Genomic DNA, 50,433 nt, shown 5'->3' on the forward strand with positions numbered 1-50,433 from the left:
GCTGCGGCTGCGCCGACCTCGGCTCCGGCTGCGTCCACGCCGTCGCCGCTGCGCGGCAAGACCGAGCCGCTGAGCCGACTGCGCAAGGTGATCGCCAAGCGCATGGTGGAGTCGCTGCAGATCTCGGCGCAGTTGACCCAGGTGGTCGAGGTCGACGTCACCAATGTGGCCCGCAAGCGCGACGAGGTGAAGGCGGACTTCCTCGCTCGCGAAGGCGTGAAGCTGTCGTTCTTCCCGTTCTTCGCCAAGGCGACCATCGACGCACTCAAGGCGCACCCCGCCCTGAACGCGTCACTGGACTCCGAGAAGGCCGAGGTCACCTACTACGACGCCGAGCACCTGGCCTTCGCGGTGGACACCGAGCGGGGTCTGCTCAGCCCGGTGATCCACAACGCCGGCGACCTCAGCCTTGCCGGGTTGGCGCGCAAGATCGCGGACGTGGCCGACCGCACGCGCAACAACAAGATCAAGCCCGACGAGCTGTCGGGTGGCACGTTCACGCTGACCAACACCGGCAGCGTGGGCGCCCTGTTCGACACACCGATCATCAACCAGCCGCAGGTCGCGATCCTCGGCACCGGCACCGTGGTGAAGCGTCCGGTGGTCATCGATGACCCGAACCTCGGCGAGACCATCGCCGTGCGCCACATGTGCTACCTGTCGCTGACCTACGACCACCGCATCGTGGACGGCGCCGACGCCGCCCGCTTCCTGCAGGACGTGAAGCAGCGCGTGGAGTCGGGCGCCTTCGAGGTCTGATCCGCCGCCGCACGACCGGGCCGGCACGAGTTGGATTCAACTCGTGCCGGCCCAGCGCATTTCGCCACGGACTCCTCCTGTCTCAACGTGGATCCGCGTGACAGGCTGGGGCCATGGACGTCGTCATCGCCGGAGCCTCAGGATTCCTGGGCAGCCATCTCACCCAGCGACTCCGGGACCGCGGGCACAGCGTGACCCGCCTGGTCCGGCACCCGGCACGGACCGGCGACGAGTCACAGTGGGACCCGTACGCCGGCCGGCTCGACCAGTCCGTCCTCGACGCGGCAGATGTCGTGATCAACCTGGCCGGGTCTCCTCTGCTCGGCAACCCGCACTCCAAGAAGTGGGCCGATGACCTGGTGCGCAGCCGGGTGACCACGACCCGGGTGCTGGCCGACGCGGTGGCCCGCAGCCAGGGCGAGGGTCGGCCGACCGCCTTCCTCGCGGGCAACGGCATCTCGTTCTACGGCGACCACGGCGACTGCGTGGTCACCGAGGACACCGAGCCCGTGGGCGAGGCGTTCCTGACCGGCGTGACCCAGCTCTGGGAGGAGGCCACCTCTCCCGCGGTCGCGGCCGGCGCACGGGTCTGCATCCTGCGCACCGCTCCGGTCATGGACGCCCGCAGTGCCCCGCTCAAGCAGATGCGACTGCCGTTCAAGCTGGGCCTCGGCGCCCGGCTCGGCCCGGGCAACCAGTTCTTCCCGATGATCTCGCTGCGTGACTGGCTCGGCGCCGTGGTGCACCTCACCGAGAGCCCCGACGCATCAGGCCCGCACAACCTGTGCTGCCCGGTGAGCCCGACGAACGCGGACTTCACGCAGGCCCTGGCCAAGGCGCTGGGAAGTCGCGCCTTCGTCGCCGTCCCGGCCTTCGTTCTCGACAAGGCCGCCGGCCGGATGTCCCCGGAGCTGCTCGGCTCGGTGCACGCCGAACCCGCGGCCCTGCTCGCGGAGGGGTTCGAGTTCGCCGACAACGACGTCCGCGACGTGCTCGCCTCGGGGCTGCACCACTGAGGCCGGCCCTTCCCCGTGGTCGCGGCAGAGTGATCTCGACCGGCGGGCTCGTCGGCGCTGCATCACCGAAGGCTGCTCACCGGACCTCGTCGACCAGCCACGAACCTCTGTGGCGGACGAAGGTCACCCGTCGACGATCGGCACGGTCGGCGGGCAGCACCATCCGTCGCCCGCGCCCGACGGCCACCGCTCCGACCAGCCGGTCGGTGACACTCAGCACCAGTCGGTCGGGCCCGGTGCTCCGCACCGCGAAGGCCAGCACCTGCATGCGCATGCCCTCGACGTGCAGCCCGCGGTCGTCGTACGCACGGAGCAGGCGGACGTCGGCAGCGCCGGTGCCCGAGCCCGGGGCGTAGAGCGCACCCAGCGCCCGGGCGTCACCGGAGGAGTACGCCGACGCTCGGGCGGCGTCCCAGGCGGCCAGGACGCGTCGTGCCGAGACGCGAACCTGAGCCTCGCGACGAGCCGCCCGTGCTCCGGTCTTCGCCGCCTCGCTCATCCGTGCGGAGGCCGAGGGCGAGACCTCCGACGGTGCACCCCGGATCACCCCCGACAGCGCGAGCACGCCACCGGCAGCCGCGGCGAGGAACACCGCCACGACCAGACCGAGCACCAACCCACGCATGTTCACCCGACCAGCCTTGCCCGGATCCGGGGTCGGCGCATCCGCTCATCCACAGGCGACCGCTCGCCGGGCCAGGAGTAGGGTCGAGGCCGTGCCACTCGAGTTCCGTGAAGCAGGTCTGGGCGACAACGCCATCGACTACCGCGATGCCTGGCAGATGCAGGGCGAGGTGCATGCCGTCGTCGCCGACGGCGGCAACGACACCGTGCTGCTGCTCGAACACCCACCGGTCTTCACCGCTGGCACCCGCACCGATCCGCACGAGCGGCCCCTGGACCCCGGCGGCGCGCCCGTGATCGACGTGAACCGCGGCGGCAAGATCACCTTCCACGGGCCCGGGCAGCTGGTCGGCTATCCGATCGTGAAGCTCCCCGAGCGGGTCAAGGTCGTCGACTACGTGCGCCGGGTCGAGGAAGCGCTGATCGCGGTGTGCGCGGACTTCGACGTGGCCACGGCCCGCATCCCCGGGCGCAGTGGTGTCTGGCTGCAGGCCGACGAGAAGGGCCCCGAGCGAAAGATCGCGGCGATCGGGCTGCGCGTCTCGCGTCGGGTGACGATGCACGGCTTCTCGCTGAACTGCGACGTCGACCTTGCCTGGTACGACCGGTTCGTGCCGTGCGGCATCGCCGACGCCGGGGTCACCTCGTTGAGCCGTGAGCTCGGCCGCGACGTCACCGTCGCCGACGTGATCCCCAGCGTCGAGAAGCACGTCGCCGACCTGCTCGCGTGGAACGACTACACGCCGACCCCCGACTACGAGCCGCGACCCGAGCCTCCCCGACTGAAGCTGATCAAGCCCAGCACCTGACGGGTCTCGACACCCTCCCTGGCGCTCCCGGCGCTCCCGGCTCGACCGACGAGTCCGTCGACGGCGCGGCGACGCGCCGCACGCGAGACAGCCTGTCAGGATTCCCCGAACCGGACGAGGGGGAATCGCGTGAGCGAGATGGTGATCGAGACCGAGGGTCTCCACAAGGTGTTCCGCACCAGGCGCGGCACCGGCTATGCGGTCCGGGACCTGAACCTGGCGGTTCCCGCTGGTGGCGTCCACGGCTTCCTCGGGCCCAACGGCTCCGGCAAGACGACCACGATCCGGATGCTGCTCGGCCTGGCCGCACCGACGCGCGGTCGCATGCGCCTGTTCGGTCGCGACGTGCCCCACCACCTGCCCGAGGTGCTCCCCCGCATCGGCGCGGTCGTCGAGTCGCCGAAGTTCGCACCGAACTTCTCCGGCCGGCAGAACCTGCAGCTCCTGGCCGGCACCATCGGGGTACCAGCCACTCGCGTGGACGAGGTGCTGGAGACGGTCTCGCTCGGTGGGCGGGACCGGGACCGGTTCCGCGCCTACTCCCTGGGAATGAAGCAGCGGCTCGCGATCGCGGCGACCCTGCTCAAGGATCCCGACCTGCTGATCCTCGACGAACCCACGAACGGCCTGGATCCCTCGGGCATCCGGGAGATCCGCGAGACGATCCGTGAGCTCGGCGGCCGCGGTGTGACCGTGCTGCTCAGCTCGCACATCCTGGCCGAGGTGCAACAGGTCTGCGACTCGGCCACGATCATCGGTCGTGGCCGGATGCTGGCCAGCGGCAGGGTCGACGACCTGATCGGCGCCGGGACCACCTGGCGCGTCGGGGTTCCCGATCCGGTGTCCGCGTGTGGAGCCCTCACGGCCGCCGGTCTGACCTCGCGGGTGGCCGACGGCCGTCTCGTCGTCGAGACCGACGCCCCCGAGTCGGTCACCCGCGTCCTGGCCGCCGCCGGCATCTATCTCACCGAGCTGGTCGCCGAGCGCGCCGACCTCGAGTCGGTCTTCCTGCAGCTCACCGAGGGCACCAGCCTCGACGACACCGCGACCCGGCTCACCGAGCCCGACACGACGTACGACGAGGGCGGGGCCCCGGCATGAACCTGGTCAAGATCGAGCTGACCCGCCTGCGCTGGCGCCGGGCCGCCCTCCTCATCCTGCTGGCGGCCGTGGTGCTGCCGATCGTCTTCATCGCCTCCACCGCCTGGAACACCCGACCGATCGGCGAGGGCGACCTCGCCGATGCGCGGGAGCAGATGGAGATGAGCCAGCAGTACGCGCAGGAGGATCTCCGCAACTGTGTGGAGCACCCCGGTGACTACGGCATCGATGCCGAGGACCCGGACCTCGACACGCTGTGTCGCCAGAACACCATCTTCGAGGACGACGTCTCCAACTACCTCTACCGCGATCAGCTGACCGCGTCGTACGCCCTCGAGGGGCCGGGCCTGGCCATCGCCGTCTTCGTCGGCCTGCTGGCGCTGATTCTGGGCACGACGTTCGCCGGGGCCGACTGGGCCTCGGGCTCGATGAGCAACCAACTTCTCTTCGAGTCGCGTCGCACACGCATGTGGCTGGCCAAGGCCGCCGCCTCGGTGATCGGCGGCATCACCCTGGCCGTGGCCGGCCTGGCACTGTTCTGGGCGTTGTACGCCGGCCTCGCGGCGATCCGGGACGTGCCACTGACTGGGTTCGGAGACGAGATCGGTGGCCAGACGCTGCGCGCGACGATCTTCGCCGGTGTCGCCGCGTTGGGTGGCTTCGCGGTCACCATGCTGTTCCGCAGCACCGTCGCCAGCCTGGGCCTGCTTCTTGCCGGTGCCGTCGGCGGGACGATGCTGATGTCGGTGCTCCCGTTCGACGACCCCGAGCGCTGGATGTTCCACTCCAACGCGACCGCGATCCTGCTGAACGGCTACGAGTACTACCCCCGGGGCGAGTACATGTGCGAGGGCGACTGCAGCGATGTGATGCTGCACATCTCCCTGACCCAGGGTGTGGTCTACTTCGCGGTCGTCCTGGCCGTGCTCTCGGCGTTGTCGATCGTCTCGTTCCGCACCCGCGACGTGCCCTGAGTCCCGCCTCCTGTCTGGGCTCGGCCACGCTGGCCAACGCCCTCACCAGGAGTTTGAGCGACTGCTCAATGCGGTGTAACCTCATTTTGAGCAGTCGCTCAAACTGGAGGTGGAGATGCGCACGATCTATGTCGAGATCCTGGTGCGGGGTTCGTTCGACCAGGTCTGGCAGCACACGCAGGAGCCGGCGCACCACCAGCGTTGGGACCTCCGGTTCCAACGGATCACCTACCTGCCCCGTGCGTCTGCCGACGCGCCGCAGCGCTTCCGCTACGCGACCGCAGGCATCGACGGCGTCGGCATCTCGACAGCCGAGCGCACCCATGCCGACGGCGGCGCCACCTCGTCCCTGCGCTTCTCCTCGACCCATCCGCTGTCGGTGATCGACGAGGGTGCCGGCTACTGGCGCTACGTCCCCGTCGAGGGCGGCGGTCTGCGGTTCCTCACCGGCTACCACTACCGGCCACGCCACCGACTCCTCGACGTGGCCTTCGGTCCGATGATGGGCTGGGCGACCGCCTGGTCCTTCGACCGACTGCGCCTCTGGGTCGAGTCCGGCATCACGCCGGAACGAGCCCGACGCCGCGCCGTCGGCGAACTCCTCCTGCGGATCATCGCGGTGGCCGGCGCGTTCGTCGTCCACCCGGCGGCGGGGGTCGCGACCGCGATCACCGTGACCCTGCTGCCGACCCTGCCCGGAGTCCCATCCGCTCGCCGGTGCCTGCGACGCCCGCCGGACCGCCTCGCCGCCACCGCCCCGACGTCCCTCGAAAGGCTGGCCCCGGCATGACCTCGATCTTCCAGCACGCTCTCGGCGACCGGTTCCACGACCTGCACCCGCAGCTCCAGCGTCGCTTCGGCTTCTCCAGCGCCGACGGCGTGGCCTGCGTCGGCCGGGGCACGATGGACACCGTCTGGCGCGGCGGGCCGCACACCGTCCCGTTCCTGCGCCTGGGCACGAGCCGCAACATCCTGTTCCCCGAGACGGGCGTCGACGTGCCGTTCGTGATCGAGAACTACGCGTACGTCGACGGGTTCGGCCGCGAGACCGTGACCTTCGTCCGCACCTTCGACGTTGCGCCGGGTCGTCGACGCAGGTTCGACGCGACCATGGTCCACAGCGAGTCCCGCGGCAGGGTGGTCGACTACCTCGGCACCCACCAGCACGTGGCGGTCGACCTCGACCTCGGCGTCGACGACCGGGGCGGGCTCACCATCCGCAGCGGCGCCCAGCGCTTCCACACCGCTCTCGCAGGCATCGCTCTGCCGCAGGGGCTGAGTGGGGTGGCCGAGGTGCACGAGAGGTACGACGAGGAACGCGAGCGGTTCCTGATCAGCGTCAACGTGCGCAGCCCCTGGGCCGGCCCGATCTTCGGCTACACCGGGTCCTTCACGGCCCACTTCGTCGAGACCCGCGACGTACCGGCCGCCGTCAAGCCGTTCCGCGAGGTGGCCCGTGACTGACCCAGCCGAGAAGCCGGCGGGCACCGCCACCGAGAAGGTCGAGACCCGTCAGCGCCTGATCGACGCGACGATGCAGACCATCCGCACCGTCGGCATCGCCAAGGTCTCTGCCCGCACGATCGCGGCCGCCGGCGGACTCAACCAGGCACTGGTCTTCTACCACTTCAAGTCCGTCGACAACCTGGTCGGGGAGGCCTGCCTGGCCACCACGGCGGCCAGCGTCGCCGCGTTCGCCGACCGCTTCGACGCCGTCTCCTCCTTCACCGACCTCGTTGCCCTGGCCCGTGAGCTGCAGGCAGAGGAGCGCGCTTCCGGAAACACCAACGTCCTCTCCCAGGTGCTGGCCGGCTCCTACGCCAACCCGCGCCTGGCCGAGATCACCGGCGCGGCCCTCCAGCTGCGGGTCGACCAGGTGGAGTCGGCACTGGGACGCGTGCTGACCGGCTCCCCCTTCGAAGCCGTCATCGACGCCGCCTCCCTGGCCCGGCTCGTCTGCGGCACGTTCATCGGCCTCGAGCAGCTCGAACAGGTCGGCCTGTCCCCCGGGTCTCCGACGACCACGTCGTTCGACCAGCTCGAAGACCTGGCCCGCACCCTCGACCGGCTCGGTCCGATCGCCCGTCGAGCCGTCCGATCCACGCTGCGAACCGGTCGCTGACTCGGCCTACCGACGGGTTCGGAGCGGATTGGGGTGGCCTTCGTCACGGGCGTAGAGTGGCGGCCGTGACGCAAGCTCCCGCCGCCCCGAACTCACCCACAGCTCCCAACGGCCGCAAGCTTCTCCGCCTCGAAGTTCGTAATGCGGAAACCCCGATCGAACGCAAGCCGGAGTGGATCAAGACCAAGGCCAAGATGGGCCCCGAGTACAACGAGCTGATGAAGCTCGTGAAGTCCGAGGGCCTGAACACGGTCTGCCAGGAAGCCGGCTGTCCCAACATCTTCGAGTGCTGGGAGGACCGCGAGGCCACCTTCCTCATCGGCGGCGAGCAGTGCACCCGCCGCTGCGACTTCTGCCAGATCGACACCGGCAAGCCGGCCCCACTCGACCGCGACGAGCCCCGTCGCGTCGCCGAGTCGGTGCAGAAGATGGAGCTGCGCTACGCCACCATCACCGGCGTCGCCCGCGACGACCTGCCCGACGGCGGTGCCTGGCTGTACGCGGAGACGGTCCGCAAGATCCACGAGCTGAACCCCGGCACGGGTGTCGAGAACCTGATCCCCGACTTCAACGGCAAGCCCGACCTGCTGGCCGAGGTCTTCGAGTCGCGCCCCGAGGTGCTGGCCCACAACGTGGAGACCGTCCCGCGCATCTTCAAGCGGATCCGCCCCGCGTTCACCTATGAGCGCTCCCTCGGCGTGATCACCGCGGCCCGCGAGTTCGGCCTGGTCACCAAGTCCAACCTCATCCTCGGCATGGGCGAGACCCGCGAGGAGATCTCCCAGGCACTGACCGACCTGCACGAGGCCGGTTGCGAGCTGATCACCATCACCCAGTACCTCCGCCCCTCCGTGCGCCACCACCCCGTCGAACGGTGGGTCAAGCCCCAGGAGTTCGTCGAGCTCTCCGAAGAGGCCGAGGACATCGGCTTCTCCGGTGTCCTCTCCGGGCCCCTCGTGCGTTCGTCGTACCGGGCCGGCCGTCTCTACAAGCAGGCAATGGAGCAGCGCGAGCGCGTCTGACGTAGTCTCCACCCCGCACCGCACCAGATTTCGAACAGACTGATTTCGAGAAGGCCAACACATGTCGACCCCTGAGGCTCCCGAGAAGACGAGTCGCCGTCAGCAGCTCGTGCAGACGTACAAGATGGCGAAGAAGTCCGACACGAAGATCGGGCTGTGGATGCTCGGTGCCTTCGTCCTCGGTGCCGCGGTCGGCTTCGGCCTCTTCTACTTCCTGCCCGGCCCCGTCTGGCTGTTCCCGGTGATCGGTGGGCTGCTCTTCGGCATCCTCTTCATGATGATCGTCTTCGGTCGTCGTGCGCAGAAAGCCGCGTTCGCCCAGATGGACGGCCAGCGTGGCGCCGCCGCGGCGGCCCTGGGCATGCTGCGTCGAGGGTGGAAGACCGACCCGGCGGTGGCGTTCACCAAGCAGCAGGACGTCGTGCACCGCGTGATCGGCCCGCCCGGCATCGTCCTGGTCGGCGAGGGCTCGCCGGCTCGGGTGAAGCAGCTGCTGATCAACGAGCGTCGCAAGCACGAGCGGGTCGCCTCCGAGACCCCGATCCACGAGGTCGTGTGTGGCAACGGTGAGGGCGAGGTGCCGCTGAACAAGCTGGTCAAGCACGTCACCAAGCTGGGCCGCAACATCAAGGGCGCCGAGATGACCGACCTGCTCTACCGGATCAAGGCACTCGACGCGAACCGCTCGAACATCCCGCTGCCCAAGGGCCCGGTGCCGACGAACATGAAGGGCCAGCGCGGCAACCTGCGCGGCCGCTGAGCCAGCCCCGCGCCCGTCGAACGAGGGTGCGGCGTCCGCGAGTGCGTCGTACGCCGGTCAGGGCGTGGTCGTCGACGTCGGGTAGGGCTGCACCTTGTTCGCCGGCGGGGCCACGATCTTCACCGGCTCGCCCCACTTGGACATCGTGATCTCCATCGAGCCCTGCTCGTCGAGCTCGGCGGTCATCTTGGCCATCCGGCCCTCGTCGTCGAGCCACACGTCGTAGGTGAGCGTGTCGGGGACCTTGGCGGCCTCGTCGCCCAGGGTGGCCTTGAAGGACTCGGTGTTCGTGGTCAGCACGTAGTGCTTGGTGTGCGTGCCGTCGACCGAGTCGTCCCCGACGAGGGTGACCTTCTCCAGGCCCTGGCCGAACATCTCGACGGTGGACTTGGGGTCGAAGGACTGCATGCCCCCGAGACTGGCCGACATCGGGTTCTTCGGGTCGTTGAGGTCGATCTTGAACCACGAGTCGGACGTGCCGGCGCCGAGCATCGGCATCGCCATGAACATCGCGTCGTCGAGGACACGGGCCTTGATCGACTGGTCACCGAAGGCGGGCGCCGACATCTCCATCGACATCTTCGGGGTCTTGCCGGTGTAGTCGACCTGTCCGACCGCGGTCATCACCATGCCGGCGTTGGTCAGCTGCATCTCGACGTTGGCGGTGTCGATGCTGGTGAACGCGTCCTTGATCGTCTGCGCGAACTCCTTGGCGTCGACGTCCTCGCCGACAGGGGCGGCATCGGCCTTCGTACCGCCCTGCGCCTGGCTCTCGCTGCTGGCGCTCGCGGACTGCGACGACTGGTCGTCGGAGGAGCTCGACTTGTCGTCGTCGTTCGAGCCGCAGGCGGCCGCTGACAGGACCAGCAGGGGGACGACGGCAGCCGTGGCCAAGCGTCGGTGAAGGGGGCGCATGGCCACCAATCTAACGGCGGTTCCCAAGACCGCCCGAGACGTCTCGCAGCAGGACCGTGCAGGTGCCGGCGAGCATGTCGTGCAGACCACGCCCGTCCGGCCGGAAGACCAGCGGCGGGATGACCAGGGCGACCAGCGCGCTGCGCAGGAGGGCGTGGAGCAGGTCGACCGGGCCCCGACCGTCGAGGCGTACGACGCGCAGCCGCAACGCGATCTTCCCGAAGGAGCCGCCGACGAAGGCGGTGAGAATCGTGCTCTCGAGCACGAACACGCCCATCGTGTAGAGGCTGGCGAACCCGTTCTCGCTCCAGCCGCCGACCCCGATGAACAGCATCACGACCAGGGTCGAGGCAAGCCAGTCCACCAGGAGGGCGAGGACGCGCTGGGCCCACGATGCTGTCTGTTCCACGGCGCGAACCCTACCCGCGGTGGGATCGGTCTCATTCACCGCTCAGGTGTTACATGCACGAAACAAACCGGATACGGTCAAGAAACTGCCCGTGACTAGGTTGACGGGCAACTTCTGGTGCAGTGCCGCATCGGGAATCTCCATCCGCACGAACTTGCGGTCGCACCAGTCCCCTGGGCTGCGGCCAAGGAGGACGAATGTTCGCGAACAGCGACGAGCTTCTGAAGTACCTCAAGGACGAACACGTCGAGATGGTCGACGTACGCTTCTGCGACCTGCCCGGTGTGATGCAGCACTTCACGGTGCCGGTGTCGTCCTTCGACCAGTCGGTCTTCGACGACGGCCTCGGATTCGACGGTTCCTCGATCCGTGGCTTCCAGGCGATCCACGAGTCCGACATGCAGCTCTACCCGGACCCGACCACGGCCTACCTCGACCCGTTCCGGGTCGCCAAGACGCTCGTCGTGAACTTCTTCATCCACGACCCGATCACGGGTGAGGCCTACTCGCGCGACCCCCGCAACATCGCGCGCAAGGCGATGGCCTACATGGCCAGCACCGGCATCGGCGACAAGGCCTTCTTCGCCCCCGAGGCCGAGTTCTACGTCTTCGACAAGGTCCGCTTCGCGACCAATGCCAACGAGGGCTTCTACCACATCGACTCCGAGGCGGGTGCCTGGAACTCCGGTGCCATCGGCACCGAGGAGAGCCCGAACCGCGGCTACAAGGTCAAGTACAAGGGCGGCTACTTCCCCGTCGCGCCGTACGACCACTTCGGTGAGCTCCGCGACGAGATGGTCATCGAGCTCGAGAAGTCGGGACTCCTGGTCGAGCGCGCCCACCACGAGGTCGGCACCGCCGGACAGGCCGAGATCAACTACAAGTTCGACGAGCTGCTCAAGGCCGCCGACGACGTGATGAAGTTCAAGTACATCATCAAGAACGTCGCCTGGCGCAACGACAAGACCGCCACCTTCATGCCGAAGCCGATCTTCGGTGACAACGGCTCCGGCATGCACGTGCACCAGTCGATCTGGAACAACGGCGAGCCGCTGTTCTACGACGAGACCGGCTACGGCGGCCTGTCCGACATGGCCCGCTACTACATCGGCGGCATCCTGAAGCACGCCCCGGCGCTGCTGGCCTTCACCAACCCCACGGTGAACTCCTACCACCGCCTGGTGCCCGGCTTCGAGGCGCCGATCTCGCTGGTCTACTCGCAGCGCAACCGGTCGGCCTGTGTGCGCATCCCGATCACCGGCTCGAACCCGAAGGCCAAGCGCATCGAGTTCCGTTGCCCCGACCCGTCGGCCAACCCGTACCTCGCCTTCTCGGCGCTGCTGCTGGCCGGCCTCGACGGCATCAAGAACAAGATCGAGCCCGCGGACCCGATCGACAAGGACATCTACGAGCTGCCGCCGGACGAGATGGCCGACATCGCGCAGGTGCCGACGTCGCTGGACGCCGTGCTCCTCGCCCTCGAGGAAGACCAGGACTTCCTCACCGTCGGGAACGTCTTCACTCCCGACCTGCTCGAGACCTGGGTCGACTACAAGCGCACCCAGGAGATCGCGCCCGTGCAGCAGCGCCCGCACCCGCACGAGTTCGAGCTCTATTACGACATCTAGGTCGCAACTGTTCGAGTTGCTTGACTTCGATGCACCGATGGCCCCGGGAGGTTCCCCGGGGCCATCGTCATCTGGTGGTACAGGGCGCCGAGGCGCCGCGAACTGTCGGCGGAGTATCCGCGATCACGTGAACACGCTGACACCGCCGGGGCCGACGAGCAGCCCGACAATGATCAGCACGGCACCCCAGAGCGGCTCCCCACGGAAGAGGGAGACGATCCCACTCACGACCAGAATGACGGCAATGACCCACAAGATGACTGCCATGTGACCCTCCCACGTTTCTGCGCCCAGACCGATTGTCGAGCCGCGTTGGTCGCCCGGTACCCACGGTTCTGCAGTTCACGCGGACAATCAGCGAGTTCATGTCGTCAGCCAGTTGGCGATCCGACCTCCGTCCGGCCCACCGGTCGAAGGCGTGGATCGCGGAGCCCTCACACGGCGTACGGGAGGGCTCCGCGATCATCACAGAGGGTCAGGACCGTCGGACGTCACCGCGCACAGGCGACGTGTCACGGCAGATGACCCGGGGGTGGAGATGGACGTCGAAGCCGATCGGCAGGTGCTGATCGGCATCGACGCGAAACGTCTGTACCCGAACCGCTTGTGCTCATACGTCGAAGAGTCCGAGAATTTGGCGGCACTCACGCCGTGCTCGGCAGCCCGACAACATCGAGGATCTGGCCAGCCGGGGAGTCGGGCGGTGCCACCAGCGTCAGTTCCACCCCCGCACGCTTGGTGCGCGCGAGAAATTCGAAGAGCGACTGCACGCCGGGGCTCGCGAGATGGGTCACCCCGGTCAGATCGACCGTCGCCCTCGCCGTGCCTGCCCGGGTGGCCTCGTTCAGGGCAGCGTGGAAGACCTCGACGGTCATTCCGTCCACGGGCCCCCGGGCGGTCAGCCTTCCGCGCTCGGCGACTGTTTGCAGCTCGTCGTCCCGGTCGTCAACGACGTGGGTGGCCTCCCCCGCATCCTTTGCCTGGAGCAGTTGCACGGGCCGCGCCAGCTGCAGCCGCAGCTCGACCTCGGTTCCTTGGTCCCCACGGCGGACGTCCATGGTGTCTGCCATTCCGGCCGCCATCATCAGCCCGCGCCCGTCGGAGTCGCTCTCACGCCAGTGCCCGGCATCGGAGACCGTGACGTTCACCGACCCACGATCATCCAGCTCGGCAATGACCCGCAACGGCCGTTCGGCATCGACCGCGTTGTCGGGATAGGCGTGTTCGGCCACGTTGGAGACCAGCTCCGCGACCGCATGGTCAAGGCCGATGTGGTCGAGCAGCCCGGCCCCGATTCCGTCCAGCCAGTCACGCAGTCCAGCTCTGACCGCGGCGCCTGCCTCGGGCCGCGCCGGCATGCGAAGGGAGAACGGCGCCACGACCGGCGTCCGCGCGGCCACGATCAGTGCCATGTCGTCACGAATGTCTCCGACCGCGCCGGAACCACGGCTGAGGATGTCCTGGCAGACCTCTTCGCCACGTCGGACCGCCGACGCCGCCGACCTCGTCGTCCGGTCCAGCGACGTTGCTGCGATGTGCCTCAGTTGAGCGTTCGCGGCGCTCAGTGATCGGGCGGGGGTGCGCACGATCCCGTCGGTGTGGAGGACGAGAACGTCGTCCGGCTCCACCTTGGTCCAGTGCGTGTGGATCTCACCGCCTGTGCCCAGGGGGCGACTGTGACCAGTGGTCAACAGGCGAGGTGGCCCGAAGGGCGTGAGCAGCAGGGGTGGCAGGTGTCCGGCGACGGCGTACTCCACGGAACCGTGGTCAAGATCGAGCACCGCCACACACATGGTGGTCGCGCAGGTCTCCGGGTGGTGCTCGGCGTACTTGTCGACGCTCTCGAGTGCGCCTCGCAGGCCTGCGCCACCCACGAGCCGGTCCCTCAGGATCGCGCGCACCTGGGTGATTGCCAGGGCCGCGCCGATCCCGTGACCCACGACGTCGGCAACCATGAGTGCCACGCGACGGTGCGGCAACACGATGGCATCCATGGTGTCGCCCCGGTTCAGCGGTTCGACGTCGGTCAGCAGGTAGCAACCCGTCAGTACGACGCCGGGCAGTACGGGCAGGCCAGCGGGAATCTGAACGTCAGTGGCGGAGGTGGGCATCGCACCTCCTGAGACCGAGAACGGGCGGCTCCATGCCTCACACGGTAACCATCGCGTGTGCCGGCATGCCCCTTCCTCACGGCTGCACCCTCATTGTCCCTCCACGAGGCTGCCGCGCAGGTCACGAATGATGCGACTCAGCAGGCGTGACACCTGGGTCTGCGTGACGCCGAACTCATCGGCGATCTCCTGTTGGGTGAGCTCGTCGAAGAAGCGCAACCGGAGGAGCTTGCGGTCGCGGGCAGAGAGTCGGCGCACCACCGGGCGGAGCATGACCCGAGCCTCGGCCGCTGCAGCATCGTCTGCGTGCGAATCAGGCAGCATCTCCCCCAGGCTGATGCCCGTCTCGTCCCCCACCGGTGCGTCCAGTGAAGCCGGGGTGAAACACCCCTCGGCCCGCAGTGCCTCGGAGACCTCCTCCTCCGTCACCTCGAGTGCGTCGGCAATCTCCGCGGCACTCGGTGTGCGCCTCCCTTCGCAGCGAAGACGGTCTCGCTCCTCGAACACGTGGGACTGGAGCTCCTGGACCCGCCGTGGTGGCCGGACCACCCACCCCTGGTCACGGAAGTGTCGGCGGATCTCGCCCCGGATGCTGGGGATGGCATAGGCGAGGAAATCGCTCTCGTGTTCACCGTCGAACTTGTGCACGACGCGCACCAGTGCCGCGTTGGCAACCTGCTCGAGGTCCTCGATCGCGATACCGCGCGACTTGTACCGCGACGCGACGCTGCGGGCGACGCACATGTTCGCCAGCACCACCTCGTCGAGCAGGCGACTGCGTTCCTGGGGTGTGCTCGCTCGCGCTGCCCGTTGCAGGAGACTGGCGGTGAGCTTGCGCCGCTGGTCTCGGGGCAGATCGTCAAGAGGATTCTTCTGGATGTCGAAGCTGGCCATTGCGGTCTCCGGAGGGGAATCGCGTGGGCCTCGCCGTTGACTTCAGCGAGAATTGGAGCCGATGACATCACCGTCGATTTCGGTGAAAGACACCGTTTCACCGAAAAACCTAGCGCACGACGCGGCGGCTTGCCACCCCCTCCTGAAGACGCGATGGCACGAAATGCGCGCCTCGTCTCACGGCTGCCGGAGACCCAGTCCCGTCGTGGCCGCGCTGGCCTCGTCGGCTGCTCGTCGCGACCGACGGGCCACCTTCTGCCGGGCTGCCACGTCCTGCGGATGTGCGCGCGCCACGGCTCGACGATCACATCGGCCGCGCAACCGGGCACGCCCGACACAGGAGCCGACCAGATACCCGGCGCCCGCTGCGACGAACGCTGCCCGCTTGCTCATTCTCCGCGCCTTTCGATGGGGGCGACCAGTCATCGCGGTACCCGCGGCTCCCCATCGCATGCGACCCACCGGAATGGGTATCGGAAGCGGGAGACAGCCGCCCAACCAGAGGAGCCGAGATGCGAGGAGGGCAGCACGCCCCCGTCGACACCGTCGTGTTCGACCTCGATGGCACCCTTGTCGACTCGGTCTACCAACACGTGCTGGCCTGGCAAGCCGCATTCCGGGACGTCGGGCTCCGAGTGAGCGGTGCCGCCGTCCACCACTCGATCGGAATGGGCGGCGACCGCCTGGTCAGCCAGGTGGCGGGAACCGCCGTCGAGCGAGCCGTCGGTGACGAGGTGAGGCGTGCCCACGACCACCACTTTCGAGACCTGCTGTCACAGGTCCACGAGACCAAGGGCGCATCAGACCTCCTGGAACGTCTGGGATCGTCACACCAGCTCGTGCTGGCCAGTTCGGGGAGTCAGGAGACGACGGAGGCGCTGCTGTCCGTCGTCGACGCAGCGAGCGCTCTCGACGTCGTGGTCAGCGGCTCCGAGGTCGAACACAGCAAGCCCGCTCCCGACCTGATTCGGCTGGCGATGCGGTCCGTTCGAGCCGAGCACGCAATCGTGATCGGCGACTCGGTCTGGGACGCCCGGGCCGCGCAGGCCTGTGCAGTCCCAGCGGTCGGGCTTCTGTGCGGCGGCATCGACGAGACGTCCCTGCGCGAAGCAGGCGCGGGGTCGATCTACCTCGACCCCGCAGCGCTCCTCGAACAGCTGGGCACCAGCCCCTTGGGGGCCACGTAGCTCGCCGCCGTCAGTGATCGCGCAGGGCCTTGACCAGCTCACTCTTGTTCATCGTGGAGCGGCCTTCGATGCCGATCTCCCTGGCCCGGGAACGCAGATCCTCGACCTTCCAGTCGTCGTACGACCCGGACTCCCCACCCTTGCGTCCAACCGTGGACCGCGAACTGCCGGCGGCCCGGTTGGCGATCCTGGCCGACTTCTCCTTGCTCGCGCCGTCATCACGCAGTTCCTCGTACAGCTCCGGGTCCTTGACGCTGGGGCCAGGTGTGCGCTTCGCCATGGTGTGACCACTTCCTCTCGCTTCACTGGGTCCGATCGCGGTACCCAGCCAGGCGAGAACCAGTCACGACCACGTGTCGTCGAACCGGTCCGGTTCGTGGTGGAGCGCCCGCCCATCGCCGTGCGGTGCGGCCACGTCAGGCTTCGCCGCCGACGTCGTCATAACTTGCCGGCAGACCTCCCTGCTCGATCACCAGTGCGGCGACGTCGCGCAACTTCACGTTTGCGTGGCTGGAGTAGCGCTGGAGGGTTTCGAAGGCCTGGTCCTGATCGAGACCGTAGCGTTGCAGCATGATGCCCTGGGCCACTCCGATCTCGTGGCGGCGCTCGACGGCCTCCCCCAAGGTGGTGACCAGATGGGCGTTGGCAAGGGCGTTGCCCGCGTGTACGCCGTACACGATGAGGCGCTGCAGGTCCTCCTGGGTGAAGGTGTCCACCTGCTTCGCGTAGAGGTTGATCGCGCCGAGCGGGTCGCGGTCGGGATCGAGTGCGGCTGCGGAGAGCTGCACGCTGATCAGCGAGTGCACGCCGAGGTCGGCCACCTTCGGCCCCCAGCGTGGCCACCGCTGGTCATCGCTCGTGGAGAGAACCAGGAAGGGCGCGTCCTCCAACGCCGAGGCGATGCAGGGCCCCTCATCGAGCTCGTACTGAAGCTCGTCGCACCGGAGGGCAGTGTCGTCGGTGTGTGCCAGCGTCTCGAGACGACCCCGGCGCCTGCGCACGGTGATTGCGCAGAAGGCCGCTGCCGGCACGACTTCCAAGGACCGTGTGCAGATCCTCTCAAGCGTGGCGGCGACGTCGTGGTCGGACATCAAGAACTGACTGAGTTCGGCGAAATACGGACCCGTGTCGCTTCGATCGGCAGTGGCTTCGTCACGCATGGTGCGAGCCTACTGCCGGAGCAGGCATCACGAGGCACCTTCGCCCTTCTGCATCCCGGGCAGTGCCTGGCCGGCGGCCGTGCGCCGAGCCCGTCAGACAACGGATGCCCTCGGGGTGCGCCTCGGGCCGACCCGACCGCTCTCGTCGACAGGGCTGATGGGGACGACCAGCAGCTGGTGGGGCGGGCACGGCATGTCACGCAGGCGCAGGCCGGCCGCGTCCGCAATGCAGCGAGCGGGCACGTCAGAGGTCTCGGTACTCGTCGACGAAACTGACGTCTCGCCTGCGTGACGCCTCCTCGCCCTCGCGGCCGAGCGGAACGTCCTTGATCACCGACCGAATCCGGGCACGGTAGTGCTCGGCATCACCGGGGCAGGCAATGAGCACGTGTGAACCGCGCTCCACAGCGTGGAAGCCGTCAGCCTCGAGGGCACCGATCACGTCGGCCGGGTCCTGACCGGGCACCACCTCATAGGTGAGGGACCGGCCCTCATGGAGGTGCTTGACCTCCTGCTGCCGTGCCTGTTCACGCTTCGACAGTGCGCGGAGTCCTCCAATCACGGCCACCATCAACACGATGACCACAATGATGAGGGGGATTGCGATCTGCATCTCTGTGCCGTACCCATCATCCCCGTCCGCATGCGCGGTCACGCCCGGTCATGGGTTTGATGCATGCCGGTCAGGCGACCGGTCGGGCCTCCCGTGCCGCTCGTGCATGAGAACCGGGTTGTTGGGTACCCACCGAGCGGTCGGTGTGACCATCCAGAGCGCGGTGAGGAGGCGTCATGCGGCGGTGCTTCGTGGCGCTGGCGGTTCTCCTCCCGATCACCCTCACCGGCTGCGGGTCGGGCCAGGAGGACGCCGTACGCAACGCGGCCAGCGCCTTCCAGGACGCGGTCCACGACCAGAGGTGGGATCGCGCCTGCGCGATGTTGGCACCGGAGACACGGTCCGAGCTCGAGGACTCCGCACAGACTCCCTGTGCCAGTGCGATCCCCGAGGAGCACGTCGCGACCCCGGCCGACCCGGACGACGTGGAGATCTTCGGTACGACGGCCCAGCTGCGGTACGACGGGGAGACGCTGTTCCTCACCCGTTTCGGGGACGGCTGGCGGGTGCTGGCCGCCGGTTGCACGCCGCGCGGGCCGAAGCCCTACGACTGCCACCTGCACGGAGGCTGAGCATGCGCGCCATGTACATCGCCTATCTCTCCGTCATCGCGATCGGCCTCCTCTGCACACTGGTCCTCGCCGTGCGGCACCAGTGAGGTGGTGACGTGCGCCGGTTCCTGAAGGAGAACTCCCTCAGCCTCGTCTTCGGACTGCTGTTCCTGCTGTCGCTGGTGGGGCAGTCCCTCGCAGGCTGGCACCAGTTCAACGACGAGCAGTTCGCCGACGGCCTCCACCAGATCTCCCTCGGTCGCTATCTGACGTCCGCCGACTTCGCCGTCGATGTGACGGAGAACTGGCAGAGCGAGTATCTCCAGTTCTTGCTCTATGTCGTGTTGACGGTGTGGTTGTTGCAGCGAGGGTCGCCGGAGTCGAAGGAGCTGCACAAGGCCGGGCAGGAGTCGGACGAGGCTCAGAGAGTTGGTGCTCACGCTCATCCGGACTCACCGAGGTCGGCACGTGTCGGTGGTCTCCGGACCGCCCTCTATTCGTGGTCACTGGGCATCGTCATGGGGTCGATCTTCCTGGCGTCCTGGACGATTCAGTCGATTGCCGGCTGGGCGTCGTACAGCGAGACGCGCCTGAGGCAGCTGCGCGACCCGATCCCGTGGACCTCGTACCTCGCGCATTCCGACTTCTGGGCCCGGACCCTCCAGAACTGGCAGTCGGAGTTCCTCGCAGTCGGTTCCATGGCCGTCCTCGCCATCTACCTGCGACAACGCGGTTCGCCCGAGAGCAAGCCGGTGGGCGCGGCCCACGACGCCACCGGCACGGAGGGTTGAGCCGCACACTCGCTCTGGCGACGGGCGAGGCGAGAGCCGCGGCAGATTGCGGCGCGAATCGTTGCTAGGTTCACAGCGTGTGCTTCTCCCCCGGGATGGACGTAGTGGCTGGCGTGGCCGTGACCGGGATCGGCATCGACTGCCTGCGCCAGGTGACCTCACCCCGGCAGATCGCGCTGGCCGCCGTGCCGGTCGTCTTCGGCGTGCACCAACTGGTCGAGACCCTCGTCTGGTGGGAGCTGCAGGGCAAGGTCGGGCAGTGCACCGGCAACGTGGCGACCTACTCCTACCTGGTCATCGCGCTGCTGGTGGTGCCACTCCTGATCCCCTGGGCATTCCTTCGTCTCGGGGTCGGTCGATCACGTGCGGCCGACGTGACCTTCGTGGTGGCCGGTCTGGTCGCGGTGGTCGTCTGCGGCAACCTGCTCGGGTTCGCGGTTCCGGATCGTCGCATCGACGGGCACCAGATCACCTACTTCGCCGGGGCATACATCCCCGACCACGTCCTGCCGCTCTATGCGGTCGCCTGCCTCGGACCGCCGCTGCTCGCCCGTGCCCGACTGCTCCAGCTCTTCGGCGTGCTCAACCTCGTCGTCGTGGTCGGTCTGGCCGCGCTCAACCAGGGCGGAGTGATCTCCCTGTGGTGCGTGTGGGCGGCCGCCACGAGCGTCCTGATCAACGTGTATCTGCGTCGGGTCCGGGCGGGCCTCAACCCCGTGGACCCACCCGCGCGTGAGAGCGTGCTCAGGGCTGGCTGACCAGCGGGTCGAGCAGGCCCGAGAGCCGCTGCAGCTCCTCGACATGGACGGCGGTCAGCTCCTCGAGCACCCGAGTGCCGGACGGAGTGAGCCGGAGCTGGACCCGGCGGCCGTCCTCGGTGCTGCGCGCGCGCTCGACCCAGCCCAGCTGCTGCGTGCGATCGGCCAACTCGCTCGCCGTGTGGTGACGCACCACCAGGGCATCGGCGACCTCGCCGATGGTCGGTCCTCCCGGGGTCACACTCCCCCGGATCGCGAGCAGCATCTGGTGCTGGGCGTGAGTCAGCCCATGCTCCTCGGCAGCTCGACGGCTCCACTGGTCGAAGCGGCGCAGCGTGGTGCGGAACACAAGGAGTCGCTGGTACTGCTCATCGGTTGACACGCCTTCACTCTAATGTGTCGTGTTCCGATACTTTTCTCCCCATGAGCAATCCCTCCACCACCGTCGCGGTGCGGGACGTGCGCCACCTCGGCGACTTCACCGTCACCCCTCGCATGGTCGTGATCGCCCTGCTCGCCCTCCCGGTGGGCGCCGTCGCAGCACTGGCCGCCTGGTGTCTGCTGAAACTCATCGGGCTGATCACGAACGCGGTCTTCTACCAACGCACCTCGACCGAGCTGGTCGCGCCGGGCGGCGGCGACCACCCCTGGTGGCTGGTGCTGCTCGCACCCGTCGTCGGTGGACTCGTCATCGGAGTGATGGCCCGCTACGGATCGGAGAAGATCCGGGGCCACGGCATGCCCGAGGCGATCGAGGCGATCCTGCTCGGCGGCAGCAAGGTGCAGCCACGCGTCGCCGTACTCAAGCCGACGTCGTCGGCGATCGCCATCGGCACCGGCGGGCCGTTCGGCGCGGAGGGCCCGATCATCATGACTGGCGGCGCCCTGGGCTCGCTGCTCGCCCAGTTCCTCCACCTCACCGCCGACGAACGCAAGACGCTCCTCGTCGCGGGCTCCGCGGCAGGCATGGCGGCCACCTTCAACTCGCCGCTCGCCGCGCTGCTGCTCGCCGCCGAGCTCCTCCTCTTCGAGTTCCGGCCGCGCAGTCTCGTCCCTGTCGCCGGAGCCGTGGCGGTCGGCACAGTGTTGCGCCACCACCTCCTCGGCGAGGGTGCGGTCTTCCCGGTCACCGGAGCCCTGCACATCGACGACGTCGACTACGCGCTGTGCGTGGTGTCCGGTCTGATCGCGGCACTGCTCGCGCTGGTCGCCACCGTCCTGGTCTATGCCTCGGAGGACGCGTTCGGCCGACTGCCGATCCACTGGATGTGGTGGCCGGCCATCGCCGGCGTCATCATCGGTCTCGGCGGACTCGTCGTACCCGAGGCCCTCGGTGTCGGCTACGACGTGATCGAGGCCGAGCTCAGCGGCGACATCGGCCTGGGCCTGATCATCGGCATCCTGGCGGTCAAGACCCTGATCTGGTCACTGTCCCTGGGATCAGGCACCTCGGGCGGCGTGCTGGCGCCGATGTTCATGATCGGCGGCGCCCTCGGCGCCCTCGAGGCACACGTCTTCCCCGCCGTCGGTCCCGGTTTCTGGGCGCTGGTCGCCCTCGCCGGTGTGCTGGGCGGCGTGATGCGCTCCCCCGTGACCGGGGTGGTGTTCGCGCTCGAGCTGACCCACCAGTGGGACGCACTCCTGCCGGTGATGATCGGCTCGTTCACCGCGTACGGCGTCTCGGCGCTGATCCTCAAGCGTTCGGTGCTGACCGAGAAGATCGCCCGGCGTGGCTACCACCTCAGCCGCGAGTACGACGTCGACCCGCTGGAGATCACGTTCGTCAGTGAGGTGATGACCAGCGAGATCGTCGAGTTCACCCCGGATCTGCCGATCGCGGACGCGCTCACCGCTCTCGAGGACACGACCGATGACCACGCGGCCTGGCGACAGCAGCTCTACCCGGTCACCGGCGACGGATCCTTCGCGGGCGTGGTCACGCGCGGCACGCTCCTCGGCCGGGCTGCCTCACCGTCAGGAACGATCGCCGACCTGCTGGTCCGGGAACCGATCCACACCCACAGCGACCAGACCCTGCGCGCGGTCGCCGAGACGATGGCCGTGGACGGGATCACCACGCTGCCCGTGCTCGACCGTGACGACCCCGGCGTCGTGGTCGGCGTGGTCTCGCTGCCGCAGCTGCTGGCCGCCCGGCGTCGGGACCAGCAGGAGGCCCGCGAACGCGAGCGGGTGCTCAGGGTGCGGCTGTTCCGGCCGACCGGCGGGTCCTCCTGACCGCGCCAGGTCCCCGCTCGCGTCGTGGCATCAGCCGGATGGCTCCGGCACGACTCCCCCGGTCGGTGTGGTGACGCCGAGCATCGCGGCGCAGATCATCCGCGGGCCGTCCTCGGCCTCCAGCTCGCCGGCATGGACGGCGGTCACCGCCGCGTGCGTGACCGAATGGAGCACGGTGACCAGCCACGAGACGGGGAGGTCCTTGCGGAACGCGCCCGAGCGTTGGCCCCGCTTCAGCAGCCGCTCCGCCCGAGCCCTCAGGTCGGCGTGGGCCTGGTCGACCTGCTCACTCGGCAAGGCACGTTCGGCGGCCACCACCAGGGCGCCGTAGCGGTGGGTGACCGCCCAGGTGGCCCCGATCAGCCGCTGCAGAGCAGCGACCGGATCGCCGCCGAGGTCGATGTCCTTGAGCACGGAATCGGCCTCGGCCATCGCCCGCTCGGCGACCGCCGCCACCAGTGTCGCGCGGGAGTCGAAGTGGCCGTAGAGCGTGACGCGCCCGACGCCGGCCGCCTGGGCCACCTGGTTGATGGTGGCGTCGGGATCACGGGCCAGGCACTCCGTCGCCGCATCGAGGATTGCGGCGATGTTGCGTCGTGCGTCCGCGCGGGGCGGCCGCCCCTCCGTGGCACCAGTCGCCTGCCCAGTCGTCGTGGTCACGCCTTCATCCTAGGTCGGCGGGTTCCACTGCCCTGGAGGGTGCGCGCCGTGTCGACCGGTGGTGGTCGGCGTGCGGGCCGGCGTACTCCTCGCGGCGCCAGAGCATGGCCAGGAACATGAGGAGGAACATCAGCACGTGGCCGCCGACCATCAGTCCGTCCTCGCCGAGGAGGCCGCCCCACACCAGCGGGAAGAGTACGACGAACCCGGCGTACATCGCGCCACTCATCTCCAGGACCGGGCGCCATGAGTGGCCGCGGAACCGCATCCACGCCGCCATCGGCACGGCCATCGTGGTGGCCATGGCCAGGGAGTCGACCTCCACCGAGCGGAGCACACCGCGGGGGTCGGTGCCCGACACGGCGAGCGCCCACAGTGGGTGCAGTGCCATCATCCCCAGCACCATGGCCAGCACCATCTCGCCGTAGTGACGGGCGAACCTGCGAACCTCCCGCACCCGCATCACCAGGCACCGCCGTCGGCGGCCTCTGACTGCGCCGGTCGCCCCGGGACCAGGATCAGCGCGACCGAACCGGCGACCACGGCCACGACGGCCCCGAGGGTGAAGCCGTCGACGAACCCGTCCGCGCTGCTGCCGGCGATGCTGACCGCGGCGACACTGGAGACCACCGCGGCGCCCAGGGAGGCGCCGAACTCGTGGAAGGTGCTCACGATGCCGGACGCGATGCCCGACTCGTGGGGCGCGACCTGACCGAGTGCGGTCGCCGCGGCCACCACGAAGAGGACTCCGAGGCCGACGGCGCCGATGGTCAGGCCGACGACGACAGCGATCGTGCCGAGCCCCACGGCAGCCACGGTGAAGCCGAGCGAGGCCAGGCCGAAACCGACCCCCGCGAGGAGCCGGGCACCCATCGCCGCCAACTGCTGGCCGGCGACCGTGGCTCCGGCCATCGTGGCCAGGGCGATCGGCAGGAAGAGCACCCCGGTGAGCAGGGCGCCGTGATCGGCGTGGTGCTGGAGGTAGAACGTGCCGAGGAAGAATGCGGCAACCATCAGGGAGGTTGCGCTGACCACCAGGAACGTGCCGGCTGCCACGGGTCGACGCACCAGCAGTGCGAGGTCCATGAGGGGCACGGCCGCCGTACGCTGGCGCAACCCGAACAGCACGTACAACAGCGCCGCACCCAGCAGGAGCAGCAGGGTGGTGCGGTCGGCCCACCCTCGGTCGCCGGCACCGATCAACGCGTAGATGCCGGCCCCGGTGGCGGCGGTGACCAGCCCGGCGCCGATGACGTCCAGACTCCCCCGCCGCAGTCCCGATTCCCCACCGGCCGGAGCCGCAGGCAGCAGGCGCACCAGCGCAACCGCCACGGCGGCGCCGATCGGGACGTTCACGAGGAAGACCCACGGCCATCCGGGACCGGCGGTCAGCACGCCGCCCAGCAGTACGCCGACCGCGGCACCGGCGCCGCCCAGGCCCGACCAGATGCCGAGCGCCTTGTTGCGCTCCTCACCGTCGAAGAGCTGGACCACGGCCGACAGGGCGGCCGGCGACAGCAGCGCGGCGCCGATGCCTTGCGCGACGCGGCCGCCCAGCAGCACCGTTGAGCTCTCGGCCAGACCGGAGACCAACGAGGCCATGGTGAACACGGCCAGGCCTGCGAGCACGACGGTGCGCGATCCGATCAGATCGGCGATGCGTCCGCCCAGGAGCATGAGTCCCCCGAAGGCGAGGGTGTAGGCGCTGACCACCCAGGTGGTCGCCTCACGGTCGAGACCGAGGTCGGCGCCCATGTGGGGCAACGCGATCGCGACCACCGTGACGTCGATGATCAGCATGAACTGGGCGACTCCCAGGAAGCCCAGGATGGTCCAGCGGCGGGGGTCGGCCACCCGGCCGTCCGCCACTGCCGTGCGTGGTTCGTGTGCCATGGCCGAAACCCTTTCAAGCAAGGCGAACACTGATGTTCAAGATATTAACTCGAACATCAGTGTTCAACAAGAGGGTTTCGGTGGCGGCCCGCCGTCAGACCGCGGCCACCTCCGGCGACGAGGGCAGCCTGATCAGGAACCGACAGCCGTCGGCGGACTCGAGGTTCTCTACGCCGACCACGCCGTCGTGCGCCTCGACGATGCCGCGCACGATGGCCAGCCCGAGCCCCGCGCGGCCGCCGAGGTCGCGGTTCGGCGTACGCGCCGCCGACCCCTGCCAGCCCACCTCGAAGACCTGCCGCATGTCCTGCTCGGTGATGCCGCCGCACTGGTCGGCCACGCTGAGCACGACGCCGTCCTCGACCTGCTCGGCACGCACCTGCACCTCGCCGGAAGGCGGGGTGTGCCGGATTGCGTTCATGATCAGGTTCGACAGCGCGCGCGACAGGGCGGCCGGGTCGGCTGACACACAGACGCCGTCCTGCACCGCGCCGCCGACGTGGACGTCGCGGGTGCGCGCGACCGGGTCGAGGCTGGCGATCGCCTCGCTGACCAGGTCGTGCAGCAGCACGGTCTCGCGCTGCGGCACCAACACACCCGCGTGGATCCGGGACAGCTCGAAGAGGTCGTCGACCATCGTCGCCATCCGGTCGACGTCCTGCCGGATCTGGGTCAGGTAGCGCTGGGGATCCGCGGCCAGACCGTCCTCGAGCGCCTCCGACATCGCCCGCAGCCCGGCCAGTGGGGTGCGCAGGTCGTGCGAGACCCACGACACCAGGTCACGCCGCGACTGGTCGAGCAGCTGCTCGCGTTCACGGGAGCCGGCCAGCTCCCGACGGGTCTCGTGGAGGGCCGCGCTCAGGTCGCGGAACTCCTTCGCTCCACTGGGCGGGGCGAGGTCGCCATCGGTGCCGAGGCGTCGGACATTGCTCCGCACGGCGCCTGACCACTGCCCGATGGCCAGGCCGAGACCCAGTGCGACACCGAGGGTCACGACGGCCGCGACGGTTCCGACGTACGTCGCCACGGCCAGGTCGTGGCCGGAGAAGAACATCATCCGGGTGATCGCGATCAGACCGACCAAGGGCGCCAGCACCGCCACCAGGGCCAGGATCGCCAGCTGCCAGACCAGCGACCGTTGCCTGACCAGCCAGCTGCCGGCGAAGCCGAGCATGCCCACCACACCCGCGGACAGCGAGGCGACGAGCACGATGGTCCAGAACGCCTCGCCGGTCATGCCGCACCTTCGTCGGCGGACCACAGGTAGCCGACGCCCCACACCGTGCACAGCCGCACCGGGTGGGTCGGGTCGGCCTCGACCTTCTCCCTGACCCGGCGCACGTGGACGGTCACCGTGGAGCGGTCCCCGAAGCTCCACCCCCAGACCAGCTCGAGGAGCTCCTCACGGGAGTAGGTGACCTCGGGGTGCGCGACCAGGAACCGCAGCAGGTCGTATTCGCGGCTGGTCAGCGTCAACGGTGCCCCGGCTCTGGTGACCTGGCGTCGCGGGTGGTTGATCACCAGGTCGCCGTCGGTGAGCACGTCGGGCAGGGTCGGCGTACGACCCGAGGTGCGACGCAGCACCGACTCCACGCGCAGGGCCAGCTCGCGGGGGCTGAACGGCTTGCTCACGTAGTCGTCGGCGCCGAGCTCGAGGCCGACGACGCGGTCGGTCTCGCTGCTGCGGGCAGTCAGCATCACGATCGGCACCTCACTGGTCAGCCGGAGCCGTCGGGCGACCTCGAGCCCGTCGATCCCGGGCAGCATGAGGTCGAGGACGACCAGGTCGGGGGTGCGCCTCGCGGCGGCCTCGACGGCGGTCTCCCCGTCGGCGGCCTCGACCACGTCGTGGTTGTTGGCCCGCAGGTAGCTCACCACCACCTCGCGCACCGTCACGTCGTCATCGACCACCAGGACGTTCGCCATCGCCACCTCCTCGTTCCGGTGCCCCCTCTGGAACGCCGGTCTCCACCATCCGCGATCGTACGACGGCAGCGGCCACCACCACGCCGACCACGATGCCGCCGGCCACCACGCCCCAGCCGGCGGTGTAGTCGCGGTCGAGCAGGGTCGGGTTGTCCGGACGGCGGCCCCATCCGCCGAGCACCGGTACCGCGACCAGGGTCAGCGCGCCGAGCAGCACAGCGCCCACGACGACAGGGCCCCTGGCCCAGGGCACGACGCGTGCCGCCGACCAGCCGAGCACGAGCACCACGGGCGCCAGCACCGCGTCGTGCAGCAGCACTCCCCCGGCCAGCCAGACCAACAGGTTCGACCAGAGATCACGCGGTGTCGCGTCCTGGAGCAGCCAGGCACCCCAGGCCGCCGTCGTCAGCCCTGCAGCGATGAGAAGGGCGCGGCCGATCACCCCAGCACCTCCAACTCATTGACCCACTTCGTCTGGAGCACCCCGGGCCGGTTCGGCGCGATCAGCCGTGCCGGGCGGCCGTGGTCGGGGTCCAGCGGCTCGCCGTTCAGCTCGAGCGCCAACAGGGTGTCGTCGTGGTCGGCGTACGACCCGGGGAGCACGGACTGCGCGTAGCCGCCGCGACGCTGCAGCGACCGGACGATCACCTCCGAGTCGGGGGGCACGTCCACCAGGTCGAGCAGGTCCCGCACCCGTACGCCGGTCCAGGTGGCGCCGGCGCTCCATCCCTCGACGCAGGCGATCGGCAGGTCCTCGGTGCGCTGTGGCAGTGCCTTGAGGTCGGCGAGAGTGAGCTCGCGCAAGCGGCCTCCGTGGCGCACCGTCAGTCGGTAGGCCTCGCCGGTCGCGGCGGGATCGATCGCCGCGGCCCGCGCCGAACGGTTGACCGGCACGCCCTGGGCCCCCTCCCCGGTGCGCACCGCGAAGAGCGAGACCCGGCGCAACCACGGCACCGCCGCGCCGGCGGTGAGCAGAACGGCCGCGCCGGCGCTCACCCAGGTGGTGCGCAGGAGCGTACGACGACTCACAGCTCCCGGCACCGACGCACCGGAGCGGTCGAGCTCGGTCGACTCCAGTGGTGCGCCCAGTGCTTCCCGGATGATCGGCAGCTTGACGGCGATGTGCACGAGCAGGGCGCCGATCGCGATCCAGGCCAGGGCATGGTGCGAGCTGCGGAACGGAAACTGCCACGGGTACCACTGCGCGGTGTTCGCGAGACCGGCCGCGAGCTGGAAGATCGAGGCCGCGACGAGCACGCCGATCGAGCCCCGTTCGAGACCGCTGACAAGACCAGTGCGCAGCGACCGCGGCAGGGCGGCGAACAGCTTCGGATAGACGCACCACAGCTTGACCAGCAGCAGCGGGATCGCGGCCGTGCCGGCGGCGACGTGGAGTCCCTGGGTCAGTCGGTAGCCCCACGACGGTGAGGCAGGCAACGGCACCACCGGATGCGGCAGCTGGGCGTAGTGGCTGATCAGGCCGGTCACGAACGCGACGGCGAAGCAGGTGCCGAGCCAGACCCCGATGCGCGCGGCGACCGCCGGCGACCTCAGCCGTGAGGTGAAGTCGGTCTCGACCGGGCCCCTCATGTGCGACTCTCCTCACGGACCAGGACGGCGACCCAGCGGCCGCCGATCTGGTGCACGGCCCTCACCCCGAGCCCACTGGAGGCTGCGGCACCGGCCAGCCCGTCCACGCCGAGCACTGCCCAACGGAACGGACGTGACCGGTGCTTCCCACCCTGCGACTCCAGCACCGCCCACACGGTGCGAGACGCGACCCCCGGCTCCGCCACCTCGACCACTGCGCGTCCCCCCGGAGCGAGCAGGTCGGCGGCCCGACCCAGCAGTGCGACCGGATCGCCGCCGATGCCGATGTTCCCGTCGGCGAGCAGCACGGTCCCCCATCTGCCTTCGGCCGGCACCTCGGCGAACACGTCGCGCTGGAGCGCGGAGGCACCCCGACGGCGGGTCTGGGCGACCGCCTCGGCCACCACGTCGATGCCGAGCGCGATGCGGCCGGTCTCCGCCAGCGCCATCGCCATCCGGCCGGGGCCGCATCCGACGTCGAGCGTGGGCCCGTGGCACAGGGTGAGGATGCGCCTGTCGTCCTCGTCGGCCGGTGCCGCCCAGCGCTCGACCGGGATCGGCGTCGGTGTGCTGTCGACCCCGACCACGACGGTGGGGTGTCCGGACAGCAGGGCGGAGAACGCCGAGGTGAACGAGACATCGGTGCTCATCTGACCAGGCTCCCGGCGGTGAGCTCGTGCCAGCGGCGGCCGAACCTCGTGCAGGGAGCCAGACCCGACACGATCTCGGCGTCGCCCGCAGTGTCGACGTCACGCAGTCGGCGAACGACCGCGAGCTCGAGGCCGGCACCTCGCAGGGCCTCGGCGGTCCGCGCGCCGGTCTCCGGTTGCGACATCGGGACCTCGGCGAGGACGACGGCCCGCGACGGATCCTGCAACCCGAGCAACCACCACCCGCCGTCGGCGGCGTACCCCAGCACGGCCGGGCTGCGCTCCAGTGCCGCATCGGCGGCCTCGAGGTCATCGGTGGTGAGCTGCGGGGTGTCCATGCCGATCTGCACCACCGGACCAGCGACCTGGGCATGGGCGTGAGCAATGCGCTGGCCGAGCCCGTCGCCGACCTGCGGGAAGACGGTCCACCCCGCGAGTGCCCGGCGAAGGTCGTGCTCCAGCATCGCCCCGGTGAGGTCCCCGGCCAGCGCCAGGTGGCACCGGTCGGAGACCGCGTTGCAGGCCGTGATCGTGTCGAGCAGACACAGGGCGGCGAGCTCCGCGGCCACGTCGTCCCCCACCGTCGCCGCCAGCCGGGTCTTCGCCAGGCCCGGCCGCGGTGCCTTGGCCAGCACCAGCGGCTGCGCCCTCATCGGTGGCTCCGTTCGAGCGCGGTCCGACGGACGCGAGGGCCGTCGGCGAGCACCCGGCGGAAGTCGCGGGCGGTGCGCACGGTGCCCACCAGAGACCCCGACACCTTCGAACGCGTGCCGGCCACGCGCGGCCCGTAGGAGACGTCGTGCTCGGAGAACCGCCAGTCGGCATGCACCGCGGACTGCAGGAGCTCGACGGGGTAGCCGAACCGCCGATCCCGGATGCCGAGGTCGAGTAGTGCTTCACGGCGTACGACGCGCATCGCGGCGAGGTCGCGCAGCGGCAACCCGATCCGTCGACGCAGCCACCAGGCGATCAGTGCGTTGCCCAGCCGGGCGTGCCACGGCCAGACACCACGCGCTGCTGGACGGCGTCGTCCCGCGGCCAGGTCGACCCGTCCGGCGACCACGTCGGCCACGAGGTCCAGCAGGTCTGCGGGGTCGAAGGAGCCGTCGCCGTCCATGAACGCGACCACGTCGGCGGTCGCAGCGGCGAGCCCGGCCGCGACGGCGGCACCGTAGCCGGGCTCGGGCTCCGCGACCACCGTGGCTCCAAGGTCCCGGGCGACGCCGGAGGTGCCGTCGGTGGAGCCGTTGTCGACCACGATCACCCGCATTCCGTCGGGGATCTGGGGCAGGAGCATCGTCAGCGCCGGCCCCTCGTCACGGCACGGCAGCACCACGTCGACGGTGTGTCTCAAGGTCATGTCCTTCACGCTAGGCGGCAGATCGGGCGCCGAACGGCCTGCGCTGCTTACGAAGTGATGACGTCACCCGCTCGACCCGGAGCGGGGGCGTTTCGCAAACCTAGACTCACGATCGTGACCCCAACCGCTGCACGGGTGGGCCCCCACGGGCCGCGCCCGAAAGACCACCCTTCACCCGGTGTGGGGTGGTCGATCGTGCGCTCGCCGGGGCTGGGTCTGGTGGCCGGGCTCCTGCTCGTCGCAGCGGCTGTGCTGGTGCCGAGACTCTCCGGCTGGGAGGTGCACTCACGGTTCAGTGCCCCCCACGGCTTCCCGCCCTGGCAGGGCTGGCTCGATCCACGGGTCGGGCCGGGAACGCTGCCTTCCGTGCTGGTCGCGGCGACGGTCGTGGCCTGTGGCAGCACCCTGGCGCGACGGCTTTCCTTTGCCTGGTTGGCGATTGCCGCCTTCCTCACCTCGCTGGCATGGCTGGTGTCACTTGCCCTGATCGACGGGACGGCCGGGGTCTCCGGTGTGCTCGGCGTGCCCAATGAATACCTCGGAACCGCGCGCTCGGTGCACGACGTACCGGCCTTTCTCGACGGGTTCGTCGACCGGGTGCCGCTCCACGCGGCCGACAACTGGCCGGTGCACGTCTCGGGTCACCCGCCGGGGATGACGCTGTTCTTCGTGGCGCTCGCCCGGACCGGACTCGGCGGCGACCTCGCCGCGGGTCTGGTGGTCACAGTGCTGGCGGCGACGATCGTGCCCGCGGTTCTGGTCACGCTCCGTGCTCTCGACGCCGAGGAGGTCGGCCGTCGGGTCGTCCCCTTCCTGGTGCTCACGCCGGCCGCGCTGCTGCTGGCCGTCAGCGCGGACGCCGTGATGGCAACGGTGGCCGCCTGGGGGCTGGCCGCACTCGCCCTCGCCGCGACCCGGTCACTGTGGTGGTGCCTCCCGGCAGGGTTGTTGCTGGGCGGCCTGGTTCTGCTCTCCTACGGGCTGGGGCTCGCCGGCTGCCTCGCGCTCGCCGTCCTGGTCGCGGCTCGTTCGTGGCGGCCGCTGCTGCCGACGGCGCTGGTCGCGCTGGCGGTGCCCCTGTCGCTGGCACCCTTCGGCTACTGGTGGCCGGAGGGCTTCACCGTGTTGCGCGAGCGCTACTGGGACGGCGTTGCCTCGCTGCGTCCCGCGAGCTACTGGCTGTGGGCCGACCTCGCCCTGCTCGTCGCCACGGTCGGCCCGTGGGCGAGCGCCGGTCTCTCCCGGCTCCGAGACCTGCCGAGGGCTCCGCTGGCCCTGGTCGTCGGCGCACTGGTGGCCGTGCTGGTGGCCGACCTGTCGCTGATGAGCAAGGCCGAGGTGGAGCGGATCTGGCTGCCGTTCATGCCATGGCTGACCCTGGCTGCCGACGCCCTGCCCCGCGCGTGGCGTCGCCCGGCGTTGATCGGACAGGCCTGCTGGACACTGCTTGTGGCACACCTGTTGTTCCTCGGCTGGTGAGTCTGTGCGCACCGCTCAGGCGGCGTACGCGTTCAGTCGCGCAGCGGTGCGGTGGCGAATGCGGGGATGCCCTCGTCCGGGTGGACCCGCGCGGAGAAGCCCAGTTCCTTGGCAGCCTTCTCGGGCGAGGCCACGACATGGCGGACGTCTCCGGGCCGGTACTCCCCCGTCACCACGGGCTGCGGTCCGTCCGGGCCGGCGAGCCGGTCGGCCACGTCGACAATCGAGATCGGCCGCCCCGAGCAGACGTTGTACGCCGCGAACGGAGGCGACTCGGCGACCACCGCGTCGAGGGCAGCCACGTTGGCGCGAGCGACGTCGTCGACGTGCACGAAGTCGCGCATCTGGGCGCCGTCCTCGAAGACGCGGGGCGGCTCACCGCGCTCCAGACTCGAGCGGAAGATGGCCGCCACTCCGGCATACGGCGTGTCTCGCGGCATGCCCGGCCCATAGGCGTTGTGGTAGCGAAGCGCGATTGCATGGGCACCCGCGTGGCGTGCCCAGGCCGAGGCGTAGTGCTCCTGCGCCACCTTGCTGGCGGCGTACGAGCTTCGAGGATCGACGGGCGCCGCCTCGTCCACCAGGCTCCATCGCAACGGCCGGCCGCACACCGGGCAGGCGTGGTCGAACCGACCTGCGTCGAGGCCCTCGGTGCTGCGGAGTCCGGGCGCCTGTGACCCGTGCTCGGGGCATTCGTAGGCGCCCTCGCCATAGGCCACCATCGAGGAGGCCAGCACCAGTCGGCGTACACCCGCCTCGTGCATGGCGGCCAACAGCACGGCCGTGCCGAGGTCGTTGTGCGAGGCGTAGACCGGCAGGTCGGCGACGCGTACGCCGGCTCCGACGACGGCGGCCTGGTGGCACACCGCGTCGACGCCGCGGAGCAGGTCGACCCACGCGTCGGCGTCGCGCACGTCGAGCCGGTGCGTGCCAGCGGGTGGAGTCGTGGCGCCGTGGGCCAGGTCGAGCATCACGTCGACCGCGACGACCTCGTCGCCACGCTCCTCCAGGTGGCGCCTGACGGCGGAGCCGATGAACCCCGCCGATCCGGTGAGCAGGACCCTCACGACGGTGCGCCGGCGGGCAGCGGACAGGTCAGTTCGATCTCGTCGGCCCAGGCAGCGCACGCACATCCGGTCGGGTCGGGCAGCTGGGTGATCGCCGTGCGCAGCAGGGTGGCGAGACGGTCGAGGTTCGACCGGAACAGCGCGAAGACCTCGGCCTGACCGACCCCGGCGCCGTCCTCCTCACCGGCGTCCATGTCAGTGACCAGTGCCAGAGGCGCGTAGCAGAGCCGCAGTTCGCGGGCCAGGACGGCTTCGGGGTGGCCGGTCATGTTCACCAGGGACCACCCTGCCTCTGCATGGCTGCGCGACTCCGCGCGCGTGGAGAACCTCGGGCCCTCGATCACGACCATGGCACCACCGACCGTCACGTCGGGCGACCCGGCGGCCAGGGCCTTGGTCACCCCAGCGCAGTAGGGATCCGCGAACGGCACGTGCACCGCGCCGGTGTCGACGAAGGTCTGGACGCGGCCCTGCGTGCGGTCGACCAGCTGGTCGGGCACGACGACGTCACCGGGGCGGACCTTGTCCCCGAGCCCACCGACCGCACACGGCGCCAGCACCTGGCGTACGCCGAGCGAGGCCAGCGCCCAGAGGTTGGCCCGGTAGTTGATGCGGTGCGGTGGGTGCTCGTGATGCAGGCCGTGCCGGGGCAGGAAGGCCACGTTGCGCCCTTCCACCGAGCCGATCGTGATGGGTGCCGACGGATCGCCGTACGGCGTGGTGACCGTGGCGGTCGGGGCGTTGTCGAACAGGGCGTAGAAGCCCGTGCCACCGATCACGGCGACATCGGCGCGGAGGTCGGTCATGACACCCACGCTGCCAGCGCAACCGCCGCCGGAGAAGAGTGCGCGGCCGGTCGTAAGCGCCTCGTAAGAAGCTCCCCCTCATGCGCGCAGGGCGGCGCCGATGCAGCAGCCGAAGGAGGCGACCACGCCGATCGTGCGGATCAGGTGCAGCCGGTTCCACGGGTCCTCGAACGCCTCACGCGCCCGGTGCAGGGCCGGCGTACCGTCGTCGAGCCCGACCTCCGTCAGCGCGTCGTTGAGCGGGATGTTGCCGGCCGTCGTGATCCCGAACGCGATGACGTAGAGCACCAGTGCGGCGATCACCCAGGGCCGCGAAGGGCCGGTGACGACCGCGACCCCGAGCGCAGGCAGGGGCGCCATGAACAGCAGGAGGAAGACCGGGTTGAGGATCGCGAGGTTCAGCTGCTGCATGGCTTCGACGAAGGTGCGGTCGTCGGTGTGTGCGAGGCCCGGCATCACCGAGGTCGAGAAGGCGAAGAAGATCCCCGCGATCAGTCCGGTGCCGACGGTGCCCACCACCAGTGCCGACTGTCCCAGGACCCCTGTCATGACGCCACCTCCCCGCCGTTCCAGGCACCGGCGGCGACGGCCCGCGCGGCGTAGTCGGCGAAGTCGCGCGCCGGACGACCCAACGCCTCTCGCACGCCGTCGACGACGTGCGCATTGTGCCCGTCGAGGATCTCGCCGAACAGCTCCGCCAGTCCTCCCGCCTCGTCCACCGGCAGCCCGGCGTCGACCAGATCTGCGACAAGGTGCGCGGTGGTGACCTGTTCGTAGGCGATCGGACGTCCGACCGCGGCCGCGATGTCGGCAGTCGCGTCGGCGAACGTCATCAGTCGTGGCCCGGTCAGCTCGTAGGCCCGGTTGACCGGCGCCTCGCCGAGCATCATCGCCACGGCCACCTCCGCGACGTCGTCCAGGTCGACGAACGGCTCGCGGACATCGCCGGCGGTGAAGGCCAGGTGCCCGGCGCCCAGCGGCTCGGCGAACAGGCTCTCGTCGAAGTTCTGCATGAAGAAGGCGCAGCGCACGGTGCCCCAACTCGCGCCGTACCGCTGCGCGGCCTCGGCGACCAGGCACTCCGCACGCTGGGCCTGGGCCTCGCCGCGTCCGGAGAGCAGCACGATGCGCCGTACGCCGGCACGTGCCATCCGGTCGGCCACCTCGGCGACGGCTTCGGGTGCACCGGGAAAGGTCAGGTCGGGAGCGAAGGTGAGGTAGGCCGAGTCGGCCGGCCGCTCGACCGAGGACCAGGTCGCCGGGTCGTTCCAGTCGAAGCTGGGCCGGGACAGCGAGGTGACCGGGAAGTCCCGGTCGTGCAGGAGGGACGCGACGCGACGGCCGGTCTTGCCGGTGCCGCCGATGATCAGGTGAGTTGTCATGTCTCCACTTCACCTCGACTCAGTGAGACTTTCCATGGCTTGAAGTCTTGATTGCATGCGTGATCGTCCAGCATGCTGGCGTTCATGGACGGTCTCGAACATCTGCTCTCCGGACCTCGCGCACGCCAGGCCTTCCTGTTGCGCATGGTGATGGAGCCGCCCTGGGCGGTGCGGATCGAGGACGACCCGGCGCTGACTCTCTTCGCGGTGGCCCGCGGATCGGTCTGGATCACCGGCGAGCTCGGCGAGCCGCTCGAGCTCCGGGCCGGCGACGTGGCCGTGATCCGTGGCGGCCCGGTCTACACGGTCGGGGACGACCCGGGCACCGGGCCGAAGGTGACCATCCTGAAGGGCAACGTCTGCGTCGACCCCGACGGGCAGCTGCTGACCCAGCGGATGGCGCTCGGCGTGCGCACCTGGGGCAACAGTCACGACGGGTCGGCGGTGATGCTGGTCGGCACCTGGGAGGCGGAGACCGAGGCCGGGCGACCACTGCTCTCCGCGCTGCCCGGCCTGCTCGTACGACGCCGCGGCGAGGACGACTCGGCGCTGGTCGACCTGCTGGCCGCGGAGATGGTGCGCGAGGAACCCGGTCAGGAGGTCGTGCTCGACCGGCTGCTCGACCTGGTCCTGGTGACCGTGCTGCGCTCCTGGCTGGCCGGTGAGGAGCAGGTGACCCGGGGGCTGGCACCCACAGACCCGACCGTCGGCGAGGCGCTGCGCCTGATGCACCACCACCCCGAGCACCCCTGGACCATCGCGTCGTTGGCGCGCGAGGTCGGAGTCTCCCGGGCCGCGCTGGCCCGACGCTTCGGCGTGCTGGTCGGCGAGCCACCGATGACCTACCTGACCCACTGGCGGCTCGCCCTCACGGCCGACCTGCTGGTGGCCACCGACGACGCGATCGACCGGATCGCCCGGCAGGTCGGCTACGGCAGCGGTTTCGCGTTGAGCGCCGCGTTCAAGCGGGTGCGCGGGGTCAGCCCGCAACAGCACCGCACTGCGGCCCGTACGCCGAGCGCGCACGCCCTGGACGCATCGGCTCACCGAGCCCGTGCCAAGCCGGGGCCAGTGGTGGCACAGTGGTGATCAGACCCACCGCACCGGGAGAAGGAGCGCAGCCATGAAGGTCGGCGTACCCAGGGAGGTCAAGAACCACGAGTACCGCGTCGCGATCACGCCGATCGGCGTGCACGAGCTGACCGCGCACGGGCACGAGGTGGTCATCCAGCAGGGTGCCGGGGTCGGCTCCTCGATCAGCGACGAGGAGTACGTCGGTGCCGGGGCGACGATCGCGGCAACCCCGGAGGAGGCCTGGGGCACCGACGGTGGTGTCGACCTCGTCCTCAAGGTCAAGGAGCCGGTCGCGGAGGAGTTCCACCGCATGCGCGAGGGACAGCTGCTCTTCACCTACCTCCACCTGGCTGCCGACAAGCCGCTGACCGACGAACTGCTCGACCGCAAGGTCACCGGCATCGCCTACGAGACCGTCCAGCTGCCCAGCGGTGGGCTGCCCCTGCTCTACCCGATGTCCGAGGTCGCCGGGTGCCTGGCACCCCAGGTCGGCGCCCACTCCCTCCTCAAGGCCCAGGGCGGGCGCGGCGTCCTCATGGGCGGTGTCGGCGGTGTCGCCAACGCCAAGGTCGTCATCATCGGCGCCGGCGTCTCGGGACAGAACGCCGCCAACATCGCCCTCGGCATGGGCGCCGACGTCACCCTCCTCGACACCGACCTCGACAAGCTCCGCATGTCGTTCTGGCGCTACAACAACCGGGTCCACGGCCTGGCCTCCTCCAAGCTCGCCATCGAGCACCAGGTGATGGAGGCCGACCTGGTCATCGGTGCCGTGCTGATCCCCGGTGCCGCTGCACCCAAGCTCGTCTCCAACGAGCTGGTCTCCCGGATGAGGCCCGGCTCGGTGCTCGTCGACATCGCCGTCGACCAGGGCGGCTGCTTCGAGGACACCCACGCCACCACGCACGACGACCCGACCTACCGGGTGCACGACTCGATCTTCTACTGCGTGGCCAACATGCCCGGCGCCGTGCCCCACACGTCGACCTACGCGCTGACCAACGCCACCCTGCCCTACACGGTGGCCCTGGCCGACAAGGGCTGGCAGCAGGCGTGCCGCGACGACCACTCCCTGACCCTCGGCCTCAACACCCACGCCGGGCAGCTCACCAACAGGCCCGTGGGCGAGGCCACCGGCATCGCCGCGGTCAGTCCCGACGACGTCCTCACCTGACGACGTCCCTCATCAACGGGATCATCACCCCACCGGTGTGCGCTCGACTGGATCTGCTCCCGACGTGGTCTGCGCCCGACGCGGTCTGCGCTCGACTGGATCTGCGCCCGACGCGTTGAGTGCACGATCCGTGTCGAGATTTCGGCGGAATCCGACACGGATCGTGCACTCAACGCGCATCGCCCCCAACGTTGCGCTCGCGGCGTCGACGTACCACCCGAACCGGTCAGGAATCGAGAAGCCTCACGGCACAAGGCTTCCTAGGATCGAAGCACCACGAACCCAGAGAAGGGACCAACGATGAGCAGCGACACGTCGTCCGACGGATTCACCGAGCAAGAGCGCGCCGCGATGAAGGAGCGCGCCGCCGAGCTGAAGTCGGCCAAGAAGCGCAGCACCAGCCCCAAGAAGGCCGAGGCCGACCGGGCGGACCTGGCCGAGAAGATCGCCGCGATGAGACCCGACGAGCAGACGATCGCCACGAGGCTCGACGAGATCGTCACGGCCAACGCTCCCGACCTGCTGGCCAAGACCTGGTACGGAATGCCCGCCTGGCACCGCGACGGCAAGATCATCCTGTTCTTCAAGAACGCCTCGAAGTTCGACATGCGCTACTCCGAGGTCGGCTTCAACGAGCACGCCACGCTGGACGACGGTGACATGTGGCCGACGGTCTTCGCGGTCACCGCCATGAACACGAAGATCGAGAAGGCACTCACCGACCTGGTCCAGCGCGCTGCGGGCTGAGCCGCCCGCCGGCGTGCCCCCTCAGGCCTCGATGCGCTGGGCGCCGGCATAGACGTTCATCGACTGGCCGCGCAGGAAGCCGACCAGGGTCAGCCCACTCTCCTCGGCGAGCTCAACGGCCAGCGAGGATGGCGCGGAGACCGCGGCCAGCACGGGAACCCCGGCCATCACGGCCTTCTGGACCAGCTCGAACGACGCCCTGCTGCTGACCATCAGGATGTTCTCGCGCAACGGGAGGGAGTCGGCGCGCACCGCGTCGCCGATCACCTTGTCGACCGCATTGTGGCGGCCGACGTCCTCGCGCATGCAGAGCAGCTCACCGGCTCCCGAGAACAGACCGGCGGCATGCACACCGCCCGTGCGGTCGAAGACCCCCTGGGCCTGGCGCAGCAGGTCCGGCAGCTGCGCAAGCCGCTCAGGGGTGACCCGGAGCGGATCGTCGGCGACCGACCAGGCGGCCGTCGTACGCACGGTGTCGAGGCTGGCCTTGCCGCACAGGCCGCACGACGACGTGGTGTGGAAGGCCCGCTCGAGTGACGGATCGGGAGCCGGGACGCCGGCTGCCAGCTCGACGTCGACCACGTTGTAGGTGTTCACGCCCTCGGCCGCGGCCCCGGCACAGTAGCGCACGGTCACCACGTCGGAGCCGGAGCGGACGACGCCCTCGCTGACCAGGAACCCGATGGCGAGATCGAAGTCGTCACCGGGCGTGCGCATGGTGACCGTCAACGTGCGGCCGTTGACCCGGAGCTCCATCGGCTCCTCCACGGCGAGCGTGTCGACGCGACGGTCGACGACTCCGTCGCGGATGCGGAGCACCTTGTGTCGTGCAGTGACGCGGCCCATTTCTCAGCCCACGGGTTCGAGGCGCACGATGACTTCCTTCGACGTCGGGGTGTTGCTGACGTCGGCCACGCTGTCGAGAGGCACCAGCACGTTCGTCTCGGGGTAGTAGGACGCGGCGGAGCCCCGGGCGGCCGGGTAGGCCACCACGGTGAACCCGTGGGCGCGGCGCTCGGTTCCGTCGGTCCAGACACTGACGAGGTCGACCAGGTCACCGTCCGCGAGTCCACGCTCGGCGAGGTCGTCGGGGTTGACCAGCACGACGTGGCGGGCGTTGTGGATGCCGCGATAACGGTCGTTGCCGGAGTAGGGGATGGTGTTCCACTGGTCGTGCGAGCGCAACGACTGCAGGATCAGGTGCCCGGCCGGCGGCCGGGGCGCCACCAACGGCGTGGCAGCGAAGACCGCCTTGCCGCTCGGCGTCGGGAAGACGCCCTCGTTGACCGGGTTCGGCAACCGGAACCCGCCCGGTCGGCGTACCCGCTCGTTGAAGTCCTCGAAGCCGGGAACCACGCGGGAGATGTGGTCGCGCACGATGTCGTAGTCACCCTCGAAGGACTCCCACGCGATGGCACTGTCGGGCAGCACCCGGCGAGCCAGCCGGCTCAGGATCGCGACCTCGCTGAGCAGGTCGGGCGAGGCCGGGTCGAGCTTCCCTCGGGACTGGTGCACCTCGCTCATCGAGTCCTCGACGGTGACGAACTGCTCACCCGTGGCCTGGACGTCGCGGTCGCTGCGGCCCAACGTCGGCAGGATCAGCGCGGTCTCGCCGACCACCGTGTGCGAGCGGTTCAGCTTGGTGGAGATCTGCACCGTGAGGGAGCAGTTGCGCAGCGCCCGCTCGGTCACGTCACTGTCGGACATGGCGCGCACGAAGTTGCCGGCCACCCCGACGAAGACCGATGCCTTGCCGTCCCGCATCGCCCGCACGCCGTTGACCGAGTCGAGGCCGTGCTCGCTGGGCGGGGTGAAGCCGAACTCGTTGCCGACCGCGTCGAGGAACCACTGGGGCGAACGCTCCCAGATCCCCATCGTGCGGTCGCCCTGCACGTTGCTGTGACCGCGCACCGGGCACACCCCGGCGCCGGGTCGCCCGAGATTGCCGCGCAGCATCAGGAAGTTCACGATCTCGCGGATCGTCGGCACGCCGTGCTTCTGCTGGGTCAGCCCCATCGCCCAGCACACGATGACCGACTTGCTCTCCAGCACGCGGCGGAGCAGCTCCTCGACCTCGTCGCGGGACAGGCCGGTGGCGGTGCGTACGTCGTCCCAGGTGATCGACTCGACGTTTGCGCGGAACTCGTCGAACCCGATCGTGTGGCGATCGATGAAGTCGTGGTCGAGGACGGTGCCGGGCGCTGCTGCCTCGGCCTCGAGGAGCAGCTTGTTGAGCATCTGGAACAACGCCAGGTCTCCGCCGGGTCGGATCAGCAGGAACTGGTCGGCGATCGTCGTCCCCCGACCGACCACGCCCCGGGGCTTCTGCGGGTTCTTGAAGCGCTTCAGGCCGGCCTCGGGCAGAGGGTTGATCGCCACCACCTGGCCGCCGTTGCGCTTGGTCTCCTCGAGGGCGGTGAGCATGCGGGGGTGGTTGGTGCCGGGGTTCTGCCCGGCCACCAGGATCAGGTCGGACTCGTGGATGTCATCGAGCGACACGCTGCCCTTGCCGATGCCGAGACTCTCCCCCAGCCCCGACCCACTGGACTCGTGGCACATGTTGGAGCAGTCGGGCAGGTTGTTGGTGCCGAAGGAGCGGGCGAACAGCTGCAGCAGGAACGCTGCCTCGTTGTTGAGCCGGCCGGAGGTGTAGAACATCGCCTCGTCGGGTGAGGCCAGCCCGGTCAGCTCGTCGGCGATCAGACCGAGCGCGTCGTCCCAGCCGATCGGCTCGTAGTGCGTGGCGCCGGGCCGCTTCACCATCGGCTCGGTCAGGCGCCCCTGCTGGTTGAGCCAGTAGTCCGACTTGCCGTCGAGCTCCTCGACCGGGTGCTGGGCGAAGAACTCACGGGTCACCCGTTTCGTGGTCGCCTCGTCGTTGACGTGCTTGGCGCCGTTCTCGCAGTACTCGTTCCTGTGCCGGTGTCCGGAGGGGTCTGGCCACGCACAACCGGGGCAGTCGATGCCGTCGGTCTGGTTGAGGTTCATCAGGGTGAGCGCGGTGCGCTTCACCGAGGTCTGGGAGAGGGAGTACTCGATCGCGTGCGCCACCGCGGGCACTCCGGCCGCGTACTCCTTGGGCTTGGAGACCTTCAGGTGGTCTTCGGGATCCTCGTTCGCACGCATGTCGTCTCCGCCCTTCAGGACCGGTTGACTGCCACGGCTTCGCGGACCAGCTCGACGAACGCGTCCTCCTCGAGGGAGTCACCCTCGCGGAGGTCGATCGCGCGTCGGGTGCCCGCGTCGAGGCTGGCGTTGAACAGGCCGGTGGGGTCGTCCAGGGAGGCGCCCATGGCGAAGGTGAGCTTCACCTTGTCCTTGTAGGTCTCGACCGTGCAGATCAGCCCGGACGACGAGAACGTGGGGACACCGTCGGGGTTGGACGCCTTGCGCCACTTGGCCTCCTCCTCGATGCCCGGCTCCGCGGACACGATGAGTGACCGCACCCTCTCGACCGTCTCCGTCCGCCAATCACTGCTCATGTTCGCGAGTCTAGCCACGGCCGAGACCCGGACGGACCGGCGTACCGCCGGATCACTTGATGAAGCCCTCGTCCTTGAGCCAGTCGTAGGCGACGTCGACCGGCTCCTTGCCCTCGACGTCGACCTGGGCGTTCAGCTCCAGCAGCACCTTGTCGGTCAGCTTCTTCGTGACCGGGGCGAAGAGGTCCCTGATCTGTGGGTGGTCCTCGAGGACGTCCTCGTTGACGACCAACGAGACGTTGTACTTGGGGAAGTACTCCTTGTCGTCCTCGAGCACGGTCAGGTCGAGGGCCACGATCCGACCGTCGGTGGTGAAGACCTCGCCGAAGTTGCACTCCCCCTTCGCTGTCGCGCTGTAGACCGCGCCGGTCTGGTAGGTCTTCAGGTTCGACTCGGGGACTCCCTTGTCGAGTGGGATGCCGTAGGTCTTCAGCATGCCGGGCAGGCCGTCGGGGCGGTTGGTGAACTCGGACTCCACACAGAACGTGCGGTCCTTGACCGGGACGTCCTTGAGCTGGGAGAGCTTGGTGATGCCCAGGCGCTTCTTGACCTGCTGGGTGACCGCGAATCCGTAGGTGTTGTTCATCGGTGCCGGCGGCAGCCAGACGAGCTGGTTCGTCGCGAGGTCCTCGTCGCGGACCGCGACGTACTGCTTCTGCTCGTCGGGGATCGGCTTGGCGTGCCCGAGATAGGTGATCCAGCCGGTGCCGGTGTATTCCCACATCGCGTCGATCTGGCCCTCGAGCTGGGCCTGGCGCGCGGCCGCGCTGCCGGGGATGTTGGTCAGGTCGGTGACGTCGGCACCCGCGGAGGCCAGCAGCGTCACGGCCATCTTGCCCAAGATGATGTTCTCGCTGAAGTTCTTGGAGCCGACCGAGATGGCCAGACCGTCCAGGGACTTGGTGTTCTCCACGGGGCCGGCCAACTCGCCCTGGCGGATCGGGCCGGCGGCCGTGCCCAGGAAGCAGCTGCTCAGCAGCAGCGCCATCGCGGACACGAGGCCGGTCAGCGCGATCACGGGGCGTCGACGACGCAGCGCGACGGACATGTCAGATCCCCTTCGGCCGGGTGAGCAGCTCCAGGACCCGGCCCAACCACTCGATCAGCAGGGCCAGCAGCGCGATGAGCACGGCGCCGGTCACCATCAACGAGAACTTGAACAGCGAGATGCCGGTCTGGAGGATCTCGCCGAGCCCTCCGGCGTCGATGAAGCAGGCCAGCGACGCGGTGCCGGCGATCAGCACGAGCGACGTGCGTACGCCGGCCATGATCACCGGGACCGAGAGCGGCAGCTCGACCTTGAACAACGTCATCCACCCGGTCATCCCGATGCCGCGGCCGGCCTCGACCAAGGTGGGGTCGACGCCCTGGATGCCGACGATGGTGTTGCGCAGCACCGGCAGGATCCCATAGAGGCTCAGCGCGATGATCGCGGTCCAGAAGCCGCCGTCGAGCCACAGGAAGAGCAGGACGATGAGTCCGACCGACGGCGCCGCCTGACCGGCGTTGGCGATGCCGACCACGATCGGTGCGAGCACCTTGAGGCCCCCCCGGGTCAGCATGACGCCGAGTGGTACGGCGATCGCCACGACGATGACCGCGGAGACCACCGTGAGCAGGACGTGCTCCCAGATCAGACCCTGGAGCAGCGGGCCGTCGTACCAGGTGGCGGGATTCCAGCTCGGGAACGGTGCGTGCCAGTCCATCGGGTTCCAGCTCGGGAAGACCTCGTGGAAGCGGCTGTTGATCAGCAGGCTCCAGCGCAGCTGGTTCGCCTCGACCACGTCGAGCTCGGCGGTCTGCCGCCACCACACGAAGCCGCCGAACACGGCGGCCACCAGGATCGGGGGCACGGTCAGCATGGTGACCATCTCGCGGGTGATCACCCGCGCGCCACGCTTTCCGGAGGGCTCGTGGCCCTCGGGGATCGGCTCGTCGAGGACGGCCGGCGTCGGCTCAGTCATGGCTGTCCTCCGGCGTTCGTTCGTGTCGGCCCTGCCCCGGCACCCCGTTCTCCCGCTGGGCCTGCTCCACGTGTTCGGCGGCCTCGCGCTCGGCGTGCCGCATGTGGTCGGTGACCGTCTCGAAGTCGAGGACGCCGAGGTAACGGTCGCGATCACCGGTCACGATCACCTTGGAGTGGGTCGAGGTGAGCATGGTGTCGAGTGCGTCGTTGAGCGTGGCCGCCTGGTCGATGGTCAGGAGGTTCTCGCGCGGCTCGCCGCGCACCGTCGGGTTGTTGCGCATCTGGCGCAGCCAGGGCCAGGCCACCGGGCGGTCCCGGTCGTCGAGCACGACCACGGTCTCGTCGCCGGCCTGCTCGGCATGCTGCATCACCGGGGCAGTGTCGTCGCCCACCCGCGCGGTCGTGGGCCGGTTCAGGTCCAGGGCACGGACCCGGGTCAGTGAGAGCTGCTTGAGGGTGGAGCCGGCCCCGACGAAGTCGGCCACGAAGTCGTTGGCGGGGGCGGCAAGGATGTTCTCAGGGGTGTCGTACTGCGCGATCTGCGCTCCCTCCTGCAGGATCAGGATGCGGTCGCCCAGCTTGATCGCCTCGTCGATGTCGTGGGTGACGCAGACGATGGTCTTGCCCAACTCACGCTGGATGCTGATCAGCTCGTCCTGCAGCCGCTGCCGCGTGATCGGGTCGACGGCACCGAACGGCTCGTCCATCAGGATCACCGGTGGGTCGGCGGCCAGTCCTCGGGCAACGCCGACGCGCTGCTGCTGGCCCCCGGAGAGCTCGCGCGGGTAGCGGTCGCGGTAGCGGTCGGGGTCGAGGCCGACCAGGTCGAGGAGCTCATCGACACGGGCACTGATCTTCGCGGAGTCCCAGCCGAGCATCTTGGGCACGACGCCGACGTTGGTGGCCACGGTCATGTGCGGGAAGAGGCTGCCGCCCTGGATCACGTAGCCGATCTTGCGGCGCAGGCTGGTCGCGCTGTCAGACCTGATGTCCTGGTCGTCGATGAGGATCGTGCCGGACGTCGGTTCGATCAGCCGGTTGATCATCTTCAACGAGGTGGTCTTGCCACAGCCCGAGGGGCCGACGAACGTGACGATCTCGCCCGCCGGAACGGTCAGGGAGAGTGAGTCGACCGCCGCGACCTTCTGCCCCGGATAGCGCTTGACCACGTTGTCGAGGCGAAGCTCCGCCCCGCTGATCGCCCTGTCACTGTTGGTGCCGCCGGTCTCGGTCATGCGCGGATTCCCTTCGAGATGGTGAGGCGCCCCAGCAGGAGCATCAACAGGTCGGCGATGAGGGCCACGAACACGATGCCGACCGTGCCGACCAAGGCGTAGCGGACGGCGTTCTCGTTGCCGGCCTGGGTCAGGCCGGTGAAGATGTAGCCGCCCAGTCCGGGGCCGAGGACGTACGCCGCGATCGCGGCGATGCCCATCGACATCTGCACGGAGGTGCGGACCCCCGCGTGGATCACGGGCCAGGCCAAGGGCAGCCGTACCCGCATCAGGATGCCGAGCTCGGTCATCCCCATCCCCTTGGCGGACTCGAGCAGCGTGGCGTCGACCTGGCTGAAACCGACCACCGCGTTGCGCAGGATCGGGAGCGTGGCATAGAAGGCGACGCAGATGAACGCGGTCGTCGCGCCGATCTTGGTCACCGGCAGGAGCAGGCCCACCAACGCGAACGACGGAACCGTCAGCCCGATCGCGGACAGGGTGTTGGCGACCGACTCGAGCATGCGGAACTTGTTGACGACCACGGCCAGGAGGATGGCCACGATCGTGGCCACGAGCACGGCCTGGAAGACCAGGTTGGCGTGCTGCAGCGCGTTGTAGAGGATGAGGTCCCAGCGTTCCTTCACGAAGTTCCACATGCCTGCGAATCACCTCAGTCGCCTCGGCTCCGGCCTGGTCCAGACAACCACATCTGCTCGTCGAACGGGGCCCATCGGCGTGTCGTGCGTGCTGCAGCAGTGGGGCCGGTACCCCGAATCGACGAACTCACCCGCCCTGAGGCCAGGCCGAGGTGGTCACGACTCCGGCATGCCGGCCAACGGCGCCGCGGCCTCGGTCACGGCTCCGACCACCTGTGACGCGCGCCCGATCCACACCGTTCCGTGGTCGGTGCGCAGTGCCGCCCGGCCGAGGTGCAGGTCGAAGACTCCGATGCGCAGCGTGCTCCCGTCGGAGGCGAGCACCACCTGCCCGCGGCGCGGCGTACGGCACGGTGAGAGCACCAGCTCGGTGCCCGCTGGCCAGCCCAACGAGGCCAGCGCGTCATCGGCCATCAGGTGGCGGACGAGGCCGTCGTCGCGGACCTTGGTCGCCGCACTCGGGTGCGGCGCCGCTGCCCGCGGTGGCGGGTCGAACGGAAGGCACGCCTGATCGTCGCACCTCGAGACCGAACGCATGTTCGAAGCCTACTGGACGCCGGTCCTCGCCGACGGCACCGGCGCTGGTGCGCTTCCTCGACCAACCGGCTGGCTGGCGCACCTCACCCGGTGGGGACCTGCTCCGCGTCAGTGATCGGCGTGATCCACGACTGGTGTGTGGTGCTGCTCTTGGTGATCGCCAGCAGCTCGTCCATGTGCGGCTCCAGGCCGGTCACCTTGTCGAGCGGCACGCCGATGATCAGCTGGAAGCCCAACCCTCGCCAGGCCTGGACGGCACGGCCGGCGAACTCGGAGTCGGCCTTCACGAACCCCTCGTCGAGGAAGACCGGCGCGAAGCGCGGCCGCGAGCGCATCTCGTCGCCGAGCCGGAAGCGCAGCGCCGAGCCGACGATGAACGCGACCAGCTCCTGGCTCTCGCCACCGCTCTTCTCCCCCAGCGTGCGGTACGTCGCCCGCAGCTCGCCGGTGGCGTGGTCATAGCGCTCGGCACTGATCTCCACGTGGCGGCGTACGTCGAGCAGCCGGTCACGGTCCGAGAGTGAGTCGCCGGACCCGTCGGGCTTGCGCAGCTGGTTCATGAACCGGCTCAGCGCGGTGAATCGCCTCTCGAGGTCGGCCTCGTCGAGCTCATGGGTCGATCCGGCGGAGAGGACGCGCAGATCCTTCATGAACACCTGCACGTGCGTCGGCGCGAGGCGACGCAGGCGGATTCGCAGCCGGTCGCCGGAGGCACCGAACTCGAGGCGCCGCAGGATCGCGTTGATCGGCTCGAGGCGGTCCTCGATCTCCTCGACGGAGGCGGCCATCGCGCCGACCAACGGCACCAGGTCCTGGCCCGACCACTCGGTGAGCCGACGTCGCCACTCGGTGCGCCGCGAGGCCAGTCCGGTCTGCCGGATCTCGTCGAGGATGCGCGCGTAGTCGGGGTAGGAGTCGGCGGTGGAGCCGAGGTTCGGGGAGTCCCACTGCACCTTGAACAACCGGAAGATGCCGGCCAGCTCGTCCTCGGCACGGGTGATCTCGGCCTCGGCCTCGCCGACCGCGCCACGCAGCCGTTCGGCCAACCGCTGCGAGTTCTCCGCGAACCGGTCGAGCTCGTCGGGGTCGGCCGGGGCGACGGCTGCCGCGAAGTCGGCGGACAGGGCCGCCGACTGCTCGTCGGTCAGCGCCACCCGGCCGCCGGCCTCCATTGCCTCGAGCCGGTCCTTGACCACGTCTTCGGAGTCGACCAGCTGGCCGTGGGTCTCGTTGAGGCGGGCCCGCTGCTGGTCGAGGGCGAACCGCTGCCGGCGGGTCTCCTCGAGACGGGCGGTGAGCTCGTCGATCTGCGACTGCAGCTCCTGCAGCTGGTCGTCGGCGCCGAGGATCTCGCGCTGCCGGCGCTCGAGGTCGTCGATGCGGCGGTCGCTGCTGGCCACGTCGAGGTCGTCGAACCGTGCGGCTGCCACCGCGTCGTACGCCGCCCGGCACTGGTCGAGCACGCGCACCTGCCGGTCGATCTCACGAACGTCGGCCTCGACCGCGTCGAGCCGTTCGCCCATCGAGGCGAGCTCGGCATCGAGGTCGGCGATCGCGTCCTCGTTCGAGAAGCCGATGATGCTGCGGGAGTCGTTGCGCCCGTGGCTGCCGCGGCGTCCGTTCCGGGTCTGGCCGGCCAGGGTCACCCGGTAGCCGCCACCCGACAGACCCGTGGCGTCCTGCACGCAGAGTGCGTTGCGGGAGGGCTCGGCCAGGTGGGCCTGGACCCAACCGGAGAACGGTGAGTCCCTGAAGACCAGCTTGCCGGCGATCCGCTCGGGGTCGGCCGGGCCCAGGTCGGGCAGCCCCAGCTCGGCACCCTCGAAGGTGAGTCGTCCACGCAGCTGCAGGCCGTCGATGGCTGCCGAGAACGCGGCCAGCCGGTCGGCGGGCACGAGCATCGTGCGGGCACTGGCGCCGAGCACGGTCTCGACCGCGGTGCGCCACCGCGACTCATCGGGGGCGACATCGATCAGCTCGGCCAGGAACGGGAGCTCGTCGACCGAGAGACCACTGGCCTCGGCGACCTGCGCACGCAGCTCGTCGAGGCGCACCGGCACCCGACCCGCGCGGCCCTCGAGCGAGGCCCGCTCGCGACGCAGCTCCGCGACCCGTTGCTGCAGGGGGAAACCGCGATCGCGAGCCGCGTCCCGGGCCTGCTTGAGGCCGGCACCGGTGGTCTCGAAGCCGGTCAACCAGGTGCGGGCCTGCTTCTGGAGCAGGGCGAAGTCGTCGGCCGAGGCCAGCGCCGTGTCGACGTCCAGGTCGGAGGTGACCTCGATCAGCGGGAGCAGTCGCTCGGCGAGCACCGAGCGTCGTCCGAGCCGGTCCTCGCGCACGACCTGCTCCTGCTCGAGGGAGAGGGCCAGTGCCTGGAGCGTCGAGCCGCCGGCTGCGCGGTGCGCCTCCTTGGCGGCCTCGAGGTCACCGACGAGGGCAGTCTCTGCCGAGGTCGCGGCACTCAGTCCGTCGCCGGTCGTCGTCCGCGCGTCACGGTTCGCGGCCACGTCGGCCTCGAGCAGACGCAGGTGCGTGCGCAGCAGCCACAACCGCAACGGGGTGTCGCCCTGGAGCGTCACGCCGTAGGCGTCGAGCTGGGCGCGTCGCCGGGTGGCAGCGGCCCGTCGCTCGTGCAGGTCGCCGATCGGCTCGAGCAGCTCGAGCTTGGCCTCCTCGGTGCGCATCGCGGAGTACGCCGCGTCGAGGTCGTCGAAGTGCTCGATGGCCCGGTCCGCGGCGGCGTACGTCGAGGGGCGCTCGAGCACCATGTCCTTGTAGAGCTCATCGACGCTGCGCACCTGGTTGCCGGCCTGGATGCGGGCCAGCAGCCGCAGCGCCTTGGCGCCGTCACCGTTGGCGCCGATGCCCAGGCGAGCGTGCAGCACGGCGGAGAACTCCGCATAGGTGCGGTGCACCCGGATGCCCGGGTAGAGCTTCTTCAGGGTGTTGGCGTGGAAGCGCTCCGGGACGGCCGCCTCGAGAGACTCGAGAGCCAGGGCGCCCTCGTGGCTGGCCAGCTGCATCTGCACGTCGGCCGACCGGGTGGCGCGCCGCGGGACGTAGTAGGTGCGCAGTGCGGTGAACCGACCACCCTGGTCGTTGACGAACGTCATCGCGATCGCGCCCCAGGTGTCGGACCCCTTGCCCCGCAGGAGCTTCTCGACGGGACGGCCGGTCGTGGGGTCGTCGACGACGTCGACGGCACCACGCAGGTAGGAGAGCAGGTTGCGCTGGCCGACGCTGCGCGCCCGGCCGGCGACCGCGTCGTTGGAGGCGCCGTTGAACTTGGTGTCCGAGGTCATCATCAGCGCGGTGTAGGCATCGAGGATGGTGCTCTTGCCGACCCCGGACGCCCCGGAGATCATCGTCGCGTCACCCCGCAGCGGGATGGTGGTGAGACCACCGAAGCCGCCCCAGTTGACCAGCTGCAGCAGGGCTGCGCGCCACTGGACGGTGTCGTCGGTGGGGGTGGCCACCTCGGCCCGCGTGAAGAGCCCGTCGGAGTGCTCGGACTCGTCGACCTGCTCCTCGGCCCGCTCCTCGAACTGGTCGGTCGTCATGCCTGCTCCTCCCCCGCCTCGGTGCCGTCGAACAGCTCGTCGTCCGGCGCGGCGGGTGCCTCGGTGCCGTTGGTCGAGCGCAGCGCCGCGAGCAGCTCGACCAGCATGTCGAGCGGCATCAACGGCTCGACGGCTTCGCTGATCTCGAACCGCTCCTCGGACGCGGTGCCGATCAGCAGCCCGGCCTTGGCCACGGTCTGGACGGCGTTGCGGGCACGGCGCTCGTCGCCGGCCTCGTCGGTGGCGTGGGCCGGCCGGAAGCTCGCGACGTGGGCGACGATGTCTTCACGGTCGATGAAGACCCTGGCCTCCCCGCTGGCGAAACCGGCGCGCAGCCGGTCGCGCAGGTGGACCAGGACCAGGGTCTCCTCGCGCGACCAGGGCGCGTCGTACAACAGGGTCGGGAAACGGCTGCCGGTCTCGGAGGTGGCCTGGCGCTTCCACGCGACCTCGCGCACCGGGTCGATGGCCAGGTCGAGAAAGAGGTCGTTGAGTCGAGAGCGCAGGGCACGCTCGTGCTCGACCAGCACCCGCCAGTCACGAGGATGCGTGCGGGCGCTGATGAACCGCTGCTTGAGCAGGGCGACCAGGGCGTGGCGCTGGGCGTACTCGAGACCCCCCTCGTCGCCCTCGAAGAGCGAGACCGAGGTCTGGTCGAGCGCGTCGTCTCCCGCCATGTCTCCCGTCATGTCGCCTGCCATGTCGCTTGCCTCAGCACGGGCGTCCGGCCCGTCGACCGTGGTCTCGTCGACGGTGGTGCCATCAGGG

Annotated in this window: 55 protein-coding genes; 20 read left to right on the plus strand and 35 right to left on the minus strand. The window is 69.6% G+C overall.

Annotation, left to right across the window (positions count from 1 at the left end):
• Nucleotides 1–759, plus strand: a 759-nt coding sequence (locus NJ4_RS19000) for a 2-oxo acid dehydrogenase subunit E2 (protein WP_174524616.1), incomplete at its 5' end; no start/stop codon positions are given.
• A 113-nt stretch (nucleotides 760–872) separates the two neighbouring features.
• Nucleotides 873–1,775: a TIGR01777 family oxidoreductase gene (locus NJ4_RS19005; protein WP_067438842.1), complete on the plus strand. Its 903-nt coding sequence runs from the start codon at nucleotides 873–875 to the stop codon at nucleotides 1,773–1,775.
• A gap of 76 nt (nucleotides 1,776–1,851) precedes the next feature.
• Here the strand turns inward: NJ4_RS19005 and NJ4_RS19010 are convergent, their stop codons facing one another.
• On the minus strand, nucleotides 1,852–2,406 hold the full coding sequence (locus NJ4_RS19010; protein ID WP_157551225.1) for a hypothetical protein: 555 nt from the start codon (nucleotides 2,404–2,406) through the stop codon (nucleotides 1,852–1,854).
• On the opposite strand from NJ4_RS19010, the gene lipB reads away from it, so the two are divergent.
• From lipB to NJ4_RS19050, 8 genes are all read left to right on the plus strand, one after another.
• Complete coding sequence (gene lipB / locus NJ4_RS19015) at nucleotides 2,399–3,208, plus strand: lipoyl(octanoyl) transferase LipB (protein WP_082748880.1); 810 nt, start codon at nucleotides 2,399–2,401, stop codon at nucleotides 3,206–3,208. The genes NJ4_RS19010 and lipB overlap by 8 nt on opposite strands.
• A 138-nt stretch (nucleotides 3,209–3,346) precedes the next feature.
• Nucleotides 3,347–4,309 (plus strand): ABC transporter ATP-binding protein, encoded by a 963-nt coding sequence (locus NJ4_RS19020; protein WP_082748885.1) that lies wholly within the window; start codon nucleotides 3,347–3,349, stop codon nucleotides 4,307–4,309.
• Nucleotides 4,306–5,283, plus strand: a complete 978-nt coding sequence (locus NJ4_RS19025; protein WP_067438853.1) for an ABC transporter permease subunit — start codon at nucleotides 4,306–4,308, stop codon at nucleotides 5,281–5,283. Before NJ4_RS19020 ends, NJ4_RS19025 begins: the two co-directional genes overlap by 4 nt.
• A gap of 115 nt (nucleotides 5,284–5,398) precedes the next feature.
• Entirely contained in the window at nucleotides 5,399–6,073 is a 675-nt protein-coding gene (locus NJ4_RS19030; protein WP_067438856.1) for a hypothetical protein, read from the plus strand.
• Complete coding sequence (locus NJ4_RS19035; RefSeq protein WP_067438859.1) at nucleotides 6,070–6,747, plus strand: DUF4166 domain-containing protein; 678 nt, start codon at nucleotides 6,070–6,072, stop codon at nucleotides 6,745–6,747. Before NJ4_RS19030 ends, NJ4_RS19035 begins: the two co-directional genes overlap by 4 nt.
• Nucleotides 6,740–7,405 carry a TetR/AcrR family transcriptional regulator gene (locus tag NJ4_RS19040; RefSeq protein ID WP_217996918.1) on the plus strand — a complete coding sequence of 222 codons (666 nt, stop codon included), beginning with the start codon at nucleotides 6,740–6,742 and terminating at the stop codon, nucleotides 7,403–7,405. The genes NJ4_RS19035 and NJ4_RS19040 overlap by 8 nt, the downstream gene beginning before the upstream one ends.
• A gap of 65 nt (nucleotides 7,406–7,470) precedes the next feature.
• Nucleotides 7,471–8,427: a lipoyl synthase gene (gene lipA / locus NJ4_RS19045; protein WP_067438966.1), complete on the plus strand. Its 957-nt coding sequence runs from the start codon at nucleotides 7,471–7,473 to the stop codon at nucleotides 8,425–8,427.
• A gap of 61 nt (nucleotides 8,428–8,488) precedes the next feature.
• Nucleotides 8,489–9,187: a DUF4191 domain-containing protein gene (locus NJ4_RS19050; protein ID WP_067438863.1), complete on the plus strand. Its 699-nt coding sequence runs from the start codon at nucleotides 8,489–8,491 to the stop codon at nucleotides 9,185–9,187.
• A 57-nt stretch (nucleotides 9,188–9,244) separates the two neighbouring features.
• On the opposite strand, the gene NJ4_RS19055 is transcribed toward NJ4_RS19050, so the two are convergent.
• Together NJ4_RS19055 and NJ4_RS19060 are read right to left on the minus strand one after the other, a co-directional pair.
• Nucleotides 9,245–10,102 carry an LppX_LprAFG lipoprotein gene (locus NJ4_RS19055; protein WP_157551226.1) on the minus strand — a complete coding sequence of 286 codons (858 nt, stop codon included), beginning with the start codon at nucleotides 10,100–10,102 and terminating at the stop codon, nucleotides 9,245–9,247.
• Nucleotides 10,103–10,112: 10 nt separating this feature from the next.
• A complete protein-coding gene (locus tag NJ4_RS19060) occupies nucleotides 10,113–10,511 on the minus strand; it encodes an RDD family protein (protein ID WP_067438872.1) in 399 nt (132 codons plus the stop codon).
• A 197-nt stretch (nucleotides 10,512–10,708) separates the two neighbouring features.
• Between NJ4_RS19060 and glnA the strand changes: the two genes are divergently transcribed.
• A complete protein-coding gene (glnA, locus tag NJ4_RS19065; protein ID WP_067438873.1) occupies nucleotides 10,709–12,139 on the plus strand; it encodes a type I glutamate--ammonia ligase in 1,431 nt (476 codons plus the stop codon).
• A gap of 123 nt (nucleotides 12,140–12,262) precedes the next feature.
• Here glnA and NJ4_RS26040 read toward each other — a convergent pair whose 3' ends face one another.
• The 4 genes from NJ4_RS26040 to NJ4_RS25745 form a co-directional block, all read right to left on the minus strand.
• A complete protein-coding gene (locus NJ4_RS26040; RefSeq protein WP_169799295.1) occupies nucleotides 12,263–12,406 on the minus strand; it encodes a GPGG-motif small membrane protein in 144 nt (47 codons plus the stop codon).
• A gap of 377 nt (nucleotides 12,407–12,783) precedes the next feature.
• Nucleotides 12,784–14,250: a SpoIIE family protein phosphatase gene (locus tag NJ4_RS19070; RefSeq protein WP_067438875.1), complete on the minus strand. Its 1,467-nt coding sequence runs from the start codon at nucleotides 14,248–14,250 to the stop codon at nucleotides 12,784–12,786.
• Between the two features lie 90 nt (nucleotides 14,251–14,340).
• Entirely contained in the window at nucleotides 14,341–15,144 is an 804-nt protein-coding gene (locus NJ4_RS19075) for a sigma-70 family RNA polymerase sigma factor (protein ID WP_067438878.1), read from the minus strand.
• A gap of 177 nt (nucleotides 15,145–15,321) precedes the next feature.
• Nucleotides 15,322–15,537, minus strand: coding sequence for a hypothetical protein (locus tag NJ4_RS25745; protein ID WP_157551227.1), 216 nt, complete (start codon nucleotides 15,535–15,537; stop codon nucleotides 15,322–15,324).
• 119 nt (nucleotides 15,538–15,656) lie between these two features.
• Here NJ4_RS25745 and NJ4_RS19080 point away from each other — a divergent pair, with 119 nt between their 5' ends.
• Nucleotides 15,657–16,331, plus strand: coding sequence for an HAD family hydrolase (locus NJ4_RS19080; RefSeq protein WP_067438881.1), 675 nt, complete (start codon nucleotides 15,657–15,659; stop codon nucleotides 16,329–16,331).
• A gap of 10 nt (nucleotides 16,332–16,341) precedes the next feature.
• On the opposite strand, the gene NJ4_RS19085 is transcribed toward NJ4_RS19080, so the two are convergent.
• The 3 genes from NJ4_RS19085 to NJ4_RS19095 all read right to left on the minus strand — a co-directional run bounded on the left by NJ4_RS19085 (nucleotide 16,342) and on the right by NJ4_RS19095 (nucleotide 18,104).
• Nucleotides 16,342–16,611, minus strand: a complete 270-nt coding sequence (locus NJ4_RS19085) for a DUF7218 family protein (protein ID WP_067438883.1) — start codon at nucleotides 16,609–16,611, stop codon at nucleotides 16,342–16,344.
• Nucleotides 16,612–16,747: 136 nt separating this feature from the next.
• Nucleotides 16,748–17,491 (minus strand): GAF and ANTAR domain-containing protein, encoded by a 744-nt coding sequence (locus NJ4_RS19090; protein ID WP_067438885.1) that lies wholly within the window; start codon nucleotides 17,489–17,491, stop codon nucleotides 16,748–16,750.
• A gap of 244 nt (nucleotides 17,492–17,735) precedes the next feature.
• Nucleotides 17,736–18,104 (minus strand): hypothetical protein, encoded by a 369-nt coding sequence (locus NJ4_RS19095; protein ID WP_067438887.1) that lies wholly within the window; start codon nucleotides 18,102–18,104, stop codon nucleotides 17,736–17,738.
• A 176-nt stretch (nucleotides 18,105–18,280) separates the two neighbouring features.
• On the opposite strand from NJ4_RS19095, the gene NJ4_RS19100 reads away from it, so the two are divergent.
• From NJ4_RS19100 to NJ4_RS19110, 3 genes are all read left to right on the plus strand, one after another.
• Nucleotides 18,281–18,676 carry a hypothetical protein gene (locus tag NJ4_RS19100; protein ID WP_067438888.1) on the plus strand — a complete coding sequence of 132 codons (396 nt, stop codon included), beginning with the start codon at nucleotides 18,281–18,283 and terminating at the stop codon, nucleotides 18,674–18,676.
• 95 nt (nucleotides 18,677–18,771) lie between these two features.
• Entirely contained in the window at nucleotides 18,772–19,446 is a 675-nt protein-coding gene (locus tag NJ4_RS19105) for a DUF6766 family protein (RefSeq protein ID WP_067438890.1), read from the plus strand.
• 77 nt (nucleotides 19,447–19,523) lie between these two features.
• Entirely contained in the window at nucleotides 19,524–20,204 is a 681-nt protein-coding gene (locus NJ4_RS19110) for a DUF6629 family protein (RefSeq protein WP_157551228.1), read from the plus strand.
• On the opposite strand, the gene NJ4_RS19115 is transcribed toward NJ4_RS19110, so the two are convergent.
• Nucleotides 20,191–20,586, minus strand: coding sequence for a MarR family winged helix-turn-helix transcriptional regulator (locus tag NJ4_RS19115; protein ID WP_067438896.1), 396 nt, complete (start codon nucleotides 20,584–20,586; stop codon nucleotides 20,191–20,193). The genes NJ4_RS19110 and NJ4_RS19115 overlap by 14 nt on opposite strands.
• 41 nt (nucleotides 20,587–20,627) lie before the next feature.
• Between NJ4_RS19115 and NJ4_RS19120 the strand changes: the two genes are divergently transcribed.
• Nucleotides 20,628–22,439, plus strand: a complete 1,812-nt coding sequence (locus NJ4_RS19120; protein ID WP_067438899.1) for a chloride channel protein — start codon at nucleotides 20,628–20,630, stop codon at nucleotides 22,437–22,439.
• 30 nt (nucleotides 22,440–22,469) lie between these two features.
• Here the strand turns inward: NJ4_RS19120 and NJ4_RS19125 are convergent, their stop codons facing one another.
• The 10 genes from NJ4_RS19125 to NJ4_RS19170 form a co-directional block, all read right to left on the minus strand.
• Nucleotides 22,470–23,099, minus strand: a complete 630-nt coding sequence (locus NJ4_RS19125) for a TetR/AcrR family transcriptional regulator (RefSeq protein WP_067438902.1) — start codon at nucleotides 23,097–23,099, stop codon at nucleotides 22,470–22,472.
• A gap of 4 nt (nucleotides 23,100–23,103) precedes the next feature.
• The gene (locus NJ4_RS19130) at nucleotides 23,104–23,556 is read right to left on the minus strand and encodes a hypothetical protein (protein ID WP_067438905.1); all 453 of its coding nucleotides are present in this window, start codon (nucleotides 23,554–23,556) and stop codon (nucleotides 23,104–23,106) included.
• Nucleotides 23,557–23,561: 5 nt separating this feature from the next.
• Nucleotides 23,562–24,992, minus strand: coding sequence for an MFS transporter (locus tag NJ4_RS19135; protein WP_067438908.1), 1,431 nt, complete (start codon nucleotides 24,990–24,992; stop codon nucleotides 23,562–23,564).
• Nucleotides 24,993–25,086: 94 nt separating this feature from the next.
• On the minus strand, nucleotides 25,087–26,229 hold the full coding sequence (locus NJ4_RS19140) for a sensor histidine kinase (protein ID WP_067438911.1): 1,143 nt from the start codon (nucleotides 26,227–26,229) through the stop codon (nucleotides 25,087–25,089).
• Complete coding sequence (locus tag NJ4_RS19145; protein ID WP_067438969.1) at nucleotides 26,226–26,918, minus strand: response regulator transcription factor; 693 nt, start codon at nucleotides 26,916–26,918, stop codon at nucleotides 26,226–26,228. Before NJ4_RS19145 ends, NJ4_RS19140 begins: the two co-directional genes overlap by 4 nt.
• Entirely contained in the window at nucleotides 26,893–27,360 is a 468-nt protein-coding gene (locus NJ4_RS19150; protein ID WP_067438913.1) for a hypothetical protein, read from the minus strand. Before NJ4_RS19150 ends, NJ4_RS19145 begins: the two co-directional genes overlap by 26 nt.
• On the minus strand, nucleotides 27,357–28,508 hold the full coding sequence (locus NJ4_RS19155) for a molybdopterin-dependent oxidoreductase (RefSeq protein ID WP_067438916.1): 1,152 nt from the start codon (nucleotides 28,506–28,508) through the stop codon (nucleotides 27,357–27,359). Before NJ4_RS19155 ends, NJ4_RS19150 begins: the two co-directional genes overlap by 4 nt.
• On the minus strand, nucleotides 28,505–29,158 hold the full coding sequence (locus tag NJ4_RS19160; RefSeq protein ID WP_082748882.1) for a class I SAM-dependent methyltransferase: 654 nt from the start codon (nucleotides 29,156–29,158) through the stop codon (nucleotides 28,505–28,507). Before NJ4_RS19160 ends, NJ4_RS19155 begins: the two co-directional genes overlap by 4 nt.
• A complete protein-coding gene (locus tag NJ4_RS19165; RefSeq protein WP_067438920.1) occupies nucleotides 29,155–29,811 on the minus strand; it encodes a TIGR04282 family arsenosugar biosynthesis glycosyltransferase in 657 nt (218 codons plus the stop codon). Before NJ4_RS19165 ends, NJ4_RS19160 begins: the two co-directional genes overlap by 4 nt.
• The gene (locus tag NJ4_RS19170) at nucleotides 29,808–30,518 is read right to left on the minus strand and encodes a glycosyltransferase family 2 protein (protein WP_067438923.1); all 711 of its coding nucleotides are present in this window, start codon (nucleotides 30,516–30,518) and stop codon (nucleotides 29,808–29,810) included. The genes NJ4_RS19165 and NJ4_RS19170 overlap by 4 nt, the downstream gene beginning before the upstream one ends.
• 114 nt (nucleotides 30,519–30,632) lie before the next feature.
• On the opposite strand from NJ4_RS19170, the gene NJ4_RS19175 reads away from it, so the two are divergent.
• Nucleotides 30,633–31,997, plus strand: coding sequence for a hypothetical protein (locus tag NJ4_RS19175; protein ID WP_245644629.1), 1,365 nt, complete (start codon nucleotides 30,633–30,635; stop codon nucleotides 31,995–31,997).
• A 32-nt stretch (nucleotides 31,998–32,029) separates the two neighbouring features.
• Here NJ4_RS19175 and NJ4_RS19180 read toward each other — a convergent pair whose 3' ends face one another.
• The 4 genes from NJ4_RS19180 to NJ4_RS19195 all read right to left on the minus strand — a co-directional run bounded on the left by NJ4_RS19180 (nucleotide 32,030) and on the right by NJ4_RS19195 (nucleotide 35,252).
• Nucleotides 32,030–33,064, minus strand: a complete 1,035-nt coding sequence (locus NJ4_RS19180) for an NAD-dependent epimerase/dehydratase family protein (RefSeq protein WP_067438925.1) — start codon at nucleotides 33,062–33,064, stop codon at nucleotides 32,030–32,032.
• Nucleotides 33,061–33,870 carry an S-methyl-5'-thioadenosine phosphorylase gene (locus tag NJ4_RS19185; RefSeq protein ID WP_067438927.1) on the minus strand — a complete coding sequence of 270 codons (810 nt, stop codon included), beginning with the start codon at nucleotides 33,868–33,870 and terminating at the stop codon, nucleotides 33,061–33,063. Before NJ4_RS19185 ends, NJ4_RS19180 begins: the two co-directional genes overlap by 4 nt.
• A 78-nt stretch (nucleotides 33,871–33,948) precedes the next feature.
• A complete protein-coding gene (locus NJ4_RS19190) occupies nucleotides 33,949–34,419 on the minus strand; it encodes an anthrone oxygenase family protein (RefSeq protein ID WP_067438929.1) in 471 nt (156 codons plus the stop codon).
• Nucleotides 34,416–35,252, minus strand: coding sequence for a Rossmann-fold NAD(P)-binding domain-containing protein (locus NJ4_RS19195; RefSeq protein WP_067438931.1), 837 nt, complete (start codon nucleotides 35,250–35,252; stop codon nucleotides 34,416–34,418). Before NJ4_RS19195 ends, NJ4_RS19190 begins: the two co-directional genes overlap by 4 nt.
• An 84-nt stretch (nucleotides 35,253–35,336) precedes the next feature.
• Here NJ4_RS19195 and NJ4_RS19200 point away from each other — a divergent pair, with 84 nt between their 5' ends.
• The 3 genes from NJ4_RS19200 to NJ4_RS19210 all read left to right on the plus strand — a co-directional run bounded on the left by NJ4_RS19200 (nucleotide 35,337) and on the right by NJ4_RS19210 (nucleotide 38,247).
• Entirely contained in the window at nucleotides 35,337–36,341 is a 1,005-nt protein-coding gene (locus NJ4_RS19200; RefSeq protein WP_082748889.1) for an AraC family transcriptional regulator, read from the plus strand.
• Between the two features lie 34 nt (nucleotides 36,342–36,375).
• Nucleotides 36,376–37,500, plus strand: a complete 1,125-nt coding sequence (ald, locus tag NJ4_RS19205) for an alanine dehydrogenase (protein WP_067438936.1) — start codon at nucleotides 36,376–36,378, stop codon at nucleotides 37,498–37,500.
• Between the two features lie 300 nt (nucleotides 37,501–37,800).
• The gene (locus tag NJ4_RS19210) at nucleotides 37,801–38,247 is read left to right on the plus strand and encodes a hypothetical protein (RefSeq protein ID WP_067438939.1); all 447 of its coding nucleotides are present in this window, start codon (nucleotides 37,801–37,803) and stop codon (nucleotides 38,245–38,247) included.
• A gap of 21 nt (nucleotides 38,248–38,268) precedes the next feature.
• Here NJ4_RS19210 and fdhD read toward each other — a convergent pair whose 3' ends face one another.
• The 10 genes from fdhD to NJ4_RS19260 all read right to left on the minus strand — a co-directional run.
• Nucleotides 38,269–39,093, minus strand: coding sequence for a formate dehydrogenase accessory sulfurtransferase FdhD (gene fdhD / locus NJ4_RS19215; RefSeq protein ID WP_067438942.1), 825 nt, complete (start codon nucleotides 39,091–39,093; stop codon nucleotides 38,269–38,271).
• 3 nt (nucleotides 39,094–39,096) lie between these two features.
• Nucleotides 39,097–41,373 carry an FdhF/YdeP family oxidoreductase gene (locus NJ4_RS19220; protein WP_067438945.1) on the minus strand — a complete coding sequence of 759 codons (2,277 nt, stop codon included), beginning with the start codon at nucleotides 41,371–41,373 and terminating at the stop codon, nucleotides 39,097–39,099.
• A gap of 14 nt (nucleotides 41,374–41,387) precedes the next feature.
• The gene (locus tag NJ4_RS19225) at nucleotides 41,388–41,729 is read right to left on the minus strand and encodes a DUF1801 domain-containing protein (RefSeq protein WP_067438948.1); all 342 of its coding nucleotides are present in this window, start codon (nucleotides 41,727–41,729) and stop codon (nucleotides 41,388–41,390) included.
• A gap of 52 nt (nucleotides 41,730–41,781) precedes the next feature.
• Entirely contained in the window at nucleotides 41,782–42,777 is a 996-nt protein-coding gene (locus NJ4_RS19230) for a glycine betaine ABC transporter substrate-binding protein (protein ID WP_067438951.1), read from the minus strand.
• A 1-nt stretch (nucleotide 42,778) separates the two neighbouring features.
• A complete protein-coding gene (locus NJ4_RS19235; protein ID WP_245644630.1) occupies nucleotides 42,779–43,693 on the minus strand; it encodes an ABC transporter permease in 915 nt (304 codons plus the stop codon).
• Nucleotides 43,686–44,930, minus strand: coding sequence for an ABC transporter ATP-binding protein (locus NJ4_RS26980; RefSeq protein ID WP_082748883.1), 1,245 nt, complete (start codon nucleotides 44,928–44,930; stop codon nucleotides 43,686–43,688). Before NJ4_RS26980 ends, NJ4_RS19235 begins: the two co-directional genes overlap by 8 nt.
• Nucleotides 44,927–45,568 carry an ABC transporter permease gene (locus NJ4_RS19245; protein ID WP_067438954.1) on the minus strand — a complete coding sequence of 214 codons (642 nt, stop codon included), beginning with the start codon at nucleotides 45,566–45,568 and terminating at the stop codon, nucleotides 44,927–44,929. Before NJ4_RS19245 ends, NJ4_RS26980 begins: the two co-directional genes overlap by 4 nt.
• 156 nt (nucleotides 45,569–45,724) lie before the next feature.
• Complete coding sequence (locus NJ4_RS19250) at nucleotides 45,725–46,105, minus strand: hypothetical protein (RefSeq protein WP_067438957.1); 381 nt, start codon at nucleotides 46,103–46,105, stop codon at nucleotides 45,725–45,727.
• 83 nt (nucleotides 46,106–46,188) lie between these two features.
• A complete protein-coding gene (locus NJ4_RS19255) occupies nucleotides 46,189–49,665 on the minus strand; it encodes an ATP-binding protein (protein WP_067438960.1) in 3,477 nt (1,158 codons plus the stop codon).
• A partial coding sequence (locus NJ4_RS19260) for a DUF4194 domain-containing protein (RefSeq protein WP_322787635.1) occupies nucleotides 49,662–50,433 on the minus strand: 772 nt, incomplete at its 5' end. The genes NJ4_RS19255 and NJ4_RS19260, both read right to left, overlap by 4 nt.

This window comes from Nocardioides jensenii JCM 1364 = NBRC 14755 (assembly GCF_001552535.1).
Taxonomy (GTDB): domain Bacteria; phylum Actinomycetota; class Actinomycetes; order Propionibacteriales; family Nocardioidaceae; genus Nocardioides; species Nocardioides jensenii.

Bases quoted from the DNA above. Each gene is read 5' to 3' on its own strand.
- NJ4_RS19135 (WP_067438908.1), bottom strand. From the start codon at position 24,992: ATGGCACACGAACCACGCACGGCAGTGGCGGACGGCCGGGTGGCCGAC.
- NJ4_RS19080 (WP_067438881.1), top strand. From the start codon at position 15,657: ATGCGAGGAGGGCAGCACGCCCCCGTCGACACCGTCGTGTTCGACCTC.
- lipB (WP_082748880.1), top strand. From the start codon at position 2,399: ATGTTCACCCGACCAGCCTTGCCCGGATCCGGGGTCGGCGCATCCGCT.
- NJ4_RS19165 (WP_067438920.1), bottom strand. From the start codon at position 29,811: ATGAGGGCGCAGCCGCTGGTGCTGGCCAAGGCACCGCGGCCGGGCCTG.
- NJ4_RS19190 (WP_067438929.1), bottom strand. From the start codon at position 34,419: ATGACAGGGGTCCTGGGACAGTCGGCACTGGTGGTGGGCACCGTCGGC.
- NJ4_RS19055 (WP_157551226.1), bottom strand. From the start codon at position 10,102: ATGCGCCCCCTTCACCGACGCTTGGCCACGGCTGCCGTCGTCCCCCTG.
- NJ4_RS19090 (WP_067438885.1), bottom strand. From the start codon at position 17,491: ATGCGTGACGAAGCCACTGCCGATCGAAGCGACACGGGTCCGTATTTC.
- NJ4_RS19050 (WP_067438863.1), top strand. From the start codon at position 8,489: ATGTCGACCCCTGAGGCTCCCGAGAAGACGAGTCGCCGTCAGCAGCTC.
- NJ4_RS19085 (WP_067438883.1), bottom strand. From the start codon at position 16,611: ATGGCGAAGCGCACACCTGGCCCCAGCGTCAAGGACCCGGAGCTGTAC.
- NJ4_RS19185 (WP_067438927.1), bottom strand. From the start codon at position 33,870: ATGACCGACCTCCGCGCCGATGTCGCCGTGATCGGTGGCACGGGCTTC.
- NJ4_RS19170 (WP_067438923.1), bottom strand. From the start codon at position 30,518: ATGACCTTGAGACACACCGTCGACGTGGTGCTGCCGTGCCGTGACGAG.
- NJ4_RS19155 (WP_067438916.1), bottom strand. From the start codon at position 28,508: ATGAGGGGCCCGGTCGAGACCGACTTCACCTCACGGCTGAGGTCGCCG.
- NJ4_RS19120 (WP_067438899.1), top strand. From the start codon at position 20,628: ATGAGCAATCCCTCCACCACCGTCGCGGTGCGGGACGTGCGCCACCTC.
- NJ4_RS19200 (WP_082748889.1), top strand. From the start codon at position 35,337: ATGGACGGTCTCGAACATCTGCTCTCCGGACCTCGCGCACGCCAGGCC.
- NJ4_RS19075 (WP_067438878.1), bottom strand. From the start codon at position 15,144: ATGGCCAGCTTCGACATCCAGAAGAATCCTCTTGACGATCTGCCCCGA.
- NJ4_RS19160 (WP_082748882.1), bottom strand. From the start codon at position 29,158: ATGAGCACCGATGTCTCGTTCACCTCGGCGTTCTCCGCCCTGCTGTCC.
- ald (WP_067438936.1), top strand. From the start codon at position 36,376: ATGAAGGTCGGCGTACCCAGGGAGGTCAAGAACCACGAGTACCGCGTC.
- NJ4_RS19225 (WP_067438948.1), bottom strand. From the start codon at position 41,729: ATGAGCAGTGATTGGCGGACGGAGACGGTCGAGAGGGTGCGGTCACTC.
- NJ4_RS19230 (WP_067438951.1), bottom strand. From the start codon at position 42,777: ATGTCCGTCGCGCTGCGTCGTCGACGCCCCGTGATCGCGCTGACCGGC.
- NJ4_RS19025 (WP_067438853.1), top strand. From the start codon at position 4,306: ATGAACCTGGTCAAGATCGAGCTGACCCGCCTGCGCTGGCGCCGGGCC.
- NJ4_RS26980 (WP_082748883.1), bottom strand. From the start codon at position 44,930: ATGACCGAGACCGGCGGCACCAACAGTGACAGGGCGATCAGCGGGGCG.
- NJ4_RS19245 (WP_067438954.1), bottom strand. From the start codon at position 45,568: ATGTGGAACTTCGTGAAGGAACGCTGGGACCTCATCCTCTACAACGCG.
- NJ4_RS19020 (WP_082748885.1), top strand. From the start codon at position 3,347: ATGGTGATCGAGACCGAGGGTCTCCACAAGGTGTTCCGCACCAGGCGC.
- NJ4_RS19095 (WP_067438887.1), bottom strand. From the start codon at position 18,104: ATGCAGATCGCAATCCCCCTCATCATTGTGGTCATCGTGTTGATGGTG.
- NJ4_RS19035 (WP_067438859.1), top strand. From the start codon at position 6,070: ATGACCTCGATCTTCCAGCACGCTCTCGGCGACCGGTTCCACGACCTG.
- NJ4_RS19005 (WP_067438842.1), top strand. From the start codon at position 873: ATGGACGTCGTCATCGCCGGAGCCTCAGGATTCCTGGGCAGCCATCTC.
- NJ4_RS19145 (WP_067438969.1), bottom strand. From the start codon at position 26,918: ATGGCGAACGTCCTGGTGGTCGATGACGACGTGACGGTGCGCGAGGTG.
- NJ4_RS19235 (WP_245644630.1), bottom strand. From the start codon at position 43,693: ATGACTGAGCCGACGCCGGCCGTCCTCGACGAGCCGATCCCCGAGGGC.
- NJ4_RS19140 (WP_067438911.1), bottom strand. From the start codon at position 26,229: ATGACCGGCGAGGCGTTCTGGACCATCGTGCTCGTCGCCTCGCTGTCC.
- NJ4_RS19250 (WP_067438957.1), bottom strand. From the start codon at position 46,105: ATGCGTTCGGTCTCGAGGTGCGACGATCAGGCGTGCCTTCCGTTCGAC.
- glnA (WP_067438873.1), top strand. From the start codon at position 10,709: ATGTTCGCGAACAGCGACGAGCTTCTGAAGTACCTCAAGGACGAACAC.
- NJ4_RS19030 (WP_067438856.1), top strand. From the start codon at position 5,399: ATGCGCACGATCTATGTCGAGATCCTGGTGCGGGGTTCGTTCGACCAG.
- NJ4_RS19070 (WP_067438875.1), bottom strand. From the start codon at position 14,250: ATGCCCACCTCCGCCACTGACGTTCAGATTCCCGCTGGCCTGCCCGTA.
- NJ4_RS19100 (WP_067438888.1), top strand. From the start codon at position 18,281: ATGCGGCGGTGCTTCGTGGCGCTGGCGGTTCTCCTCCCGATCACCCTC.
- NJ4_RS19195 (WP_067438931.1), bottom strand. From the start codon at position 35,252: ATGACAACTCACCTGATCATCGGCGGCACCGGCAAGACCGGCCGTCGC.
- NJ4_RS26040 (WP_169799295.1), bottom strand. From the start codon at position 12,406: ATGGCAGTCATCTTGTGGGTCATTGCCGTCATTCTGGTCGTGAGTGGG.
- NJ4_RS25745 (WP_157551227.1), bottom strand. From the start codon at position 15,537: ATGAGCAAGCGGGCAGCGTTCGTCGCAGCGGGCGCCGGGTATCTGGTC.
- NJ4_RS19210 (WP_067438939.1), top strand. From the start codon at position 37,801: ATGAGCAGCGACACGTCGTCCGACGGATTCACCGAGCAAGAGCGCGCC.
- NJ4_RS19255 (WP_067438960.1), bottom strand. From the start codon at position 49,665: ATGACGACCGACCAGTTCGAGGAGCGGGCCGAGGAGCAGGTCGACGAG.
- NJ4_RS19220 (WP_067438945.1), bottom strand. From the start codon at position 41,373: ATGCGTGCGAACGAGGATCCCGAAGACCACCTGAAGGTCTCCAAGCCC.
- fdhD (WP_067438942.1), bottom strand. From the start codon at position 39,093: ATGGGCCGCGTCACTGCACGACACAAGGTGCTCCGCATCCGCGACGGA.